Below are 57509 nucleotides of genomic sequence, written 5' to 3'. Positions count from 1 at the left end.
TGCTGCAGCCATCGCGATTCAGCTTTACCCGGGTCACCGGGACGTATTTCCAACTGGTCGATTACTCGCAGATCCGCCCGGACCTGAACGATGTCGACATGGCTGTCTGGATGACCCGTGAGCACGGTGTGGCGGCGATTCCGGTGTCAGTGTTCTACCAGAACCCACCGCAGGAACAGCGCCTGGTGCGCCTGTGTTTTGCCAAGCGAGAGGAGACGCTGCGTGAGGCGGCGGAAAAATTATGCGTGATCTGAGCAACCTGCCCAACCTCAACCTGGCGCTGATCCAGACCACCCTGGCCTGGCACGACCGCCAGGCCAATCTCGAGCACTTCGAACTGTTGCTGGAGCAGGCGCGCGGCGCGGACCTGATCATCCTGCCGGAGATGTTCACCACGGGTTTCTCCATGGAGTCGGCCACCCTCGCCGAAGCGGAAAACGGCCCGACCAGCAAATGGCTGCGGACCCAGGCGGCGAAGCTGGATGCGGTGATTACCGGCAGCATCATCGTCCAGGCCGCCGATGGCAGCCACCGCAACCGCCTGCTGTGGGCGCGACCCGATGGCGAAGTCTGGCATTACGACAAGCGTCACCTGTTCCGCATGGCGGGCGAACACAATCACTTCACGCCTGGCGAGCGCCAAGTGCAGTTCGAACTCAAGGGGTGGCGCATACGGCCGCTGATTTGCTACGACCTGCGCTTCCCGGTGTGGAGCCGCGATCCCCAGGACACTGACCTGCTGCTGTACACCGCCAACTGGCCGGGCGCGCGCCGCCAGCACTGGAATCGCCTGCTGCCGGCCCGGGCCATCGAGAACCTGTGTTACGTCGCCGCGGTGAACCGGGTGGGTACCGATGGCAAGGGCTTTGCCTATACCGGCGACAGCCAGGTGCTGGACTTCCAGGGCGAGACCCTGCTCAGCGCTGGCGAGGCGGACGGGGTGTTCCAGGTGGTGCTCGACGCGGCCGAACTGGCCGCCTACCGCACGCGGTTCCCGGCGAACCTGGATGCTGATACCTTCGAGTTCACCTGAATTTCGCATCGTCTGATCTGGCCTCATCGCGGGCAAGCCCGCTCCCACAATGGATTGCACACCCTCTACTAATGTGGGAGCGGGCCGGGCGGCGCTCCGCTTGCCCGCGATGAGGCCCTCAAGGGCAAACAAAAAGGCCCCGAAATTCGGGGCCTTTTGCATTGCAGCGTAGGCTTAAGCCGCTTTGGCCTGTGGCTGGCTCAGGGAGCGGTTCAGCGCGCTGAACAGGGCCTTGAAGCTGGCGGTGGTGATGTTTTCATCGATGCCCACGCCATGCACTGCGCGTTCGCCGTTGACTCGCAGTTCAATGTAGGCCGCGGCCTTGGCATTGGTCCCCGCGCCGATGGCGTGTTCGTTGTAGTCCATGATCTCCACCGGGATCGGCAAACCGGCCACCAGGGCTTCCAGGGCGCCATTGCCCTTGCCGCGCCAGTGCAGGTTGGTTTCGCCCTGGCCCTTGCTCGAGACTTCCACTTCCACGGCGCTGTGGCCGTTTTCTTCCTGCAGGCGATGGCTGACCAGCGCGTACGGGGTGTTGGCCTGCAAGTACTCGCTGTGCAGCAAGGCGTGGATCTGTTGTGCGGTCATCTCGAGGCCCAGGCGATCGGTCTCGCGTTGCACCACCTGGCTGAACTCGATCTGCATGCGGCGCGGCAAGTTGATGCCGTATTCCTGTTCCAGCAGGTAGGCAATCCCGCCTTTGCCGGACTGGCTGTTGACGCGGATCACCGCCTCGTAGCTGCGCCCGATGTCGGCCGGGTCGATCGGCAAGTACGGCACTTCCCACAGGGCGTCCGCCTGCTGCTGGGCGAAGCCCTTGCGGATGGCGTCCTGGTGGGAGCCGGAGAACGCGGTGTGCACCAGGTCGCCGACATAAGGGTGACGTGGGTGCACGGCAATCTGGTTGCACTCTTCGACGACTTTACGCACGCCGTCGATGTCGGAGAAGTCCAGCTCAGGGTTCACGCCCTGGGTGTAGAGGTTCAAGGCCACGGTGACCAGGTCGACGTTGCCGGTGCGCTCGCCGTTGCCGAACAGGCAGCCTTCGACACGGTCGGCGCCAGCCATCAGGCCCAGCTCGGTGGCAGCAACACCAGTGCCACGGTCGTTGTGGGTGTGCAGGCTGATGAGCACGCTGTCACGACGGTTGATGTGGCGGCCGAACCACTCGATCTGGTCGGCGTAGATGTTCGGCGTGGCGCACTCGACGGTCGCAGGCAGGTTGAGGATCATCTTGTGTTCCGGCGTCGGGTTCCAGACCTCGATCACCGCGTCACAGACTTCCTTGGCGAACTCCAGTTCAGTGGCGCTGAAGGTCTCCGGCGAGTATTCGAACGTCCACTCGGTCTCCGGCTGCTGCGCGGCGTACTTGACGAACAGCTTGGCGGCGCTGACCGCGATTTCCTTGATGCCGTCCTTGTCCTGGTTGAAGACGATCCGGCGGAAGGATGGGGAGGTGGCGTTGTAGAGGTGAACGATGGCCTTTTTCGCCCCGCGCAGGGATTCGAAGGTGCGGGCGATCAGGTCTTCACGACCCTGGGTCAACACCTGGATGGTGGTGTCGTCAGGGATGTGGCCGTCTTCGATCAAGGTCCGCACGAAGTCGAAATCGGTTTGCGAAGCGGCCGGGAAGGACGCTTCGATTTCCTTCACGCCCACCTGCACCAGGGTTTTCCAGAAGCGCAGCTTTTTCACCGCATCCATCGGCTCGATCAGCGACTGGTTGCCATCGCGCAAGTCGGAGCTGCACCAGATCGGCGCGGACGTGATGGTCTTCGACGGCCAGGTGCGATCTGGAATGTCGATGGTCGGGAACGCGCGGTATTTCGAAGACGGGTCTTTGAGCATGCTCATCTGGGAGTCCTTATTCTGTTGTTGGCCGAAAAGAGGCGGCCTGCCGGTGGATCACTGTTGCGTTGGATAAATCTAGGGGCGAGGCGCTGCGATTCAGCCTGGCAGTCGTGCGCTGACGAGGCACAGGCTGCGGTGCTGGCGAAGCTGAATGAGGGTGTGAGAGGTTTTCATGCTTTCAACCCTAACCGCGCCGGGAAAAGATGGCAAGCAGTCGAAAAACTTTGATAGGAATACTCGAAAAGTTACTTTTATCGAGATTTTATTGCGGGCTGCTTTGATAATTATCTGGATGTTTGCGTAGGGGTGGAGCAATGCGCAATTGAAGGCTGGCGATGAGGCCGCCAGCCTCGCCAATCCATCAGGGCTGGAATGCCCCAATGAAAATCGCCGGGTCAACCCGCGCATCGTTCAGGCTGATATTCCAGTGCATGTGCGGACCGGTCGCGCGGCCGGTGGCGCCGACCTTGCCGACCACGGCACCACGTGCCAGCGTCTGGCCGAGCTTCACGTCGATCTTCGACATGTGGCAGAACATGCTGATGAAGCCCTGGCCGTGGTCGACGAACACGGTATTGCCGTTGAAGAAGTAGTTACCGATCAGGATCACCTTGCCATTGGCCGGGGTCTTGATCGGGGTCCCGGCGGGTACGGCGAAGTCCAGGCCCGAGTGGGGATTGCGCTCTTCACCGTTGAAGAAACGGCGCACGCCGAACTTGCTCGACAGTGGCCCGTTGACCGGTTTGTCCAGCAGCAGGTTGCTCGGGGTATTGGGGCTGAAAGTGCGGTAAGCCTGGATCTGCACGGCCAGCTCGCTCTCGATGCGCTTGAGGTTGGCCGGGTTGGGGTTGACCTGTTGGGTGTTTTTCAGGGTGATGCGTTGTTCCGGGTATTTCTTGTTACCCACCGCGAAGCTCAAGTTGCGTCCCGCGCTGCTGATTTGTTGGGTACCTGGCTTGACGGTCAGGGGCACGCCGACAATCGCCAGCCAGTTGTTCTGTTCCTTGACCACCAGCACCGGCTTGCCCTGGTAGCTGGCTTTGGGCGCCTGCGCCGCAGAACCGAGGTCGACCACCGCCACACCACCCGGCACTGGCTTGTTCAGCAGGCGGGTGATGTAACTGTCGGCGTGGGCGTTGAAGGTCAGGCATAACAGCAGCAGCGGAGCAAAAAAACGCGGCATCGATCAATCCAGTAGAGAAAGGGTGACGGGTGTCAGGTGATTGTCTTCGACCCGGACCTGCAATTGGCCTTCGCCCAGCTTGGCTGTCAGGCGCTGGCCGGTATGGGTTTGTCCGGCGCTGCGGATCGCATTGCCACGTTCATCGAGCAAAATGCTGTAGCCACGGGCCAGTGTCGCGAGCGGGCTGACCACCTGCAGGGTCTGGACCTGACTTTGCAACTGCAGGCGCCGGGACTTGAGCCCTTCACGCATGGCCCGGGGCAAACGTTCGGCAAAACTATCCAGGCGCTGGCGCAGCAATGCCAGTTGCCGCCCCGGATGTTGCCCGGCGAGGCGGGTTTCCAGGCGGATCAAGCGTTCGCGGCGGGTGTTGAGGCTGCGCTCGAAGGCTCGACGCAGGCGCATGTCCAGATCATCGAGGCGTTGTGCTTGTTGGCGCAGGCGTTCACCCGGATGGCGCAGGCGGCGGGACATGCCTTCCAGGCGCAAGCGATCGCGCATCAGGCGGTCGCGTATGCGCATCACCAGGCGCCGATGCAGGCTTTCGACCCGGCGCAGCAGGTCGCTGGAGTCCGGTGCCAGCAGTTCGGCGGCGGCCGACGGCGTGGGCGCGCGGACGTCCGCCACGAAGTCGCTGATCGACACGTCGGTTTCATGCCCGACGGCGCTGACGATTGGCGTGACGCAGGCATCCACGGCACGGGCCACGGCTTCTTCGTTGAAGCACCAGAGGTCTTCCAGCGAGCCGCCGCCCCGGGCCAGGATCAAGGCGTCAAAACCCCTGGCGTCGGCCAGTTGCAGGGCGCGGACAATCTGCGCGGTGGCCTCGCGGCCTTGCACGGCGGTGGGGATCAAGGTCAGCGACACCTGGGGCGCACGGCGGCGAAACACGCTGATGATGTCGCGGATCACCGCGCCGGTGGGCGAACTGATAATGCCAATGCGCTGCGGATGGGCCGGCAGCGGCACTTTGCGCTCGGCGCTGAACAGGCCTTCGGCGCTGAGCTTTTCCTTCAGTGCATCGAATGCCAGGCGCAGTGCACCTTCGCCAGCGGGCTCGACAGTATCGAGAATCAGCTGGTAGTCGCCGCGTCCTTCAAACAGCGAGACCTTGCCCCGCACCTTGACGGCGAGGCCATCCTTGAGAGCCTGGCGCACCCGTGCGGCGTTCTGCCGGAACAGCGCGCAACGCACCTGGGCGCCGCTGTCCTTGAGGGTGAAATACACATGACCGGACGCCGGGCGGGCGAGGTTGGAGATTTCGCCTTCGACCCAGATGTTGCTGAACACGTCTTCGAGCAGCACCCGCGCGCGGCCGTTGAGTTGGCTGACGGTGAGGACTTCGCGGTCCAGGCCGAGTCTTGCAAAGGGATCTTTAATCATGGGGCGCATGATAAAGCCAATCTCCCGCGCAATGCACGATCCCCCTACGTCGGCCGGCTGATGTGTTCAACGAATTGCTCGACCAGCGCGCTGGGATCTTGCCGGCAGGCGAGGGCGACGCTGCTGTAGCAATCCGGGTCGGCCAAGGGCAGGAAGTGAATGTCCGGCGGCGCGATGTCCTGCATCGATTCGGGGAGCAGGGCAATGCCGAACCCGGCCTGGATCAATTGCAACTGGGTGGTTTTGCGCGACACCACCCGCGCGGCCTTGGGAAAGAAACCCTGGCGCATGCACAGCTCGGCGGACAGGTAACTCAAGCCGCCGCGTTGCGGGTGCGGAATGGAGATGAACGGCAACTCCCTCAGTTGCCCCAGCTCGATGCCTTGTTCGGGTGTATTGCGCGCCAATGCATGCCCAGGCGGCACCGCCAGCAGCAAGCGTTCGCGGTACAGCTCGATGATCTGCACCCCTTCGCGCTGGCGCAGCACGGGCAGGCGCAGCAGGCCAACGTCCAGGCGGCCCTCGGCGAGTTCCTGCAGTTGGGCCTCGGAGGACAGCTTGACGATGTCCATCGACACGTCCACCTGCTGCTCCAGGTAAGCGCTGATGCCGCGCAGCACCCGGCCACTCATGGGCACGGTGCTGGAGTGACTCAGGCGCAAGGTGCCGAGTTGGCCGTTGCCGACCTGCGTCGCCATCTCACTGGCCTTGAGCAGTTCACTGAGCAGGCTTGCGGCCCGAGGCAGGAAAGCCTGACCGGCGGCGGTGAGCCGTGGCTGACGCGCCGTGCGCTCGAATAGCGGGGTCTGCAGGCGGCTCTCCATGTCCTTGATCTGCCGGCTCAGGGCTGATTGGGCGATGAACAGGCGTTCGGCGGCGGCACTGAAGCTGCCGCACTCGGCGATTTCCACGAAGTAACGCAGTTGACGGGTCGAAAGCACAAGCCATGCCTTTTTGAGATGGGTTGAGGGTCGGGAAGATATTAGTCGCAATGCTCCACGCTGGCTAAAGTGATCAGCGCCAAATTAAGGAAAGCCCTGATGAACCTGATCGAGTTATTGCAGCAATGGCCATTCGGCGCCACGGACTGGCTGATCATCGCCCTGGCAATCAGCCTGGCCTATATCGTGTTTGGCATTGCCGGTTTTGGCACGGCCCTGGTGGCGGGGCCGATCCTGATCCTGTTCCTGCCGCTGTCGAAAATCGTGCCCTTGCTGGTCCTGCTGGATTTTGTCGCCGCGTTCGGCAACCTGCTGCCCTCGCGCCGTGATGTGGCCAGGCCGGAGTTGTTGCGCCTGCTGCCGTGCATGGCGCTGGGCTGCACCCTGGGGGTGATCTTCCTGCTGAACCTCAAGTCCGACTTGTTGTTGCTATTGATGGGCCTGTTCATCACGGCCTACGCCATGTACAGCCTATGGGTGAAGGTACGCCCGGCGCAGCTGGCCGCCGGTTGGGCGATTCCCATGGGCACGGTCGGTGGCTTGTTTGGCGCGTTGTTCGGCAGTGGCGGCTTTTTGTATGCGATTTATCTCAACAGCCGCCTGTCCAAGGACGCCGCCCGCGCCACGCAAAGTGCCTTGATCAGTTGCAGCACCCTGGTGCGCTTGAGCCTGTTCCTGATCGCCGGGGTCTACGCCGAGCTACCCTTGTTACTGTTGGCCCTGTGTCTGTTGCCGGCCATGGCGCTGGGATTGTGGATCGGCCGGCGCCTGGCCCTGAAGTTGTCTCGCGAGGCCTTCGTGCGGTTGGTGACCTGGCTGGTGCTGGCCAGCGGGATTGCCTTGCTGACCCGCTACTTCAGCACTTGACCTGAGTCTGTCAGGGATTAAGCTGCCGGCCTTTAGGGCGCCATCGCGGGCAAGCCCGCTCCCACATCAGACTCGATCACCTGTGGGAGCGGGCTTGCCCGCGATGGCGGCAGTAGCCATACAGCAGGACTCGTCATGAACTCGCAAAGCATCCTCGTCCCGAAAATCTCCACCCTGCCGGTGCACGAACCCCGGGCGCGGGCGATTGTGCGGTGGTTGGTGCGCAAGAACATCATCGAAGAACAACTCACAACCTGCGGGCGCACTGGCAATCGCATGGCCCACGCCATTGCCCCTGGCGCGCGCGACGTGGTGCTGCACCCGCAGGCGCTGCCGTTCGGTGAGCCGATCAACGGCCTGGAGATCGTCACCAAGCGTTGCATCTATACCCCCGCCAAAGGGTTTCTCGAGGAGGCCGGCTGCGCCGAGTGCCGCAAGGAAGTCGGCGAGGCGCTGTTCGACAGCCTGGAAGACTGGATGCCCGGGCGCACCGACAACTTCATCTGCCCCGAATGCGGGCATGAAGACGACATCAATGGCTTCCTGTTCTTGCAGGAGTGCGGGTTCTCCAACCTGGGCTTTATCTTCAACAACTGGGCCGAGGCCGGGTTCAAGCAGAGTTTTATCGACGAATTTGCCGAGTGGCTGGACTTGCCGGTCAGTTGGGTCAAGGTCGAGTTGTAGGCGACAACAACCCCCGTCGATCACCGCGTCGATAATAGACAGAGTTTTACATTGAACCTGAGGGGGTGTCTGACTATAATGTCGCGCTTCCAATTTCCCGCTCGGGAGCCCCCGCGATGCTGCGTATCAGCCAAGAAGCTCTGACCTTCGACGACATTCTTTTAGTGCCCGGTTATTCCGAAGTACTGCCTAATGAAGTCAGTTTGAAGACCCGCCTTACCCGTGGCATCGAGCTGAATATCCCACTGGTTTCCGCCGCCATGGACACCGTCACTGAAGCCCGTCTGGCAATCGCCATGGCTCAGGAAGGTGGCATCGGCATTATCCACAAGAACATGACCATCGAGCAGCAAGCTGCCGAAGTGCGCAAGGTCAAGCGTTACGAAGCCGGTGTGGTCAAGGACCCGATCACCATCGAGGCTGACGCCACCGTTCGCGAACTGCTCGAACTGACCGGCCTGCATAACATCTCCGGTGTTCCTGTGCTGCACGATGGCGACCTGGTCGGCATCGTAACCTCCCGCGACGTCCGTTTCGAAAACCGTATGGAAGCCACTGTCCGTGAAGTGATGACGCCTAAAGAGCGCCTGGTCACGGTCAAGGAAGGCGCCGACAAGAACGACGTGCGCGAACTGCTGCACAAGCACCGCATCGAGCGCGTGCTGATCGTCGACGACAAGTTTGCCCTCAAAGGCATGATGACCGTCAACGACATCGAAAAAGCCAAGGCTTACCCGCTGGCCAGCAAGGACGATCAAGGTCGTCTGCGTGTGGGCGCTGCCGTCGGTACCGGTAAAGACACCGGTGATCGCGTCGCAGCCCTGGTCAACGCCGGCGTTGACGTGGTGGTGGTCGACACTGCCCACGGTCACTCCAAAGGCGTGATCGACCGCGTGCGTTGGGTCAAGCAGAACTTCCCGCAAGTCCAGGTGATCGGCGGCAACATCGCCACCGGCGCTGCTGCCAAGGCCCTGGCCGAAGCGGGCGCGGATGCGGTCAAGGTCGGTATCGGCCCTGGCTCGATCTGCACCACCCGTATCGTCGCGGGTGTCGGCGTGCCGCAAATCAGCGCCATCGCCAACGTTGCCGCTGCCCTTGAAGGCACTGGCGTGCCGTTGATCGCCGATGGCGGCATCCGTTTCTCCGGTGACCTGTCCAAGGCCATCGTGGCCGGTGCGTCCTGCGTGATGATGGGCTCGATGTTCGCCGGTACTGAAGAAGCGCCAGGCGAGATCGAACTGTACCAGGGCCGTTCGTACAAGGCTTATCGCGGCATGGGTTCGCTGGGCGCCATGTCCCAGGCGCAAGGCTCCTCCGACCGTTACTTCCAGGACTCCTCGGCAGGCGCCGAGAAACTGGTTCCGGAAGGGATCGAGGGCCGTGTTCCTTACAAGGGCACCCTGAGCGCGATCATTCACCAACTGATGGGCGGCCTGCGTTCCTCGATGGGCTACACCGGCAGCGCCGACATCGAAGAAATGCGCACCAAGCCTGAGTTCGTGCGGATCACCGGTGCCGGCATGGCCGAATCCCACGTTCATGACGTGCAGATCACCAAAGAAGCGCCAAACTACCGCGTAGGTTGAGGCTTCAGGCAAATCATCAAGCAACCGGGGCTGTTTTATTCAGCCCCGAGTTGTTTCTGAATCAAGACTGTTTCTGAATTACTAAGACGAGACTGAATCATGGCCCTCGACATTCACGCTCACCGCATCCTGATCCTCGACTTCGGTTCCCAGTACACCCAACTGATCGCCCGCCGCGTGCGTGAGATCGGCGTGTACTGCGAACTGCACCCGTTCGACATGGACGATGAAGCGATTCGCGAGTTCGCTCCCAAAGGCGTCATCCTCGCCGGCGGCCCCGAGTCCGTGCACGTCGCCGACAGCCCGCGCTGCCCGCAAGCGGTGTTTGACCTGGGCGTGCCGGTCTTCGGTATCTGCTACGGCATGCAGACCATGGCTGAACAGCTGGGTGGCAAGGTCGAAGGTTCCGAGCTGCGTGAGTTCGGTTATGCCCGCGTTGACGTGGTCGGCAAGAGCCGCCTGCTCGACGGCATCGAAGACCACATCGACGCCGACGGCCTGTTCGGCCTCGACGTATGGATGAGCCACGGTGACAAGGTCACCAAGATGCCGGAAGACTTCCACATCCTGGCCAGCACCCCGAGCTGCCCGATCGCCGGCATGTTCAACGACGAACGCGGCTACTACGGCGTGCAGTTCCACCCGGAAGTGACCCACACCAAGCAGGGCGGGCGCATCCTGTCGCGCTTCATCCTCGACATCTGCGGTTGCGAAGCCCTGTGGACGCCGTCGAAGATCGCCGAAGACGCCATCGCCAACATCCGTGCCCAAGTAGGTACCGACAACGTGCTGCTGGGTCTGTCTGGCGGTGTCGACTCCTCGGTCGTTGCCGCGCTGTTGCACAAGGCCATCGGCGACCAGTTGACCTGCGTCTTCGTCGACAACGGCCTGCTGCGTCTGCACGAAGGCGAGCAAGTGATGGCCATGTTCGCCGAGAACATGGGCGTCAAGGTGATCCGTGCCAACGCCGAAGAGCAGTTCCTCAACAACCTGGCTGGCGAAAGCGACCCAGAGAAGAAACGCAAGATCATCGGCCGTACCTTCATCGACGTGTTTGATGCCCAGTCCAACAATCTGGACAACATCAAGTACCTGGCCCAGGGCACCATCTACCCGGACGTGATCGAGTCGGCTGGCGCCAAGAGCGGCAAGGCCCACGTGATCAAGTCGCACCACAACGTGGGTGGCCTGCCGGAAGAAATGAACCTCAAGCTGGTGGAACCCCTGCGCGAGCTGTTCAAGGACGAAGTCCGTCGTCTGGGTCTGGAACTGGGCCTGCCGTACGACATGGTCTATCGCCACCCGTTCCCGGGCCCGGGCCTGGGCGTGCGGATCCTCGGTGAAGTGAAGAAGGAATACGCTGACCTGCTGCGTCGTGCCGACCACATCTTCATCGAAGAACTGCGCAAGGCCGACTGGTACCACAAGGTCAGCCAGGCGTTCGTAGTGTTCCAGCCGGTGAAATCGGTTGGCGTGGTTGGCGATGGCCGTCGTTACGCCTGGGTCGTGGCCCTGCGTGCCGTGGAAACCATCGACTTCATGACCGCGCGTTGGGCACACCTGCCTTACGAACTGCTGGAAACCGTCAGCGGCCGCATCATCAATGAAATCGAAGGCATCTCCCGCGTCACCTACGACGTGTCGAGCAAGCCGCCGGCGACCATTGAGTGGGAATGATCCCGCGCAAGCCTTGATGGCTTGATTGCCGGTATCAAAAAAGGCCGTGTGGACCTGGTGTTCATACGGCCTTTTTGCGTTGTGGGGGGCGCTCGTCTGGTTTGCCTGCGTCCCGTGGTCACGTCCGGTTTGCTGTTTCTTTCACAATTGCGGGTGTATCGTATTCGCCTTTTGCGGGCCCTGGGCCTGCGGCAGATACGTGAGGTAGTTGAGTCCATGTCCTTTACCCGTCGACAAATACTCGGTGGTTTGGCCGGTCTGGCAGTAGTTGGCGTCGGGGCCGGTGGTGCATCGCGTTACTGGCTGGGGAAAGTGGCGGACGCCAATGCCGGGCATGACTACGAGCTGATTGCCGCGCCGCTGGACGTGGAGCTGGTGCCCGGGCACAAGACCCAGGCCTGGGCCTTTGGCCCTTCGGCGCCAGGGACCGAACTGCGGGTGCGCCAGGGCGAGTGGCTGCGGGTGCGTTTCATCAACCACCTGCCGGTGGCGACCACCATTCACTGGCACGGCATCCGCCTGCCTCTGGAGATGGATGGCGTGCCCTACGTCTCGCAACTTCCGGTGCTGCCGGGCGAGTATTTCGACTACAAGTTCCGCGTGCCGGATGCCGGCAGCTACTGGTACCACCCGCACGTCAGCAGCAGCGAGGAGCTGGGTCGCGGCCTGGTCGGGCCGTTGATTGTCGAGGAGCGCGAGCCCACCGGCTTCAAGTACGAACAAACCCTGAGCCTGAAAAACTGGCACATCGATGAACAAGGCAACTTTGTCGAGTTCAGCATCCCCCGGGAAGCGGCCCGTGGCGGTACAGCGGGGCGCCTGTCGACCATCAACGGCGTGCCGTTGCCCGTCATCGACTTGCCTGCCGGGCAGATCACTCGCGTGCGCCTGCTCAACCTCGATAACACCCTGACCTATCGCATCAACATTCCCGGGGTCGAGGCGCAGATCTACGCGCTGGATGGCAACCCGGTACAGCCGCGGCCGCTGGGCAAGGAGTACTGGCTCGGTCCGGGCATGCGCATCTGCCTGGCGATCAAGGCGCCGCCAGCGGGCACTGAGTTGTCCCTGCGTAACGGCCCGGTGCGCCTGGGCACCCTGCGTTCGGTGGCCAACACGGATGCACCGGGTGAGTGGCCACCGGCGCTGCCCGCCAACCCGGTTGCCGAGCCGGACATGGCCACTGCGCAGAAGCTCAACTTTAACTTCGAGTGGGTCGGTTCGGTCTCGGTCAATGTCGAAAACGGCAAGCCCCCCAGCCTGTGGCAGATCAACGGCCAGGCCTGGGACATCACCGACAAGACCTGCGCCGACCGACCGATTGCTACGCTCAAGCTAGGCCAAAGCTACATATTCGAATTGAAGAACATGACCCAGTACCAGCACCCGATCCACCTGCACGGCATGAGCTTCAAGGTCATTGCCTCGAACCGGCACAAGGTGATCCCGTACTTCACCGACACTTACCTGCTGGGCAAAAACGAGCGCGCGCAAGTGGCGCTGGTGGCGGATAACCCTGGGGTGTGGATGTTCCATTGCCATGTGATCGACCACATGGAAACCGGCCTGATGGCCGCGATCGAGGTGAAGTGATGCGCCAGATTCGCCCGAGCGCCATTATCGACCGCAGCCGTGACCAGCACTTTATGCGCGAAGCCCTGCTGCTGGCGGCCCAGGGAGCGGCCCTCGGCGAGGTGCCGGTGGGTGCGGTGCTGGTGCAGGACGGGGAGATCATCGGGCGCGGCTTCAACTGCCCGATCAGTGGCAGCGACCCCAGCGCCCACGCCGAAATGGTCGCGATCCGCGCTGCCGCCCAGGCCCTGAACAACTACCGCCTGCCCGGCAGCACGCTCTATGTGACGCTGGAGCCGTGCAGCATGTGCGCCGGGCTGATCGTCCACTCGCGCATCGCCCGGGTGGTGTACGGCGCATTGGAGCCCAAGGCCGGGATCGTGCAGAGCCAGGGGCAGTTTTTCACCCAGGGCTTTCTCAACCACCGGGTGCTGTACGAAGGCGGAGTCCTGGCCGAGGAGTGCGGGACGGTGTTAAGCGAGTTCTTCAAGGCCCGCAGAGCTAAATCTTCAGAATAACTACTAACCCTGTGGGAGCGGGCTTGCCCGCGATGAGGCCCTTTCAGTCAACGAAGATGTTGAATGTTAGACCGCTATCGCGGGCAAGCCCGCTCCCACAGGTTTTTTTGTGTCAGGAAGATCGGGTTACTTCCTGGCCACAATCACCGCGCGCATCGGCGCTGGCAGGCCTTCGATGGTCTTGCCGTGGTCATCCGGGTCGAGGAAGTCGCTCAGCGACTGATACTTCATCCACTCGGTGGCGCGTTGTTCCTCGATGCTGGTCACGCTGACATCCACGCAGCGCACGTCGCTGAACCCGGCGCGGCGCAGCCACAGCATCAATGCTGGAACCGAAGGCAGGAACCAGACGTTGCGCATCTGCGCGTAGCGGTCTTCCGGCACCAGTACCTGCTGCTCGTTGCCCTCGATCACCAGGGTTTCGAGCACCAGTTCCCCGCCCTTGACCAGGCAATCCTTGAGCGCCAGCAAATGCTCGATCGGCGAGCGGCGATGGTAGAACACGCCCATGGAGAACACCGTGTCGAAGCCTTCCAGGTTCGCTGGCAAGTCTTCGAACGGGAACGGCAGGTGCCAGGCATTGGGCTCGGACAGGTAGCGCTGCACGGCCTGGAACTGGCAGAAGAACAGCCAGTTGGGGTCGACGCCGATGACACTGTCGGCCCCGGCGCCGAGCATGCGCCACATGTAGTAGCCATTGCCGCAGCCGACATCGAGGATGCGTTTGCCCACAAGGTCCAGGTGCGGGGCGACCCGCGACCATTTCCAGTCCGAACGCCATTCGGTGTCGACGTGCACGCCGAACAGGTCGAACGGCCCTTTGCGCCATGGTGAAAGGCCCATCAGGGCCGTGCGCATTTGCGCGCGGGTTGCATCGTCGCAATCGGTGTCCAGCTTCAGGCCGTTGAGCAAATCGACTTCGCTTGGCTGGATCTTCGGCAGGGCGTCCAGCGCGCTTTGCCAGCGCTCCAGGTCACCGTGGCCCTTCTCCATTTTCACGTCGAGTTGCGCTTGCAGGGTGTTGGCCCAGTCGGCCAGCGGCGTGCCGGCCAGGCGGCGGGCGAGGGGAGACAGATCAATCATGGCAAGGCAATCAACGAGGCAAAGTTAAGACACTGGAACCACGGCACGACTTTCGAGAACCCGGCGGCCAGCAGGCGTTCGGTGTGTTCTTCGAGGCTGTCGGGCTTCATGACGTTTTCGATGGCGCTGCGTTTCTGGGCAATTTCCAGTTCGCTGTAGCCGTTGGCGCGCTTGAACGCGATGTGCAGGTCGCCGAGCAGCTGGTGCTCCTGGGCATCGGCAAAGCGCAGTTTTTCCGAGAGGATCAGCGCGCCGCCGGGCAACAACGACTGACGGATACGCCCGAGCAGGGCCAGGCGTTGTTCAGGGGCGATGAACTGCAGGGTAAAGTTCAGCGCCACCACCGAGGCCGGCTTGAATTCGAGGGCCAGGATGTCACCCTCGATCACCTCCACCGGCAGCAGTTCCTGGAACATCGAGTCCTGGCCGTTGAGGTATTCACGGCAGCGTTCGACCATGGCGGCGGAGTTATCCACCGCGATCACCCGGCAACCGTCCGTACGCACGTGCCGGCGCAGGGCCTGGGTCACCGCGCCGAGGGATGACCCCAGGTCGTACAGCACGCTGTCCGGCTGGGCAAACTGCGCCGCCAGCACACCGAGGTTTTCGACAATGGTCGGGTAACCCGGCACCGAGCGCTTGATCATGTCCGGGAACACTCGCACCACGTCCTCGTTAAAGGCGAAGTCGGGTACCTGGGCCAAAGGCTGGGCGAAAAGGCGATCGGGTTCTTTGCTCACGGCGGTTCCAGCGGCGGAATTGGAAAAGGCCGGCATTTTAGCCAAGTTGGCGCGCAGATGCGCGGCTTGTCTGATAAAGCGCCCTGGCAGGTATTGGCGTATCGCGAGCAGGCTCGCTCCCACAGGCTAAACACCGTACGTGTGGGAGCGAGCCTGCTCGCGATGAATTCAGCGCGTTCGTGTGTGGAACGCCGACGCGGCGATGCCCCATTGCCCCAGCCAGTAACTGAGGATGATCACATACGGCGCGGCCGCGAAGGGCATGGCAAAACGATCGATGCCGATCACGCTGTCGGAGAACACGAAGGCCAGGGCGCCGCCGGCAGCCAGCAGTGCCGAGCGTTTCGGCACGTCGGTGCCCAGGCGGGCCAGGGCGCGCCAGAGCATGGCGCTGATGGCCGTGCCATAGACGATCACCGGAATCAGCAACGGCCCCAGGCCATGGGCGATCAGGATCCCCAGCAGCAGTGCGCCGACCAGCAGCGCCAGGAGCAGGGGCCCAGGGGCCAGGCGCCGGCAATCGCTCAGATAGGCTTTGAGGTAGGCCAGGTGGGCCACCAGGAATGCGCCGAGGCCGAACACGAACAAGTCGCCGGGCCAGGCCAGCAGCACATCGCCCAGCAGGGAAAAGATCAGGCCCAGGCTGACCCAGCGCCGGTAGTCGCTGGGCGGTGCATCGTGCAACCAACCCAGCAGGGCCAGCACCGGCAGCGGCTTGACCAGCAGGCACAGCAGTTCGGCATGCACACTCACGCCGTAGAGGAACGTGACGGCTCCCATCAATGCCAGAATCAGCCAGCCCATGCTCAGTTCACCACGATTGCGCAGTCGAAAATCTCTACCGGCTCGACTTCCGGTGCCCACGGCTGCTGTGAAGTCAGGCGCAAGCGCCCGTTACCGCTGGTGAAGGCTTGGAAGCGCCAGGTCGATTGCCCCGCGCTGCCCACCAGGCCGCTGTTTTCCGGGTTGGTGTAGACCTCGGGGCTGATGGCCCGCAACACACCGCCGGCCGAATCCTGGATCGCCCAGCGATAACCCGTGGTCGGGTTGCTCGGCAAGGTCAGGATCAGGTTTTGCCCGTTGTGCAGTTGCACCGGGCATTGGCTCTGCTGCTCCACGGTCAGGTTCTGTTTCGGCTGCGAGGCGCAGGCCGTCAGCAAGGCAAGGCTCAAGGGCAATAGCAGGCGGGTGGGGGACATCAAGTCAGGCACTCCGAATTCGCGACGAACGGCGAGCATAACCGAAGATGAGACAAATTGTGACCGTCAGGCCCAGATAGGGTTGTCAGTGCCGCCGCCCGGCCCGCTCCCACAAGGATTGCAGTAACCCTGTGGGAGCGGGCTTGCCCGCGATGGCGTCAGTCCAGGCGTTACACAGACCTCAGAACAACACCTTGGCCACGTCGGCAAAACGCTTGGCAAAGTGCACGGTAATGCCCTCTTTCAGGTAGTCGGGCAACTCTTCGAAGCTGCCACGGTTGGGTTCCGGCAGGATCAGTTCGTGGATCTTCTGCCGGCGTGCGGCAATCACTTTTTCGCGCACCCCGCCAATCGGCAGCACGTGCCCGGTCAGCGTCAGTTCACCGGTCATGGCCACGCCTTTTTTCGGCGGCTGGTTGCGTGCCAGGGACAGCAGGGCGCTGGCCATGGTCACTCCGGCGCTAGGGCCGTCTTTTGGAGTCGCACCTTCCGGTACGTGCAAGTGCACGAAAGCTTCGTCGAAGAACTTCGGGTCACCGCCAAACGACTTCAGGTTGGAGCTGACGTAGCTGTAGGCGATTTCTGCCGATTCCTTCATCACGTCCCCCAGTTGCCCGGTGAGCTTGAAGCCACGGTTGAGGGTGTGGATGCGGGTGGCTTCGATCGGCAGGGTGGCGCCGCCCATGCTGGTCCAGGCCAGGCCCGTGATCACCCCGGTGCCCGACAGCACCTGTTCATTGCGGAACACCGGCATACCCAGGGAAGCCTCAAGGTCCTTGGGGCCGATCTTGATCACTTGCTGCGGATCGTCCATCAGCTTGACCACCGCCTTGCGCACCAGTTTGCCCAGTTGTTTCTCCAACTGGCGCACCCCGGCTTCGCGGGCATAGCCATCGATCAAGGCCTTGAGTGCACTGTCGCTGATGGACAGGCTGGTTTTCGCCACGCCGGCCTTGTCCAGTTGCTTGGGCCACAGGTGGCGCTTGGCAATGGCGACTTTTTCTTCGGTGATGTAGCCGGACAGGCGAATCACTTCCATGCGGTCGAGCAACGGCCCGGGGATTGAATCCAGGGTGTTGGCGGTGCACACGAACAACACTTTCGACAGGTCCAGGCGCAGGTCCAGGTAGTGGTCGAGGAATTCCACGTTCTGTTCCGGATCGAGGGTTTCCAACAGCGCCGAGGCTGGGTCGCCCTGGAAGCTCTGGCCCATCTTGTCGATCTCGTCGAGCATGATCACCGGGTTCATCACTTCGACATCTTTCAACGCCTGTACCAGCTTGCCCGGCAGGGCGCCGATGTAGGTGCGACGGTGGCCCTTGATCTCGGCTTCGTCACGCATGCCGCCGACGCTGAAACGATAGAACGGCCGCCCCAGGGATTCGGCGATGGACTTGCCGACACTGGTCTTGCCCACGCCCGGCGGGCCTACCAGCAACACGATGGAGCCGGCGATCTCGCCCTTGTAGGCGCCGACCGCGAGGAATTCGAGGATCCGGTCCTTGATGTCATCGAGGCCGGCATGGTGTTTGTCGAGCACCTTGCGTGCGTGCTTGAGGTCGAGCTTGTCTTTCCCGTACACGCCCCAGGGCACGGCCGTCGCCCACTCCAGGTAGTTGCGGGTCACGGCGTATTCGGGGGAGCCGGTCTCGAGGATCGACAGCTTGTTCATTTCCTCTTCGATGCGTTTTTGCGCCTGGGGCGGCAGGACCTTGCCCGTCAGGCGTTGCTCGAACTGCTCGACGTCGGCGCTGCGATCATCCTTGGTCAGGCCCAGCTCCTGCTGGATCACCTTGAGTTGTTCCTTGAGGAAAAACTCGCGTTGGTGTTCGCCGATCTTGCGGTTCACTTCCGCGGAGATTTCTTTCTGCAGGCGCGCGACTTCGACTTCCTTGCGCAGCATCGGCAGGACTTTTTCCATGCGCTTGAGCATGGGCACGCAGTCGAGCACTTCCTGCAATTCGTTACCGGTAGCCGAGGTCAGGGCGGCGGCGAAGTCGGTCAGCGGCGACGGGTCGTTGGGGCTGAAGCGGTTGAGGTAGTTCTTCAGCTCTTCGCTGTACAGCGGGTTGAGCGGTAGCAGTTCCTTGATCGCGTTGATCAGCGCCATGCCATAGGCCTTGACCTCGTCGGTCGGCTCGCTGGGCTGGTGCGGGTATTCGACTTCCACCAGGTACGGTGGGCGATGGTGCTTGAGCCAGGTGCGGATGCGCACACGGGTCAGGCCCTGGGCGACGAACTGCAGCTTGCCGTTTTCGCGGCTGGCGTGGTGGACCTTGACCAGGGTGCCGTATAGCGGCAGGGCGCTGGTGTCGAAATGCCGTGGGTCTTCCTGGGGGGTGTCCATGTAGAACAGCGCCAGCGAGTGGTGCTCGGACTTGGCGACCAGGTCCAGGGTCTCAGCCCAGGGTTCTTCGTTGACGATCACCGGCAGGACTTGGGCCGGGAAGAATGGCCGGTTGTGGATCGGGATGATGTAGACCTTGTCCGGCAGGTTCTGCCCGGGCAGGGCCAGGCCGGTGCCGGAGGAGGCGTGGTGTTCGGGGTGTTCGGCGTTTTCCGGGTCGGCGTATTCGCTGGGGTCTTCGGGGAATGCTTGCTGGTCGCTCATGGGGCACCTGCGCAATGGGGTATGGGAGTTAGATGGGGCAGGTGGCGGGTGGTTTCAATGGTGGGGGGTGTTTGTTTGGTAAGCGGGTTGTTACTTGGGGGGGGCAGATCCGTTGCTGCGTTGCACTTCCTGGCGATCTGCGCCACACCGTAGATATCGACATGACCCCCAATCCCCCGTAGCAGCTGCCGAGCCCGCGAGGCTGCGTTCGAGGACGCAGTCCTCGCCAGGCCTTGATGGCGATTCAGACGACTGCTGCGCAGCCGAACGAAGCCTCGCGGGTTGTGATGTGGGTAGGCACAAAAAAGGCGACTACCCTGCGGTAGTCGCCTTCTGGTTACGGCCGATGCAGCTTATTTCGGCAGTTTGTAGGCGATGACGTAATCGCCCATTTTGGTGCCCAGGGAGCCATGGCCGCCCACTACCAGCAGGACGTATTGCTGGCCGTCCTTGCCGGTGTAGGTCATTGGCGTGGCCTGGCCGCCGGCTGGCAGGCGGGATTTCCACAGTTCCTTGCCGGTGTTGACGTCATAGGCGCGCAGGTACTGGTCCAGGGTGCCGCTGAGGAAGCCGACGCCGCCGGCAGTGACGATCGAGCCGCCCATGCTTGGTACGCCGATCGGCAGGCCGATAGGCAGTGGCGAGCTGTCGCGGCTGGTGCCGTTCTTGCGTTTCCACACCACTTTGCTGGTGGTCAGGTCGATGCCAGCCACGTAGCCCCAGGCCGGAGCCTGGCAGGGTACGCCGAACGGCGACATGAACGGGTGCATGATCACCGCGTAAGGTGCGCCGGTGTTCGGTTGCACCCCGGCGGTTTCGCTCTCGCGCTTGCTGCCGGCCGCCACTTGGGCGCGGGGCACCATTTTCGAGACGAAGGCCATGTAGTTCGGGCTGGTGAACAGCATCTGGCGCACTGGATCGACCGACACGCCGCCCCAGTTGAACACACCTACGTTACCCGGGTAGATCAGGCTGCCCTGTTCCGACGGCGGGGTGTATTGGCCTTCGTAGCGCAGTTCCTTGAACTGGATGCGGCACAGCATCTGGTCGAACGGACTGGCGCCCCACATGGCTTTTTCGGTCAGTTCCGGGGCCAGCAGGTTGAGGTCCGAACGGGCCTGGGTCGGTGCGGTGCGATCGCCCGGGACCGCGCCTTGCGGCACAGGGATCTCACGAATCGGCACGATCGGCGTACCGTCGCGACGGTCCAGCACGTACAGGCTGCCCTGCTTCGTTGGCGCGATCAGTGCCGGCTTGATACCGTCGGCGGTTTTCATGTCCAGCAGGGTTGGCTGGCTGCCAACGTCCATGTCCCACAGGTCGTGGTGGGTGAACTGGTAGTTCCAGCGCACCTTGCCGGTGGCCAGGTCCAGGGCCACCAGGCCGGCGCTGTATTTCTCGGCGCCCGGGGTGCGGTCGGCGCCCCATTGGTCTGGAGTCTGGTTGCCCAGTGGCAGGTAGACCATGCCGAGTTTTTCATCGACGCTGGCCAGCGACCACATGTTCGCCGAGTTGCGGCTGTAGTGTTCGCCCGCCGGCAACGGCTCGGTGGCGTCCGGGTTGTTGCTGTCCCAGTTCCACACCAGGTGACCGTCGTGGACGTCGAAGGCGCGGATCACGCCGGACGGCTCGTTGGTCGACTCGTTGTCGGTAACGTGGCCGCCCATGATCACCAGGTCACGGGTGATGGCTGCTGGCGAGGTGGCGTAGTAGCCGCCCGGGGTGAACGGGCCGATACCGGTGGTCAGGTCGACCACGCCCTGGTTGCCGAAGCCTTCGCAGACTTTGCCGGTGTCGGCGTTCAGGGCAATCAGGCGGGCGTCGGCGGTCGGCAGGTACAGGCGGCGCGGGCAAGCCTGGGCCACGGCCTTGCCGGCGTCGGAGATCACGGTCGCAGAAGCGCCAGCGGCTGCGTAGGCGTTCTCGTCATAGTAGGAAACGCCACGGCAGGTCATGTGGGCGAAGCCCTTGAAGCCTACCGGGCTCTTGATCTGCGGGTCGACGCGCCAGATTTCCTTGCCGGTGTCCGGGTCCAGCGCCAACACCTTGCTGTGGGCGGTGCAGGCATAGAGCATGCCGTTGACCTTGAGCGGGGTGTTTTCGTTGGTCAGCTCCACCGGGTCGCCGGCGGTTGGCAGGTCGCCGGTGCGGATGCGCCAGGCTTCCTGCAACTGGCCGACGTTGTCCGGGGTGATCTGCTTGAGCGGCGAGTAGCGGTCACCGAACTCGGTGCGGCCATAGGCCTGCCAGTCGCCGTCAGGCATGGTCGGTGCGGTGTTGGTGGTGTCGGCACTGTCGCGCCCCAGCTCACCGAGCACTTCGCCCGGGTTGGTGAACTGGCTGCCCACCGCAGCGGCGCCGGCCAGGACCACGGCCACGCTCAAGGCGGCGGTGCCCAGCGGCGCAGGGCCCTGGCGCAGCAACGGACGGCGGAACCACGGCAGCAGCAGGACGATGCCGAGGGCGAACCACAGCGACAGCCGCGGCACCAGTTGCCACCAGTCCAGGCCAACTTCCCACAACGACCACGCAGTACTGGCCAGCAGCACCAGTGCATACAGGCCCAAGGCTGCACGACGGCCGGCCAGCAGCAGAATGCCGGTCAGCACCAGGCCGATACCGGCCAGCAGGTAGTACAACGAGCCGCCAAGCATGCTCAGCTTGATCCCCCCGGCCAACAAGGCCAGGCCCATTAGCAGCAGCAGGATGCCGAGCAGGCTCGGCATCAGGCGGCTTGGACTTGAAGCACCTTCAGTGCTCATAGTGCGATTCTCCGTGACGTTTTAAGTAGCCTTGCGCAAGTTCACTGTAGATGACGATCGTGCGCGGGCGTGGTTCAGATAAAAACGGTGATCCCTGTAGGAGCGAGCCTGCTCGCGATGGGCGTGAACGATGACGGTGGGTGCCTGACACCCCGCGTAGCTTTCGGATCCATCGCGAGCGGGCCGCAAGCGGGCACTCGCTCCTACAGGGTTTGTAGCTCGGGTCAGAACGACGACTGCACCTTGATGCCGCCAATCAGCGCGTCATCCACATCGTTCACGCCACCGGGATGGCGGATGTACTGCAGGTTCGGACGTACCGTCAGCCAGTTGGTCAGGTGCACGCCGTAATAGAGTTCGGCGCTGTATTCGGTGTCTTGCGGCGGCAGGTAGGCCGGGTTGTCGTAATCGAACATCGCGCGGGCCTGGTTGCTGGCCTCGGCATTCTTGCGATAGGCCGGGTTGACGTGGACGCGGGCCATGGCAAAGCCGATGTCATCCTTGGCGCGGGCATCGAACAGGCCTTTGTAGACCAGGCCGGCCTGCACGTAGTTGTCGATCGCGTTGGTCTTCTTGTCGTGCATCGTGCCGTTGGCGAACAGGCTCAGGCCGCGCGAGTTGTCACTGGCCACGCTGCTCACTTGCTGCTGGATACCCAGCCACACCCCATGTTTGCTCGACGAGCTGCGATAAGCCTCGCCGCTGAGGGCGGCGGGCTGGCCATTGCTGTCCTTGTAGACATCGCTGGCCTTGGCGCTGCTGTAGTAGTAACCGGCGCGGTATTCACCCGGCAGGCCATTGAATTTCGGGGTCCACACCAGTTCCACCGGGACCACGGTGCCCTGGGTGCCACTGCCGCTGAGCTTGAAGCCGTTGTCCTTGTCCAGGTTGGACGGGTTCTGCTCGTAGGCGCCGATTTGCGCGTAGACCTCCGGGCTCAGGTGGTACTTGACCCGCAGTGCCCACTGGCTGACCGGCCAGTTGTACCAGATGCCACCGGCCCAGTTGCCGACCTGGGAGCCGCAGAACGCCAGGTTCTGGAAGTCGCAGGGGAAGCTGTTGAAGTCCTCGCCTTCGCCGAACCGGCCGGCCTTGATATCGAGTTTCTGGTCGAGGAATTTCTGCTGGTACCACATTTGCGTCAGGCGTGTGGTCTGGCCCCGGCCCCAGACTTCCTGGGCCGAGGTGAAGCCGCCGACCCGTGGATCGTTGATCCGGTCGTTGCTGATATTGTTGCCGCTGCGCTTGGTGATGGTCAGTTGAAACTCGGCGTCGTCCCAGCCGAGGATCTTTTGCAGGTCCAGGTGGGTGCCCAGGCCGAACTGGTCGCTGTAGCGCGCAGTGCGATCGTGGTCGTAGCCGCCGTGCAGGTTGCTGCCCATTTCGCCGGTGTAGTCGAGCTTGAAGTCGTAGCCTTGTTGCGCGAGTTCAGTGCGGGTGCCGTTCCAGTCGCCGAGCATCCACGGCGATTGGCTATCGAACGCCGGGGCGGCCTGAACGCAGTTGGCAAGACCCAGGGCGGTGAAGCCGCCGATCAGGTTCAGGGTTTTACGGCGCGCAGCCGGTGTTGAGACAGCGCTGTCTCGGAAGATCTGCAAGTAAGGCATAAAGAAGAAATTCTGGGTCTTTTTCTAAGGGAGTGAGCTGCGCGGGTAAGAGCTGCGGCCGGCAGCGGAAGCGTTTCAGCTTAAGGGCGTAAGGATAATGATCTGTTACAAATAGAGAAAGGGCTTTTCTCGACATGCTTCCTTTCGGATTTGGTAACAGTCGTACGCGGCCGGTCAGGTGACCTACATTTACCCCAGAGCGCACAGAATCCTTCCACCCGCTGTCCCCCTCGGCTAAGGTGCGCGCCTTCCCATCCTGATTAGGTTCAAAGGCCCGGCATGACCGAACACACCACCGACCCGCTGCATGGCGTGACGCTTGAACAGATCCTCAATGCGCTGGTTCAACACTACGAATGGTCGGGGCTGGCCGAGCGTATCGACATTCGCTGCTTCAAGAGCGACCCGAGCATCAAGTCGAGCCTGACTTTCCTGCGCAAGACCCCCTGGGCCCGCGAGAAGGTCGAAAAGCTCTATGTGAAGCTGATGCGCACCAAACGCCCGCTCTAAGGAATGTCCATGGCTGTCGAGCTGACGCGAGGTTCGCCCGTCGAACGCCAGTGCATTCGCCTGGCTGCCGTACTCGGTTGGCTGGGCCTGAGCATCCAGCTGTACCTGGTGTTTTATGGACGCTGGAGTGTCGAGGCCAGTTTGCTCGGCGGCCTGGTGAGCTACTTCAGTTATTTCACGGTACTGACCAATACCCTGGTGGCCGCAGTGCTGACCAGTGCAGCCACGAGCCAGCAGTCTCGCGGACGGACGTTTCTGTTGCAGCCGTGGGTCAGCAGCGGCATCGCGGTCAGCATAAGCGTGGTCGGCCTGGCCTACAGCCTGTTGCTGCGCCACCTGTGGCACCCGCAGGGCTGGCAGTGGATTGCTGACGAATTGCTGCACGACGTGATGCCGCTGCTGTTCGTGCTCTATTGGTGGCGCTGTGTGCCCAAGGGCCACTTGCGCCTGGGGCATATCGGCCTGTGGGTGATCTACCCGCTGCTGTACTTTGCCTATGTCCTGCTGCGGGGGCGCTCGCTGGGGATTTACCCTTATCCCTTTGTCGATGTGGAAAAGCTCGGTTATCCCCAGGTGTTTCTCAACGCCTCGGGGATCCTGCTGGGGTTTGTCGTGGTGGCGTTGGTGGTGCTGGGGTTGGATCGGTGGCGCGCACGACGGGGATCACGTGTGTAGGCGCGAGCCTGCTCGCGAAAAAACTGAGCCCGCCGTGGGGAATCAGGGAGCGCGCGTTATCGTTGACGCCCATCGCGAGCAAGCTCGCTCCCACAGTGTGATGCGGGCTTGCTCGCGACGTTACTGTTCGTTGTCGTCGAGTTGCCAGTAGCCTACGGCTTTGACGAATTGCTGATCCAGGCCTTTGTCATCCAGCAGCACCCGGCGGATCTGGCGTGACGCCTTGGCTTCGGTGGCGATCCAGGCGTAGAGCTGGCCCTCGGGCAGGGCCAGTTGCTGCACCGTGGTTAGCAGGTGATCCTTGCCACCTTCACGCAAGACCCAGATCACCTCGACCTCGGCCGGGCTGTCGAGCACTTGCTGCTCGGCGCCATTCTCGATCTCCACCAGCACCAGTGCCCGGCGATTGGCGGCCAATCCTTCCAGGCGGCGAGCAATGGCGGGCAGGGCGGTTTCGTCGCCGATCAGCAGGTAACTGTCGAAGATATCCGGCACCACCATCGAGCCGCGCGGCCCGGCAATGTGCAGGAATTGGCCGGGTTGCGCCTGTGCCGCCCAGGTCGATGCAGGGCCGTCGCCGTGCAGGACGAAATCAATGTCCAGCTCCAGGGTGTCCAGGTCATAGCGGCGCGGGGTGTAGTCGCGCATCGCCGGCTTTGGCCCCTGATCGTTATTGGCCCCCAGTTCGAGTGTTTCCAGGACCGCCTGTTCCTCGGCATTTTGCGGGAACAGCAGTTTCACGTGGTCATCGGTGCCCAGGCTGATGAACCCGGCCAGTTCCGGCCCGCCAACGGTGATCCGGCGCATGCGCGGCGTCAGGTCGACTACCCGCAGTACCTGCAGGCGGCGGCGTTTGATTTCGTGCATGACGCGGTGGATGGTCTGGGTGATCACTTCAGTCATTACGCGTTCTCCTGAACCGATTGTGCTTGCGGGCCATCGACTATGGCCTTGGCGGTGTTGTTGAGCAGGTCGCGGACCCGCAGGATTTCTTCCGGGCTCCAGCGACCGTGGTGCATCTGCAGGGCATGGCGCAGGTTGTGCACTGCCTCGTGGATCTCGGCCGGGCGGTCGTGGCCGCGCAGCGAGCGCTTGCTGACTTCAATGCGCATCCGCACGCCGTCCAGGGCAATCGCCTGTTCGCCCAGTGACTGGCGTCCGGCGTCGGTGATGGCGTAGCGTTTTTTGCCGCCGTCGGCGTCGCCCAGGATCAGTTCGCTTTCTTCCAGGAAGGTCAGGGTCGGGTAAATCACCCCGGGGCTGGGGCTATAGGCGCCATCGAACATGCTTTCGATCTGGCGGATCAGGTCATAGCCGTGGCAGGGCTGTTCGGCGATCAACGCCAGCAACAGCAGCTTCAGGTCGCCAGGGGCAAATACCCGAGGCCCGCGGCCACCGCGTTCGCGGCCGGGACCCGGGCGTTTTTCGAAGCCGTCGCGGCCGTCGGAGTGTTCGCGGTGGGAATGATGGTCTCTCATTTTTGCTTTCTCTCGTCGTGTTTAGACATAACTTAAGATATATCTTTAAGAGAAAGCAAGCACCCCGGACCAACGGCGCAGGCTGCCTGCAACCCCTCTGATCGACACCCATGTGAATCTGCCAGGCTTGCCGTGTGCTCGCCTGGTGACGACTCGATCCTGCGCAGGCGGCAATTTCCTTATTGCACTAGCGGGTGTTTTTAGTGCTAACTCTCTAATTAACTAGTTTCCCCCTTTATTTATTAAGGCAGTGCTATTAGTCTTACGGAAGTTGCACTGCTGGTTCTCTCTGTATGGGATTTCCAGAGAATCTGTATGTGGTTTCAGTCTGACGGCTGTTGAGCTGAGTGTTTGATTTTTATTGTTTTTTCTTTCCGCTTGAATAGCACTCCAGCTACGCAAAGGAAGGAACTTGCCTGCTTACTTTTAAAAATAAATGTTCGATGATTTGCTGGCTTTGAAAGTTGAGACAAAACGCCATCTCGGCGTTTGACTGGTCACCAGTCAGTTGTCGCTTTTACTGCATCGACCCTTTTAAAAGACAGGTACTGAAGATGTTCAAGAAAATCGCGTTCGCTGCTCCCCTGGCTGTTCTGGCTCTGAGTTCTTCGATGGCGTTTGCCGCAGAAGAAATTCGTAGCTCAATCAACATCAGTGCCACCATTCCAAGCAAGGTTTTTCACGCTCAACCAGTGAATCCTGACTTCGGTAAAGATGAAACGATGGCCTACAATCTGGTCGACGGCACCTTGAGCCCGTTGCGTGCAGCTTATGACGTCCGGCACACCAACGGCTCGGTCAACGCTTATGTAGAAGGTGGTCCGCAACCTCTGTTCAATGGTGCCAACAACATCGCGCTGACCTACACCTTCAATGGCGTAACCTTGACCGGCGCGTCTGAAGAAGTGGTAGGCGATGCCGAGTCCAACGGGGGCATGCGGGCTGATCTGGTGATTGCCGCAGCCAAGCCAACAGCCACTCAGACAGGTCTTTATACGGCCAATCCGGTTGTGATTTTCGATGCAATTCCTCGCGTCACTCCGTAAGTACGGTTATGAAATAAGGTCTTTCCTTATTTGGTAATTCTTCCCGGTCGATGGGTAATCACTACCTGTCGATCGGGTTTTAACGCACTGATTTTCAGAGTATTTCGTTCATGTTCCCGATGACTCCCATCGCGACGGCGCTTGCCTTGCTTTTTTGCGCAAATGCACTGGCCGCGCCAGCGGAAAACCGCCATACCCCTCGAAGTTTGCTGGCACAGGCCAAGGGGCTGCCGACCGAGTTCGAAGAGCACTTCTTTGATGTGCCGTTGGCGGTGCGCGTGGAACTTGACCAGCAATTTCTCGGTGAGGCGATGGTGGTGCTAACCCGCGACGATCGTATCACCCTCGTTGACTTCGCCGATGTCGGCGACAGCACGATCAAGGCCAGTGAACGCGACACCTGGTCGAACTATCTGAAACAAGGGGTAGCGCTGGGCGGCTGCCAGGCCAAGTGCCCGGAGCAACTGTTGGCGGTGCACTACAGCCTTGAAAACTCGCTGGTGTCGATCCTCACGGAAAATGCCGAGCGAGACGACCAGGCGCAGCGTTACTACACACTGCCTGAAGGCGGCAGCACCGGGTTGATCGTGCGCAATCAACTGAACCTCAACGGTGGCCAGAATCAGGATCTGGGTGGGCGTTATGGTCTTGAGGCCAGTAGCAGCCTGGGCAACTGGACTCAGGCGATCAATATGCAATTGTCCCGACTGGGCGGCATGGACAACACGCTCTATCACTCGGTGAATGAGCTTTACACTCAGCGCGAACTGGAGGGCAGCTTCCTGCGCCTTGGCCTTTTCACACCCTCGTCCGAGGGGTTGACCCGACAGCCGCGTACCTTTGGCACCAGTCCGGACACTGCGCTAGGCGTCATGTACGGCAGCTCCGACAGTCTGGCCATCAATAATCTGAAACCGGCGGTCTATCCGATTTACGTCACCGCCAATCGCCAAGGCTCGGTGGAAATCTACCGTGATGGTTTGTTAATCAACACCCAGGCAGTGCCCGCCGGGTTGCAGACCCTCGATACCCGGCCGTTGCCGGGAGGGATCTATGAAGTGGAAGTACGCCTGATCGAAGACGGTCAGATTACCTCCAGCACCCAGGAACTGGTCTACAAGCCCAGCAATTGGCGCAATCACGACGAGCGCTGGCGCTACAACCTGTTCGCCGGTCGTGAATCCAAAGTGCTAAGCAACTGGGACGAGCAGGACGACGGCGACATGACCGCCGGTGCGGCGATCAACTACCTGTTGCATCCACGGGTCATCCTGGGCCTGAGCGGGCGACAGGTGGGTGACGCCTTGCAATACGGCACCTCGGTCGACTGGGCGGTCGTCAACAATGCCAGCCTCTATGCCAATGTCTACCAAACCGAGGACTACGGCACCGGCCTCGACGTGCAGGGGCTTTATTCCTACGGCAGCGGCAGCATTGTCGCCAGCCACAACCGCAGCTGGCTCGACACGACCCGGCTCTACGACACGTTGCCGGACGGTACGCGAGTGCGGCAGCGCAATGTGTTCGTCGGTCAGACCAGTAACTCCTCGCTGTCTGTCAATCATCGGCTGACCAGCAAAAGTTCGGTCAATGCCCGGGTGTCCCACAGCGAAGGCAACACCGAAGGCACGGGCGTTGATCTTGGCTGGACCCAACGCACCCAACTGTTTGGCAGCGATGCTAACTGGCGGTTGTCTCTGTTCGACCGGCCCGGCAGTTTCAGTTCGGGTGATGACAGGAATCGCGGCATCGACCTGAGCGTCAACATCGCCCTTGGCGGCCCGGGTGAGCAGATCTCCGGCAGTATCGGTACCCGTACTGCCCGCGAAGGTGGCCGGGATAACAACGCGTCGATCACCTATCGCAAAGACCTTCAGGATCACCTGTTGCAAAGTGTCTCGGCCACGGCCATTACCGATACCTACGGCGTCGGTTTGAATGCCATGGCGAACATGCAATCGGACCTGGTCAATGGAGACGGATTCATACAGCGCTCCTCTTTCAACAACGACCTCACCGGTGGCTTGAACCTGGACAGCACCGTGGCCGTCGGCGCGAGCAAGATGGTCATGACCAGCCAGTATCACCGCGACGGTGCTGGCATGATCATCGATGTGGAGTCGGACATCGAAGATATCGCGCTACGCGCCGATGATTTGAGCGGCGGCAGTGCGTTACTCAAGCCGGGGCGCAACTTTGTGCCGATCACCGCCTACAAAAGCAGTTCCGTGAGCTTCGATTTCGAGGGCAATCATGTGCCCGCGGCGAGTATCCAGCCGGCCCGTTCCAGCTATCACCTGAACGAGGGTGGCGTGGAGTACCGCAAGATCACTGTCAGCAAAACCGTCACCGTGCTCGGCCGCCTGGTCGACCCTCAGGGCAGGCCGCTCAAGGGCCATCACATCATCAACCACGCCAGTCGTGGCGTCAGCGAAGTCGATGGCTTTTTCTCCATGGAAATGAATGCAGGTTCACCCACGCTGGAAGTGCGTTCCGGTAATCAGTTGCTTTGCCAATTCCGTCTCGACCCGAACAACGCCCGACGTGAAAACGATGTGCTGATGATCGGTGATTTGCACTGTACGCCGGATACCTTGGCGGATATCACCGAAGCCGTGCAAAACGCCGGTTAATAAACACTGCTGACTATCTGGAATCGCAAAATGATGAATCTTTGGACAGCCTTTCAATTGCTCAGGACAAGGGCGATTTTGATTGGCTGCTGGTTATCTGTTTCGGCAATGAAGGCTGGAGCAATCGTCCTGCCGATTACGGCCACCTTCAATCCTGAGCCGGGCAACCCGCTGAAAAACGAATTCAAGAACACAACTCCCAATCAAGGGTTCTGTAGGGACTATCCGAACATCTGCAGGGCTCACAATATATTCAGTCTGCGCTCTCACGTGGGGGGTGTGCCACTTAATGGTCCTATTGAGGCCAATCACGCTGACATACGCGCGGGGGCAATGATCAAGACCCCTGCAGCCTGGCGCAACTTGTCAGTGAGGCACCGCGAAACTGGCGAAGAGGTCATGTTAGAAGTCCGTATTGCCGGGATGGGCGGTGTTTACGACCTGAGCCATAGCGTGATGGAACTCACAGGTACCACTGATTACAGGGTAGGGCATAGGGTGTTGTGGGGCAGCAATTGGGCAACTGCACCGAGTCCCTGTGTAAGTATCGGCCCCAATGCCTATTATGGTTATACCGGCTTCGCTTTTTTTTGGCTGACGCCTGAAGAACAGGTTTGTAGCAAACAGGCCAAATTCCCCATTCCAAGTTTAGGTTACCGCTACCTGGATTTCACCTATCAACTGCGTACGCCGGACCCGCTGAAAATGTCGACGGGGATCTACGAAGGTACGCAGGTATACACGATCATGCCTGGGGGCGATTTTGACCTTGGCGACATAGTCGCTCCCACGGATTCAATTATCCAACTCGATTTTACCCTGATCGTGGAACACGCCCTGAAGGTTGATGTTCCACCCGGAGGCAATCAAATCGAGTTGGTCCCCCAGGGAGGTTGGCAAGGCTGGTTGAACCAGGGACGTAAACCTGTCCGTTTGTTCCGTGATCAGACCTTCACTATCTCGACATCCAGCCGCTTCAAGATGCGGCTTGAATGCCAATACATCGTCGGCAACACCTGCGCGTTACGTGAGGCGAAATCTGCTGATCTTGTGCCATTGCAAATGGGCGTAAGCCTGCCCAACGGCCTGACAGATGCCTCAGGGCAATCAGTCAATCGTCTTCCCCTTCGACTCGATGGCAGTGGCACGGAGCTTTTTCAACCCGGTTTTTATCTCGATCGCAAGCCGGGAACCCTGCACTTTGAAATTGCCCGTGAACACGTCGAGTCGATGCTGAGTGAGGGCGTTAGAAAAACATACTCGGGTGATGTCACGGTGATCTGGGATTCGGAAGTTTAAACCCATGTCGGTGGATCCGATTCGGGGGGTTAATTTATTGAGGTGGTATGTCATGAAACGTCTGTTGGTACTCTTTGGTTTTTCTGTGTTTTCCCATGCAGCCCTGGCTGGGCCGCAAATCAATGTCGGAGTTGTTTACGACTATCTGGATGGCGATAAAAGTACTTACTTGAAACGTGTTTTCAACGGTGGTGACAGCACCGCTTTCGTCAAGATCAACATCCTCGAGATTATCTATGACGTCGATGGCAAGGCCCGGGAAATTCCACTGGAGAACCAGGCAGATGGCACTTCCCGCAATGGCTTGATGGCCAGCCCCGCACGCTTGATCGTGCCGGCCAACGGCATGCAGGGTTCGCGGTTGTTGTACATGGGGGAGCGTGAAAAAGAACGTTACTTCCGCGTGCGCTACGTGCCTGTGGTGCCGGAGAAGGAAGATGAGTTTGCTGTGTCCGTCGAAGAGCGTGAAGACTACAAAAAGAGCCTGTCGGCAGGGGTCAACGTACTGGCCGGGTATGGCACTGTATTTTTCGTACGTCCAAAAGATACTCGTTACGACAGTGTGATTGAGAACGACGTCAGCCAGTACCGAATCCGTAATAACGGCAACACCGTGGTGGTGATCGATGAGTTCAAGGACTGTTCAGTCAAGAATGAACAGGAATGCCAGCCCGCTACCAAGCACCACATTTTGGCCGGTCGAACATTCAAGTTCGATAAGCAGGCAGGCCGTGAATACCGTTTCACCATGGTTGAAGGATCCAAAGCCACGAAGCTGGACGTAAAGGGATAACGCTGAGCATTGGGCGGAAGTTGTGTTACGGCTTTCAGCCTTTTTAATTGCGTGCCGTGCAAACAGGTGATGACACATGTTTAAAAAATTAATGACCCTCATTTCGATGGTGACGCTGACGCTGGGCAGCGTTTATGCCTATGCACTCGTCGAGCGAGAAACCTTTGAAGTCTCAGTCACTATCCCGACCGCGGAATTCTATGTGTTGCCGGTTGATCCGGACTGGATTGGACGAGAACAGAAACTGAGTTGGGATTTGACTGCGCAGGAACTAAGTTCGCTGCGTAAACAATTCGATGTCAAAAACAGCAATGGCGAGATCACTGCACGATTAAGTGAAGAACCTTATTTGAGCAATGGCAGAGACGTAGACAATATTGCATTGGATGTTCAGTTCAACCGGGTAAAGCTCACGGTGCATGATGCACCGGTTATTTCGGAAACTGACGGAAAAACCGGTAAACGCGTGGAGCTGGTGATTGCGGCAGTCAAACCGGATGACGGTTACAAGCCCGGTGAGTACTACGGCAGTGTGCACATGATTTTCGAGGCCCTTGCTCCTTGATTTGTTAGGGGCAATAAGTGGCGGGTGTTTCCATTATGTTGGAGTTTCAGGTCAATTCATAATGAGATTATTTTTTTCGTCAAGAACAATAGCTGCGATCCCGCTTGCGGTAGGCTTGCTGGCGGGGTCGCATGTCCCATCTGTCGGCGCAGTGGTACAGGAAATAACCGCGAAGTTTGTGCCTGATCCGGCAAATCCCTTGGTCAACAAATTTGTAAACACTACGCCGCAAAGTGGTGTTTGCCCAAACTATGTTGCTGGCACTTGCGCGCGATTAGGTATTTTCAGTCTGCGGGTGCCTGGCTTGAATTTTCGCTCTACACAGCCCATTCCTGCCGGGCATACCGACCCTCGGCAGGGGGCGACCTTCAGTGTGCCGTCGAGCTGGCGCCCACTAGAGGTCGTGCACAGTCGCACAGGTGAGCGAGAAACTGTTGAGATGCGTGTCGCCGGAATTGGTGGAACCTGGAATATCGCGAGGCCACCGGGAGTTAGTGCCTGGGCGACGACGCCGGGAGGCCGTTGGCGCGTGCCATGGACACGCCCATCCGCCCCCTGTACGGGTCTCGATATAAACCTCGCCGGCGTCAATTTTGCTTTTTTCTTTTGGCTCTTTCCCGAGGGAGCGGGGGCCTGCAGCATATTGCCCTATATCGATATTCCCTGGTTCCAGCACAGCTCAGTCGAATACGTCTATGAACTCAAGACCCCCAACCCTCTGAGTATGTCGTCGGGGCAGTATCGAGGTTCATTGACCTACACTACAGGTCCTGGTGGTGACTTCGACATGGGTGATGTCATGCTGCCAAACGACACGGCAATCACCCTCGATTTCACCCTGGATGTCATGCATTCGCTGAAGGTAGACATCCCGCCGGGCGGCAACCGGATCGAGCTGATGCCCCAGGGCGGTTGGCAAGCCTGGTTGAATCAAGGGCGCAAGCCAACACGCTTGTTTCGCGATCAGACCTTCAACGTCTCGGCCTCGTCGCGTTTCAAGATGCAGCTGGAGTGCCAGTACGCCATTGGCAATACCTGCGCACTACGTGATACGGCATCGGCCGATCTTGTGCCCCTGAACACGAGCGTGACCTTGCCCAGCGGCCTGACAGATGCCTCGGGACTGCCGGTGCAGCATCGGCCCCTGCGACTCGACGGCAGTGGCACCGAGTTGTTTCAGCCGGGCTTTTATGTCGAACGCAAGCCTGGAACCCTGCACTTTGAAATCACCAGGGAATACGTCGAACAGATGTTGGAGTTGGGTGTTGGCAAAACCTATAGAGGGGATGTCACCGTGATCTGGGATTCGGAAATAGGTTAACGACCGCCCCTTCAAAGCGCCCCCACGCTTAACGTTTGGCCGTTGCCACAGTTGGCTGGCACATCGTGTGGGTGCCCGGTTGCAGGTAGGGCGTGAGGATCGGTGCCATGCCCTTGAGCACTTGCACCGGCAAGGCCGAGGTGAACTTGAAGCCTTGGGCGGAGGCTCCCGGCACGAAGGCGGTCAGGGTGCCGAAGTGATGATCGCCAATGTAGAACACGAAGGTCGCGGTGCGGTTGATCGCCTTGGAACTGAGAATGCGCCCGCCCGAACCGACGGCTTCGATGCGGTTGTCGCCGGTACCGGTCTTGCCGCCCATCGCCAGTGGCGTGCCATCGGCCAGTTTGAAGCTGCCAGCCACACGTTTTGCGGTACCGGCGTCGACCACCTGTGACAGTGCTTCACGCAGGGCCGTGGCCACTTCCACGGGCATGACCCGCTTGCCGGCGTCGGGGTCGTTGGTCAGGCGAGTCTCGTAGGGCGTGTCGGCGGCGAAGTGCAGGCTGTCGATGCGCAGGGTCGGCATGCGCACACCGTCGTTGAGGATGGTGCCGACCAGTTCCGCCAGGGCGGCAGGGCGGTCGCCGGAACTGCCGATGGCGGTGGCCAGCGACGGCACCAGGTGGTCGAAGGGGTAACCGACTTGTTGCCAGCGCTGGTGAATGTCGAGGAAGGCTTCGATCTCCAGCATGGTGCGGATGCGGCTGTCGCGGGCGCTCTTGTGCTTGCTCTTGAACAGCCAGCTGTAGACCTCCTGACGCTCGAACTGGCTGGCCTTGACGATCTGGCTGAACTTGGCGTCCGGGTTATTGAGCAGGTAGCCGATCAGCCACAGGTCCAGCGGGTGGACCTTGGCGATGAAACCCTGGTCGGGCAGGTCATAGGCGCCGGGGCCGTAGCTGGCGTAGAGGCGCTCCAGGCGCTCGTCGGTGAGCTTTTCCTTAGTCTTGAGGGTTTTCAGATGCGAGCGCACAAAGCTGTTGAAGCTCTCCTGGGAGGCCTCGGGCAGCAGGTAGCGGTGCACTGCTGCCAGGCGAATAGCGGTGGGGTGCATGCTGTCCAGGAAGGTGTCGAGACGCGCCTGGGTGTCCTTTTTCTGGTACTTCTTCCAGAACTTCAGCAGGAACGAAGTGCCTTCGCGGTCGGCGAACTGGGCCAGGTATTCCTGGCGTCGCGGGTTGACGTCATCCTTGAGCAACTGGCCGCTGTTGTCCGGCCCGGAATAGGTGGTGTAGCGCACCAGGTCGCGCATCAGGCGGATGAACGGCAGGTTGATCGACTCGCGCAGGGAATCGCGCAAGGTCGGCAGGCGGCCGTTGTCCTCTTTGCGAAAGTTGTGGAAGGTGTGCAGGCCACCGCCGGTAAAAAAGGCTTCGCCGGGGCTCGCCGAGTATTTGCGGTCCAGGGCAGCGCCGAGCATTTTCGCCAGGCTGCGGTCGGTGTTCTGGATCAGGTAGTCGACGGCCCAGCGGGTCAGCCGGTCCTGGTCGGCGACTTCGACTTTTTTCAGTTCGGCCGGGGTCTGGGCGACGTAACGATCGTGCAGCTGCGCGATGATTTGCAGGTAGGTGGTCAGCACCCGCAACTTGGCGGTGGAGCCCAGCTCCAGTTTGCTGCCTTCGTTGATGTCGAACGGTTGGTCGGTGCTGTCGGTTTGCACCCGCACGCGCGAGCCGTCTGGGGTCAGCTCGAGCAAGGTGAAGCTGTAGCGCACTTGCGCGGTGCTGGTGGCTGTCAGCAGGCGCTCGCCAAGCAGGCCGATTTCGGCGGCAAACACCGGGTCGGCGAGGCGCTTGAGGTAGTCGCTGGCTTGGGTCTGCAGGTCGCCCTGCAAGGTGCTGGTGGCGGACAGGTCGAGACGGTCCAGGTCATACAGCGGGCGGTTGAGCATGGAGGCCAGGCGACTGCGCGCGACGCTGATGCCTTTGTTGGTTTCAATCGGCTGGATGGTCGGTTGTTGCACCCAGTCACGGTAGGTGACCTTGCTGGCGAGTGCCGCGCTGGTCAATGCCGGGTCGAGCACGGCGTTCTGCGCCAGCAGGCGGATATGGCTGTCGGTGAGGTTCGCCAGGTCTGCCTGGCCCTTGGTCAGGTAATACGACGGCCGGCGCTGGGCAATCATCAATGACAACACTTGGCGCAAGGCCAGACCGCGTTGCGCCAGGCTTTGCGGATCGCTGGCGTCGCTGGCCAGGGCCTGGTTGACCTGGTTGAAGTCGGCGCCGTACCACACACGCAACCCCTCGGCCATGCCATGCACTTCGCCATGGCCGGGGACTGCCGACAGCGGCACGCTGTTGAGGTAGTCACGCACGATGTTCTGCCGGGCCTCGAGGGTTTGCGGGCCGTCCTGATAGGCACGCACGCTGGCGGAAATCATCTGGCGAATCTTCTCGCCACCTGAAACGGTCAGGCCGTCCGGCGAGTGGCGGTACTTCTCCAGTTGGGTGGCGAGGGTGCTGCCGCCGGCAGTCTGGCCGGGCAGGTGGAGCAACTTGGCCACCTGGGACCAGGCGGCCTTGGCGAAACGCGGCCAATCGACGGCAGGGTTGGCCTTGGGTTGCTTGGGGTCCAGCAGGTCACGGTTCTCGATGAACAGCAGGCTATGGGTGACCAGTGGCGGAATCGAGGCGAAGCTCGAATACAGCTGCTGTGGGTATTTGAATTGATAGAGCGCGGCGGTGGTGCAATCGGTGATCGACAGGCCGGCCTGGATTTTCTCGGCGTAGGGCACAAAAAAGCCGTTCTTGCTGTACTCGAGCAGCTTGGGTGAAAAGCGGGTTTGCGCGGCGATCACATAATCGCGCTTGAGCAGGCGTGGCAGAAAGTCCCCCAGCGCGCTGTAGCCCAAGCGTTTATCGAAAGGCCCGGCGCCCGGGTAGAAAATCGAATCGCTGGGCCCCGGGTGCATCGAGTAGCTCAAGGACGCCGCGAACCGGCTGAACTCCCGTGCCTGGAAACGCGAGGTCCGGACCTCTTTTTCAATGGCAAAGCCAAGCACGATCAGGATGATCACCAGCAATAGCCAGAACGAGCGCCAAGCATAGCGGCGACGGCTTTTTTTCGGTAAAGGCGCTTCTTCCACGCTGTCAGTTGGCACCACAGGTTTACTCGAATCGGTTTGCCACAAAGCGCCCATAGTCGACTGATCCATTCACGCAGATTGATCGGACTTGTCTGAAGCTTAGACGCTGGTGGCTCGGGGTGAAAAATTTGTATGAGCACAATCGCAGCGCGTGGTGCGTTGCGCCTACCGGTCGTCGGCGAACCTCTAGAAGAGGCGCTCTAGAGCCTTCAAACCGGTAAATACGGCCTAGGTAGGGGCATGACGTTGCACCATTGCTGTGCAATACTCCGCGCCGCTTCGCAGCTCAGTAAATGTGCGAAATGCAGGTGATACACCTCTGCAGATGGGGCTTTTGTCGAGAGTTCCTTCTGAATTTTGTCGTTTATAGAGTGAAAGTAACTGCGATAAGCTTTTTATACTGCGCGTCCCGCTGATCCTGCAGGTTTTGTCCTACAGGACGGATTCACCCACGAAGTGGATCCGGTTTCAGGAAGTGTCGGCCTATCGGTCGGTGCTTCGACACTCGGTGGTCATATCCAATAACAAGACGAGGTTGTACCCCTATGCCAGTCGGCAATCACCAGCACCACGGCGAGACCGCTCAAGGCGGCCCGCTCAAACGCGAACTCGGCGAACGGCATATTCGCTTGATGGCGCTCGGCGCCTGTATCGGTGTCGGTCTGTTCCTGGGTTCAGCCAAGGCCATCGAAATGGCCGGCCCGGCAATCATGCTGTCCTACATCATCGGCGGTCTGGCGATCCTGGTGATCATGCGCGCCCTCGGTGAGATGGCCGTGCACAACCCGGTGGCGGGCTCGTTCAGCCGCTACGCGCAAGACTACCTGGGCCCGTTGGCAGGTTTTCTCACCGGCTGGAACTACTGGTTCCTGTGGCTGGTGACCTGTGTTGCGGAAATTACCGCGGTGGCGGTGTACATGGGCGTCTGGTTCCCGGATGTGCCGCGCTGGATCTGGGCGCTGGCCGCACTGATCAGCATGGGCTCGATCAACTTGATCGCGGTCAAGGCATTCGGTGAGTTCGAGTTCTGGTTCGCCCTGATCAAGATCGTCACCATCATCGCGATGGTAGTCGGCGGCATCGGTGTGATTGCCTTCGGCTTCGGCAACGATGGCGTGGCCCTGGGTATTTCCAACCTGTGGACCCATGGCGGCTTCATGCCCAACGGCGTGCAAGGCGTGCTGATGTCCCTGCAGATGGTGATGTTCGCCTACCTGGGCGTAGAGATGATCGGCCTGACCGCCGGTGAAGCGAAGAACCCGCAGAAGACCATCCCCAATGCCATTGGCTCGGTGTTCTGGCGCATTCTGCTGTTCTACGTGGGTGCCTTGTTCGTGATCCTGTCGATCTACCCATGGAACGAAATCGGTACCCAGGGTAGCCCGTTCGTGATGACCTTCGAGCGTCTGGGCATCAAGACCGCCGCTGGCATCATCAACTTCGTGGTGATCACCGCAGCGCTGTCGTCCTGCAACGGCGGCATCTTCAGCACTGGGCGCATGCTCTACAGCCTGGCGCAGAACGGCCAGGCACCTGCCGGTTTCGCCACCACCTCGAGCAACGGCGTACCGCGTCGGGCATTGCTGCTGTCGATCTTCGTGCTGTTGCTGGGCGTGTTGCTGAACTACATGGTTCCGGAAAAAGTCTTCGTCTGGGTGACCGCGATCGCCACCTTCGGCGCCATCTGGACCTGGGTGATGATCCTCCTGGCGCAACTCAAGTTCCGCCGCGGCCTGAGCCTTTCCGAGCGTGCGGCCCTGAAGTACCGCATGTGGCTGTACCCGATCAGCTCCTACCTGGCGCTGGCGTTCCTGGTGCTGGTGGTCGGCCTGATGGCCTACTTCCCGGAAACCCGCATCGCCCTGTATGTCGGCCCGGCGTTCCTGGTGCTGCTGACCGTGCTGTTCTATGTGTTCAAGCTGCAACCGACCAATGCTACACAAGGTGCGGTCAGCCGGGCGTCTTGATGGCCTGATGCGCTGTACCAAAAAGCCCCGGTTGATTGACCGGGGCTTTTTATTTGTGCGCTGTTTGTTTATCCCGACTTCGGCAAGAACGCGTCCATCAGCAATACCTCGCACTCCCGGGCCTGGTACTGGTTGATCTGCGGCACCAGCCGGCGGAAGTGTTCGGATTGGCAATGGGCGTCCAGCGCAGCCTGGTTCGGCCATTGTTCGACGAAGACAAAATGCCCCGGGTCGTGTTGGTCGACGAACAGGTCGTAGGCGATGCAGTCGGGTTCCAGGCGGGTTTTCTCCACCAGTTCGGCGTACCACGGGCGCACGGTGTCGATGTGTTCGGGCTTGATGAAGTCCTGGGCAATCACTTTGAGCATGGGTTCTTCCTTGGGGTGCGCGGTATCAGGCCGCCACGTCATTGGCTTCGAAGCTGTCGGCCCGGGCCATTTGCCACATCCGCGAATAGAACTCGCCGCTGACTTCACCGGTCAGCAGTTCACCGGGCTTGAGGAACACGTGCAGTTGGGAGAACAGTTTGATCTCGGTGGCTGACATGCGCCGCACCAGGTGTTTGGCTGACAACTGCGAGGGGTGTTCGAGTCCGGCGGCGGCGAGCATTTCCGCCAGGGCCTTGAGGGTGCTGCGGTGGAAGTTGAACACCCGCTGGGCCTTGTCCGGGACCACCAGGGCGCGTTGACGCAAGGTGTCCTGGGTGGCGACGCCGGTCGGGCATTTATTGGTGTGGCACGACTGCGACTGGATACAGCCGATGGCGAACATGAAGCCGCGGGCCGAGTTGGCCCAGTCGGCACCGATGGCCAGTACGCTGGCGATATCGAACGCGCTGACGATCTTGCCGCTGGCGCCCAGCTTGATCTTGTCCCGCAGGTTCAGGCCCACCAGGGTGTTGTGTACGAACAGCAGGCCCTCGCGCATTGGCACGCCAATGTGGTCGGTGAACTCCACGGGCGCGGCACCGGTGCCACCTTCCTTGCCGTCGACCACGATGAAGTCCGGGAGGATTCCGGTTTCCAGCATGGCCTTGGCGATGCCCATGAATTCCCAGGGGTGACCCAGGCAGAACTTGAAGCCCACCGGTTTGCCGCCGGACAACTCACGCAATTGCTGGATGAAGTGCATCATTTCAATCGGCGTGGAAAACGCACTGTGGCGCGACGGCGAGACGCAGTCTTCGCCCATGGGTACGCCGCGGGTGTCGGCGATTTCCCGGGTCACCTTGTGCTTGGGCAGGATCCCGCCGTGGCCCGGCTTGGCGCCCTGGCTCATCTTGATTTCGATCATCCGCACTTGCGGGTTCTGGGCCTGGGTGGCGAAGCGTTCCGGGTCGAAGCGGCCATCGGTCGTGCGGCAGCCGAAGTAACCGCTGCCCAGTTCCCAGGTCAGGTCGCCGCCGTGTTCACGGTGATAGGGGCTGATGCTGCCTTCGCCCGTGTCGTGGGCGAAGTTGCCGAGTTTCGCGCCCTGGTTCAACGCCCGGATGGCGTTGGCGCTGAGGGAGCCAAAGCTCATGGCCGAGATGTTGAACACCGAGGCCGAGTAAGGCTGGCTGCACTGCGGGCCGCCGACGATCACCCGGAAACTGCTGGGGTCGGTCACCGGGGCCGGGCGCATCGAGTGGCCGATGAACTCGAACCCAGACTGGTAGACATCGATCAGGGTGCCGAAGGGTTTGTCGGCACTTTCATTCTTGGCGCGCGAATAGACCAGTGAGCGTTGGGCCCGGGAAAAGGGCAGGGCGTCGCTGTCGGATTCCAGCAGGTACTGGCGGATCTCCGGGCGGATGCCTTCCACCAGGTAGCGGATATTGCCCAGGATCGGGTAGTTGCGGCGCACCGCATGGGGGCTTTGCAGCAGGTCGAAGATGCCCAGCAGGCTCAGCAGGCCGGTGACGATGGCCAGCGGCCAGACCCACTCATGGTGCAGGAACGGCAGGCTGGCGAGGGTAAAGATCACACAGGCGGCAAAGAAGGCGTAGCGGCTCAGGAGTGACAGGCTCATACGGGTTCCTTGGGTTCGGACTCATCAAATTCGGCACGATTTTCTACAGGTCGGGATTTGCTTGTGCCTGCAAAAATATCGAAAACAGCTCGGACTGGGATTTGATCCCCAGCTTGCTGTAGATGTGTTTCTTATGGACTTTCACGGTTTCGGCAGAGATTTCCAGCTTACGGGCGATTTCCTTGCTGGAGCAACCGCTGAGCATCCAGCGCCCGACATCCAGTTCGCGGGCAGTCAGTTGCGCGCCCTTGATCTGTTGCAATGAAGCTTCCAGGCGGCTGCGCCAGTCAGTGTGCTGGGCCGGCGGCTCAGGTGTGGCTGGTACCTCGTTTTCATAGGGCAGGCGTTGGCGCAGCAGGCTCAGGACCCACGGCTGGATCAGCGACAGCAGGGCGATCTGTTCGCTGCTGAACCGTTGCTGGCTGCCCAGCGACAGGCACAGGGTGCGCTCGCCCTCGAGCTGGCAATTGAACTGGATTTCATCGGCCACCACGTTCAGGCGAAAGTAGCGCTGGTAGTACTCGGTCAGCTCGAAGTGCTCGGGCGCTACCTCGGACAGGCGATAGAGCCCAGTGCGCGCCTGCTCGCGGCTGGCGATGTAGAACGGGTCCAGCAGGAACAGACCCATCAGGTAATCCTGGAACAATGGGTCGGGGCTACCGTCTGCACTCGGGCATTCGCCGAACACCAGGGGCCGCTGGTCCCCGTCGAAGAGCACCACCACCCAACTGTCGAAGCTCAGGTACTGGTCCAGCAGGCGCACCAGTTGGGTCCAGAAGTTGGGTTTGTCGAGGGCATCGATCAACTGCCCGATGGAGCGGTGCCAGGCGATATCCTGCCGCGAGTGATTCATTCAGCGTTCCCGGTCGGCTCACGGCCTGAAGTTGCCGAACATACTGGCCCAGACAGGCGGCAGGGGCAATCCATGGAGGGTGACGCAGCCCCGGCGGCCGTGGGATCCTTGGTTTCTTTGAACCAAGGCCGCTGATTGTCCATGACCGATTCCGTTTGTGTTGAGCCCCGTATTATCCGCATTGCTGCCGCGCTGTTGATCGGTCCCGACGGCCGCACCCTGCTGGTCCGCAAGCGTGGCACCACTGCGTTCATGCAGCCGGGCGGCAAGATCGAAGCCCACGAACAACCGGTGCAGGCCCTGGCCCGCGAGCTGGAAGAAGAGTTGGGGTTGCGCATCGATACTGCCCAGGCCCGTTACCTGGGCCCGTTCTGCGCACCGGCGGCGAATGAGCCAGGGTTTGTGGTCGAGGCCGAAATCTTCCTGCTGCAGATCTACCAAACCGTGTGCCCGGCCGCCGAGATCGAGGAGGTGGTGTGGGTCGATCCGCTGGTTGAAGCGGATGTGGTGCTGGCGCCATTGACACGGGACCTGATCCTGCCGTTTTATCGTCGTTCACTGAAGGCTCCGGCCTGACCGATCACTGACAAGGACTGCCTGATGATTACTGCCCACGACCTGCTGATTTTTGCCGCGGCGTCCCTGCTCCTGGTACTGACCCCGGGGCCGAACATGATCTACCTGATCTCTCGCTCGATCTGCCAGGGGCGTAAGGCCGGAGTAATTTCGCTGGTGGGCGTGGTGGCGGGTTTTTTTGTGCACCTGTTCGCGGCGGCGGCTGGCTTGACGGCGGTGTTCCTGGCGGTGCCGATGGCCTATGAGGCGCTGAAGTGGGCAGGGGCCTTGTACTTGTTGTGGATGGCCTGGCAGGCGGTCAAGCCCGGCGCTCGCTCGCCGTTCGAGGCGCAGCAACTGGCACCGGACTCTTCGCGCAAACTGATGCTGATGGGTTTTCTCACCAGCGCGCTGAACCCGAAGATCGCGGTGTTCTATCTCTCGGTGTTTCCGCAGTTCATCAACCCTGAGCACGGCTCGATCTTCTTCCAGAGTATCGCCCTGGGCCTGACCCAGATCACCGTCAGCTTTACCGTCAATCTGCTGATCGCCCTGTTCGCCGCAGGCATCGCCAGTTGGTTCGTCAACAACCCGAGCTGGCTGGCGGTGCAGCGCTATTTCATGGGCTTCGTCCTGGCGGCCCTGGCCGTACGCCTGCTGTCTGAACCGAAAAGGATGGTATAGGGGCAGCGGCCTCTCACCGGACCACGCTGACCCCGTCCAGGGTGGAGAACGAGGTGTCCTTGGCGGTCAGCAGGAAGTCACGCATGTACGGCGCATCCAGCATGTCGGCGCGGATGCCGGCGTACAGCGTGGCGAACAGGCCTTTCTCCCCCAGCCGCTTGGCCTTCACATAACCCCGTGAGCTGTACTCATGCAGGGCCCAGTGGGGCATGCCGCAGACACCGCGACCGCTGGCGACCAATTGCATCATCATCACCGTCAGCTCCGAGGTCCGCACCTGGGCCGGCTCGATGTCGGCCGGCTCGAGGAAGCGGGTGAAGATGTCCAGCCGATCCCGTTCCACCGGGTAGGTGATCAGGGTTTCGCTGAGCAGGTCCTCGGGCACGATGTAGGGCTTGCTGGCCAGGCGATGCTGATTGGCTACGGCAAGCATCGCTTCATAGGTAAACAGCGGCACGTAGGTGATCCCGGCCAGCTCCAGCGGGTCGGAGGTCACCACCAGGTCGAGGTCGCCACGGGCCAGGGCCGGCAGCGGAGCGAAGGAAAAACCCGAGGCCAGGTCCAGTTCGACTTCCGGCCAGGCATCGCGGAACTGGTCGATGGTCGGCATCAACCATTGAAAGCAGCTGTGGCATTCGATCGCCATGTGCAGGCGTCCGGCCGTGCCGCCGGCCAGCCGGGCGATGTCGCGCTCGGCTCCGCGCAACAGCGGCAGGGTGGCGTCGGCCAGTTGCAGCAGGCGCAGGCCGGCACTGGTGAAACGCACCGGCTTGGTCTTGCGCACGAACAACGGCATGCCCATGCGCTCTTCCAGTTCCTTGAACTGGTGGGACAGGGCCGACTGGGTCAGGTGCAGGCGTTCGGCGGCGTCGACCAGGCTGTCGGCTTCACGCAGGGCGTGCAGGGTCTTCAGGTGACGGATTTCGAGCACCGTGGCCTCCATGAATAAATTTTGTGATGAACACGAAAAGGTTGAGTTTGTCTCATGATGGCCTGGCTGTCGACAATAGGCCCATCATTTATTCAGGAGTTAAACGCCATGGCCTTGGCCCACACCCTCGGTTTTCCCCGCATCGGCGCTGATCGCGAACTGAAAAAAGCCCTCGAAGCCTATTGGAAGGGCGACCTTGATCAAGCGGCCCTGCAAACGGTCGGCCGCGATCTACGCGCCAGGCACTGGCAGTTGCAGAAAGAGGCCGGGATCGACCTGCTGCCGGTGGGTGACTTTGCCTGGTACGACCAGGTCCTGAGCCATTCGCTGACCTTCGGGGTGATCCCCCAACGCTTCGACAGCACCCGTGATGAGCAGGGCCAACCGACCCTCGACAGCCTGTTCGCCATGGCCCGTGGTGCCACGGCCACCTGCTGCGGCGGTGAACATGCCCAGGCGCAATATGCCCAGGAATTGACCAAGTGGTTCGACACCAACTACCACTATCTGGTCCCGGAGTTCAGCGTCGACCAGCAGTTCAAGCTGAGCTGGGAACAACTGTTCGACGAAGTCGACGAAGCCCGCGCCCTCGGTCACAACGTCAAGCCGGTGATCATCGGTCCGCTGACCTACCTGTGGCTGGGCAAGGCCAAAGGCAACGACTTCGACAAGCTCGACCTGCTGGAACGCCTGCTGCCGGTGTACAACGAAATTCTCGGCCGCCTGGCTGCCCAGGGCGTGGAGTGGGTGCAGATCGATGAGCCGATCCTGACCCTCGATCTGCCACAGGCATGGAAGAGCGCCTTCGAACGGGCCTATCACATCCTCCAGTACTCGCCGCTGAAAAAGCTGGTGGCGACCTACTTCAGCGGCCTGCAAGACAACCTCGGGCTGGCGGTCGGCCTGCCGGTCCAGGGCCTGCACATCGATGCGGTACGTGCGCCCGACCAACTGCTGCACGTGCTCGATCGGCTGCCGACCTACAAGATTCTCTCGGTGGGCCTGGTCAACGGCCGCAACGTCTGGCGTTGTGAACTGGAGCCGGTCCTGGCGCAACTGCAAGTAGCCCAGGAGCGCTTTGGCGACAACCTGTGGGTCAGCAGTTCATGTTCGTTGCTGCACAGCCCGGTGGACCTGGAGCGCGAGGACCAGCTCGATCCTGAACTGAAAAGCTGGCTGGCTTTTGCCGTGCAGAAGTGTGGCGAGATTGCCGTGCTGCGTGACGCCCTGAACGATCCGCAGTCGCCCAAGGTGCAAGCCGCACTGGCGCAAAGTCGCGCGATCCAGGCCAGTCGCGTCCAGTCGCCACGGATTCACAAGGCCCAGGTGCAGGCCCGTGTCGACGCCATTCGCGACAGTGACAGCCAGCGCCAGTCGGGGTTTGCCCAGCGTATCGAGCAGCAACGCGCACGCTTGCAGTTGCCGGTCTTCCCGACCACCACCATCGGCTCGTTCCCCCAGACCGGGGCGATCCGCCTGGCCCGCCAGGCGTTCAAGCAGGGCAAGTTGTCGGCCAACGACTACACCGATGCCATGCACAGTGAAATCCGCCACGCCGTGCAGATCCAGGAACGCCTGGGGCTGGATGTGCTGGTGCACGGTGAGGCTGAGCGCAACGACATGGTCGAGTACTTTGCCGAGCAATTGGATGGCTACCTGTTCAGCCGTTTTGGCTGGGTGCAGAGCTACGGTTCGCGCTGTGTGAAACCGGCGATCATCTACGGCGACCTCAGTCGTCCGAAAGCCATGACCGTGGACTGGATCACCTACGCCCAGAGCCTGACCGACAAGGTCATGAAAGGCATGCTCACCGGTCCCGTGACCATGCTGATGTGGTCCTTCCCCCGGGAAGATGTGTCACGCAAAGTCCAGGCACAGCAGTTGGCGCTGGCCCTGCGCGATGAAGTGCTGGACCTCGAACGGGCCGGGATCAAGATTATCCAGATCGATGAAGCGGCGTTCCGCGAAGGCCTGCCCTTGCGCCAGGCGCAGTGGCAGGAGTACCTGGATTGGGCAGTGCAGGCGTTTCGCTTGAGTGCGTCTGGAGTGCGCGATGAAACCCAGATCCACACCCACATGTGCTACAGCGAGTTCAACGATGTGATCAAGTCGATTGCGGCGATGGACGCCGACGTGATCACCATCGAAACCTCGCGTTCGGACATGCAGTTGCTCGAAGCCTTCAAGGCCTTCGACTACCCGAACGATATCGGCCCGGGCGTGTACGACATCCACTCGCCGCGAGTGCCCGACACCCAGGAGATGGTCAAGTTGCTGAGCAAGGCGGTGCAGCGCATCCCGGCCGAACGCTTGTGGGTCAACCCGGACTGCGGCCTCAAGACCCGGGCCTGGCCGGAGACCGAAGCCGCGTTGGTCAACATGGTGGCGGCGGCTCGCCAGTTGCGCAGTCAGTTGGCTTGACGCATCGCCGGATGAGAGCGGGCGTAGTCAAGCAATTTGCCCAGTCCTTGCAGCAGTCGAGCGTAGCCTAGCCAGCTCGGCAGCTGCTACAGGTTGCTGTCAGCGCTTAACTGATCGTGGGATCACTGCGCCTGAGGCTCAGTTGTTCGGTGTAGATGCGCTGGCCGGCAATCTTCAGTTCTGTAGCCGGCGTTTTGAGGACTGCCTTGACATCCAACGTCTTGAATGGCTCCGCCGACCGCTCGGCGAGATTCATCAAACTGTCACGCAACTGTGGCAGCGCGCTTCAACAAAGTTCATCAGACTCGCGCTCTACTGGGGTTCTGCGTTTCGGTGTTTTTCATGCGTGTCTTGTGTTTATCCGCGGCCATCTTCCTGGCCGCGCTGTGTTTTGGCCCTGCGTCCTGGGCGGCGCCGCGCTGCGATGTCAACGTGGCGACCCAACATGCCGACCTGGCGCAAGTGAGCCTGGCCTACCAGAGCATCGGCCGCGCCTCGGATCCGGCGCTGCTGCTGGTGATGGGCCTGGGCGGGCAGTTGATCCACTGGCCGGACGAGGTGGTGGTGGCCCTCTGTGAGCAAGGTTTTCGGGTGATTCGCTACGACAATCGCGACGTCGGCCTGTCGACCTGGCGCCAGGCTCCTGCCAGCGCCAACCTGACCTTCGAGGCCTTGCGCTATAAGCTCGGCTTGCCGGTGTCGGCGCCTTATTCCCTGAGCGACATGGCGGACGATGGCCTGGGCTTGATGGACGCCCTGCACGTGGAGCAATTCCATGTGCTGGGGGCGAGCATGGGCGGGATGATCGCCCAGCACATGGCGGCCATGGCGCCGCAGCGGGTCGAGAGCCTGACGCTGATCATGAGCAGTTCCGGCGCGGCGGGCCTGCCGGCGCCCAACGCGGCGCTGGTGCAATTGCTCGCCCGGCGCAGTGCGCCGAACCGCGAAGTGGCCCTGGAGCAACAGGCCGATCTACTGGCCGCCCTGGGCAGTCCGCAGGTCACCGATGATCGCCAGGCGCTGCTGCAGCAGGCAGCGCAGTCCTATGACCGGGCGTTCAATCCAGAAGGGGTCAAGCGCCAGATCATGGCGATCCTCGCCGAGCCAAGCCGGGTGGCGTTGCTCAACCAGTTGCGGGTACCGACCCTGGTGGTGCACGGCACGGCCGATCCGTTGCTGCCGGTGATGCATGGCATTCACCTGGCAGCGCACATCCAGGGCAGCCAGCTCAAGCTGATTCCAGGGCTGGCCCATCGATTCCAGGAGGCATTCAAGGCGCCGTTGCTGGCGGCGGTATTGCCCTACCTGCAGCAGCACCGCGAAGACACCTCGCATTGGGCGCAAATCGAGCCAGTGCGGGGGATGAATCTGCTTTGAACGCTGCGCCGACTCAGGCGTGCAGGCGGACCCAGACGCTGACCAGCACGGTGGCGGCCATCAGCCAGGCCACGGCGGCCACCGCCAGCGAGGCTTCCAGGCGCAGCCGGTCGACCATCAGGTACAGGGTCGCCAGATACACGAAGTACGGAATGATCGACCACATGCCAAATACGATGGTGGTCTTCAGGTCGTCCAGCGAGCGGCCCTTGCCGACGATGTAGTGGGCAATCAGGGCGAAGGTCGGAAACAGCGGCACCAGGCCGGCGATGTAGTAGTTTTTGGTCTTGGCCAGGGCGGCGATTATCACCACCACCGCCGCGCCAAGGACCGCTTTCAACAATAGATCCACGACTGTTCTCGCTGGGTTAGTGGCTGAGGCCGTACTTCTTGACCTTGTCGAACAGCGTGGTCTTGGCCATGCCCAATTCCAGGCTGGCCTGGGTCAGGTTGCCGCCGCTGCGTTGCAAGGCATCGCTCAGCAGGTTGCGCTCGAAGGCTTCCACCGCCTCGGAAAACCCCAGGCCCTGGGCTGCGCCATTGGCGCCGGACTTCTTGAACGCCGGCAGGCCGAGGGCAAAGCGTTCGGCGACGTTGCGCAGTTCGCGCACGTTGCCCGGCCAGTCGTGGCTCATCAGGTGCGACAGGGTCTGGTTGTCCAGGTCCGGGACAGCGCGGTCGAAGCGCAGCGATGATTGCTGCAGGAAGTGCTCGAACAGTTGCAGGATGTCCTCGCGGCGTTCGCGCAGCGGCGGCAGTTCCAGGGTCACCACGTTGAGGCGGTAATACAGGTCGCTGCGGAACTGGCCGGCGCGGCCCAGTTCGTCGAGGTCGGACTTGGTGGCGGCAATCACCCGGCAATCGACCGCCACGCTCTGGTTCGAACCCAGGCGCTCCAGGGTGCGCTCCTGCAATACCCGCAGCAGTTTGATCTGCAGGGGCAACGGCATGCTTTCCACTTCGTCGAGGAACAAGGTGCCGCCGTTGGCATGTTCGATCTTGCCGATCCGCCGTTTGCCGGCGCCGGTAAAGGCGTTCGCCTCATGCCCGAAGATTTCGCTTTCAAACAGGTTTTCCGGCAGGCCACCGCAGTTCAGTGCGACAAAAGGCTGGGCCTGGCGGCGACTGAAGTCGTGCAGGCAACGGGCAACCAACTCTTTGCCGGTGCCGGTCTCGCCTTCGATCAGCACGTTGGCCGACGTGTCGGCGACGTTGGCGATCAGTTCGCGCAGGTGCTGCATGGCGGGCGAGCGCCCAATGATCCGGCCTTCCAGTGAGTCGCGTTCAGCCAGTTGCCGGCGCAAGGAGCTGACTTCGCGGGCCAGGCTGCGTTGCTCCAGGGCACGTCGGGCAACGTCCACCAGGCGCTCGGGGGAGAAGGGTTTCTCCATGAAGTCGTAGGCGCCTTTTTGCATGGCGTCGACAGCCATCGAAATGTCGCCGTGCCCGGTGATCAGCACCACCGGCAAGCTGCGATCGCGAGCCTTGAGCCGGCCCAGCAGCTCCATGCCATCGATGCCTGGCAGGCGGATGTCGCTGATGACGATCCCGGCAAAGTTGTCGCCCACCTGCGCCAGGGCTTCTTCAGCGCTGCCAACGCCAGTGCAGGGGATGTCTTCCAGGGCCAGGGCCTGCTGGCAACCGAGCAGGACATGGGGATCGTCTTCGACGATCAGCACACTAAGATCGTTGTTCATATCGGCTCGACGGGCAGGGGGCTTACCAAGGGTAAGCTGAGGACAAATGCGGTACCACCGCTGGCCGGGTGTTCGACACCCAGGCTGCCGCCGGTCGCGGCGGCCAGGCTTGCCGACAGGGTCAGGCCGAGGCCCAGGCCCTGTTCGCCAGGCTTGGTGGTAAAGAAGGGTTCGAACAAATGCTTGCGCGCCTCGGCGTCAATGCCGTGGCCGTTGTCGCGTACGTGCAGCCGGTACTTGCCGTCCACTGCCTCACCCTCGAGCCACAATTGGGGCGCAGCTTGCGCCTGCATGGCATCCAGGGCATTGCCGATCAGGTTGACCAGGATCTGCTCCAGGCGGGTCTGGTCGATCGACACTTGTTCGTCAGTGAACGCGCGGTGCAACTGCAGGCCGCTGTGTTCCAGGCGCGCGCCCAGCAGTTGCAGGGCCGCATCGACCGCTTTGCCCAGGCTGGCCTGGCCCTTGTCGTCGCCGCGCCGGGCAAAGGAGCGCAGGCTGGCCGTGATGCGGCCCATGCGATCGATCAGTTCATTGATGGTTTTCAGGTTGGCACTGGCGGTGTCCAGTTGGCCACGTTCGAGAAACCGTACGGTGTTGCCGGACAGGGTGCGCAACGCCGCCAGGGGCTGGTTCAGTTCATGGGCAATGCTGGTGGACATTTGGCCGATGGCCGCCAGTTTACCGGCCTGTACCAATTCATCCTGGGCATGGCGCAGGGTTTCCTCGGCCAGGCGTCGTTCGCGAATCTGGCCCTTGAGGCGTTCGTTGCTGGCGCGCAGGTCAGTGGTGCGTTCGGTAATCCGTCGCTCCAGTTGATTGTTGGCTTCCTGCAGGGCTTCCCGGGCCGCGAGGCGGGTGGCGATGACCTTGCGGCGCTCGTTCCAGGCGATCAGCAGGAACGCCACCAGGGCGAAGGCCACTGCCACCAGGATGCCCTGGTTGATCGCCTCGCGCCGTAGGTCCTGGAGCGGTGTCAGCAGGGTGAAGTTCCACGGTGTGTCGCTCAGGGGGCGGGTCTGCGACAGGTAGCTGATGGCCTCGTCGTCGGAGACCACTTCGGCGTTGGCCGGGAAGGTCAGTTTCTCCACGCCTTCGGCCAGGCGTTCGCGGGCCAGCGGCTCCAGCTCATTGAGCGGGAACCAGTAGTATTGCAGGCTGCGGGCCAGGCGCTCCTTGGTGTCGTCGCTCAGTGGACGCACGGCCTTGAGCCGTCGCGCCGGGTCGCTGGAGAGAATGATGATGCCGTTCTCATCGCTGACGAAGGCTTCCAGGCGGGCGCGCTGCCAGCGTTCTTCCAGGGCTTCCAGGCGCACCTTGACCACCGCGACGCCGATGATCTTGCCTTGCTCCTCGAGGCCGTGGGCCAGGTAGTAGCCGGGTTCGCCGTTGGTGCTGCCGATCCCGTAGAAGCGCCCGGGCTGGCCGCGTACTGCGTTCTGGAAATAGGCACGGAAGGACAGGTCTTCGCCCAGGTAGCTGTCGACGTCGCGCCAGTTGCTGGTGGCCAGGACTCGGCCGGTGGTGTCCATCACGTAGATGGCCCGACTGCGGCTGCGCCGGTTCAGGCCTTCAAGGTAATTATTGACCGCTTGCCGGTGTTCCGGCGACGGCTCGGCCAGCAACTGCGAAACACTCGATTCGAGTTCCAGCAGGCTAGGCAGGTAGGTGTATTTGCTGATCTCGCTTTCCACCGCACGGGCGTGCAGTTCCAGCTGGCGTTGACCGTTTTCGCCGAGGCTGCGAATGCCGTAGTGCTCACTGATCCAGAAGCCGAGCAGCCCTAATGCGAGCATCAGCAGGATGATCAGCGGCGGCAGGAACAGGTGGCGGATCAGACGAGGTTTCACGGCGAGTGATGGCGGTGCGGCGCGATAAAGAGTGGGGTCGCATTTCATCACAGATGCCTTGGGTCAACCACAACACAAATCTACAAATCCGCGCAGTCCCTGTGTAGGAGCGAGCTTGCTCGCGATGGAGTGTCAGTCAACAGTGATGTAGCTGACCCACCATCGCGAGCAAGCTCGCTCCTACACGGGGGCGAGGAGCGGTGTGCTGCTTAGTGCTGCAGGATCTTGTTCAGGAAGTGCTGTGTACGTTCGGCGCGAGCGTTGATGTCGCCGAAGAACTCTTCCTTAGGGCAGTCTTCGATGATCTTGCCGGCGTCCATGAAGATCACCCGGTCCGCCACTTTGCGGGCGAAGCCCATTTCGTGGGTCACGCACATCATGGTCATGCCTTCGTGGGCCAGTTGCACCATGACGTCCAGCACTTCGTTAACCATTTCCGGGTCCAGCGCCGAGGTCGGTTCGTCGAACAGCATGACGATCGGGTCCATGGCCAGTGCGCGGGCGATCGCCACACGCTGCTGCTGGCCACCGGAGAGCTGGCCCGGGTGCTTGTGGGCGTGGGCCGAGAGGCCGACGCGCTCGAGCAGTTGCAGGCCTTTCTTGGTGGCTTCTTCCTTGCTGCGGCCCAACACCTTGATCTGCGCGATGGTCAGGTTTTCGGTGATGGTCAGGTGCGGGAACAGTTCGAAGTGCTGGAACACCATGCCAACGCGCGAGCGCAGTTTCGGCAGGTTGGTCTTGGGGTCGGCAATCGAAGTGCCGTCGACCACGATGTCGCCTTTCTGGAACGGTTCCAGGGCATTGACGCACTTGATCAGGGTCGACTTGCCGGAGCCGGACGGCCCGCACACCACGATCACCTCACCTTTCTTGACGTCGGTGCTGCAATCAGTCAGCACCTGGAAGTCCCCATACCACTTGTTGATATTCTTGATAGAGATCATACGGCGAACCTTTTTTGCAGACGCTTGACCAGCTGCGAGGCGGCAAAGCTGATGATGAAGTACACGAGACCGGCGAATACCAGGAACTCATTGGAACGGCCAATGATGTCGCCACTGGCCCGCGAAGCGTTGAGGAAGTCCACCAGGCCGACGGTGTAGACCAGCGAGGTGTCCTGGAACAGGATGATGCTCTGCTGCAGCAGCAGTGGGGTCATCTTGCGGAATGCCTGGGGCAGGATGATCAAGCGCATCATCTGGCCATAGGACATGCCCAGGGCCTGGGCGGCGCCCATCTGGCCCTTGGGAATCGATTGCACACCGGCGCGCACGATTTCGCAGAAGTACGCTGCTTCGAACATCATGAAGGCCACGATGCAGGAGGCAAACGCGCCGATCGGGGTGTCTTCGCCGGTGATCCAGCGCAGCACGAACGGCACCGCCAGGTAGAACCAGGTGATCACCAGCAGCAGTGGGATCGAGCGGAAGTAGTTGACGTAGGCGCCGGCGAAGTTCGACAGCAGTTTGTTGTGGGACAACCGCATCAAGGCCAGGATGGTGCCGAGGACGAGGCCACCGACGACGCCCAGCGCCATCAGCTTGAGGGTCATCACCATGCCGTTCCACAAGCCGGGAATGGCCGGGATGATGCCACTGAAATCGAATTCCATTATTTACCCCCCACGGAGATCAGGCCGGGCACTGCGACTTTCTTCTCGACCACGCGCATCAGCAACATCAGGCTCATGTTCAGGGTGAAGTAGATCAGGGTCGCCAGGGTGAAGGCTTCGAACAGGTTGGCGGAGAACTCGGCGGTCTGCTTGGTCTGCGCGAGCAGCTCCATCAGGCCGATCAGCGAGGCCACGGACGAGTTCTTGAAGACGTTGAGGAATTCCGAGGTGAGCGGTGGAATGATGATGCGATAGGCCTGGGGCAGCAGCACGTTCCAGTAGATCTGCGGCAGCTTGAAGCCCATGGCGCGAGCAGCCGATTCCTGGCCGCGGGGCAGCGCCTGGATACCGGTGCGCACTTGTTCGCAGACCCGGGCGGCGGTGAACAGGCCCAGGCACACGACAACACTCAGGTAGGCCGAGGTGGTCGGGTTGAGGTCTTGTTTGTACCAGTCCTGCAGGTCTTGTGGCAGCAGGTCGGGCACCAGGAAGTACCAGATGAACAGCTGAACCAGCAGCGGCACGTTACGGAACAGTTCTACGTAGCAGGTCGCGATGCCTGACACGATGCGGTTCGGTACGGTGCGCATTACGCCCAGTACCGAGCCCAGCAGCAATGCAATGATCCAGGCCACGATGGCGATAGCGATGGTCCAGCCCAGCCCGGAAATGAACCAGTCGAGATAGGTCTCGCTGCCCACGCCGGTGGACTTGAAGAACACGCCCCAATCCCAGTTGTAATTCATTAGGGTCTCCCCTCGGATTCAATCGATGTTCAAGCACCTGCCTGGGGGAACTCCGTTCCCACCCGACGTTGACGGTCGGGCACACGCGGTCGGCTCGACAACCACCGGTTCGAGTGTTTCCAAAAATGCCAGCAGGTAGTGACAACCTCCCGAAAGGGCATTGGCCCTCTCAGGAGGTAAGACTAGTCAGAAATCAGGATTTCTTGTCGTCAGCCGCTTTGTCGGTCGGATTGGCGATCAGCGCCTTGAGCTCGTCGCTCATCGGGAAGTTCAGGTTCAGGCCTTTAGGCGGGATTGGCGCCTGGAACCAGGTGTCGTAGATCTTGTTGATCTTGCCCGAAGCGTAGGTGGCCTTGATGGCATCATCGACCGCTTTCTTGAACGGCTCGTCGCCTTTGCGCACCATGCAGCCATAGATTTCATAGGACTGTGGCGTGCCAGTCACTTCCCAGTCGGAAGCTTTCTTGGCCTTGGCCGCTTCACCGGCCAGCAGGGCGTCGTCCATCATGAAGGCAACGGCGCGGCCCGATTCCAGCATCTGGAAGGATTCGCCGTGGTCCTTGGCGGAGATCACGTTCATGCCCATCTGCTTGTCGGCGTTCATCGACTTGAGGATGCGCTCGGACGTGGTGCCAGCGGTGGTCACGACGTTCTTGCCTTTAAGATCGTCGAAATCCTTGTACTTGGAGTCCTTCTTGGACAGCAGGCGAGTACCGATTTCGAAGATGCCGACCGAGAAGTCAACTTGTTGCTGACGCTCGACGTTATTGGTGGTGGAACCGCACTCGAGGTCAACGGTGCCGTTCTGCACCAGCGGAATACGGGTTTGCGAGGTGACCAGGTTGTATTTGACTTGCAGGTTCGGCAGGTCCAGGTCTTTTTTCAGGGCTTCGACGACTTGCATCTGGATGTCGTGGGAGTAGCCGACTGGTTTGCCAGAAGCGTCTGCAATGTAGGAAAACGGAATGGAAGCGTCGCGATGGCCCAGGGTGATGGTGCCGGACTCTTTGATCTTCTTCAGGGTGCCGGTGAGCTCGGCGGCGAAAACTGGCGTGCTGATCAGAGCGGCAGCGATGGCTGCGCCCAGGATATGGGGAACGATACGCATCAAATTTTCCTCGACATTGTTTTTTTTATGGAGCCAGTTCTTCGGCTCTCTAGTACTGCTGAACGCCTGGGGAGCTCCTGAAGTGTTGGCATCTCAGGCGTTCGTCCAAGAGTGTAGAGCATGAGTCGTGCCAGGCCAGGGTTAAATGCCTAAATTGTTGATTTATAAGGATATTAAATATTTGTGGCGGAACTTGTCCCTACGCCTGATCCGGTTAACCGAATTGACTGCCGGGTCGCGTTCGGAAAACCGAATGAATTTTTCGCGGCTTCAACGCAATGTAGAAAATAAAAAGCCCCTGAATCGCGGAATCCAGGGGCTTTTTATGTATTGGCTGTCGATCAGGCCGCTTCGATCTTGCTGCGGTTGATTTCGAGCTTGTGCAGGTACTGCTGCACGTTTGCCTGTTCGTCGGCCGTGGTGAACAGGCCCAGCTTGGTGCGCCGCCAGAGAATATCGTGGGCGGTGGTGGCCCATTCCTGCTGGCACAGGTAATCGACTTCACGGCTGTAGAGCCCGCCACCCAGATGCTCGCCCATGTCGTTCAAGCCCTGTACGCCTTCGAGCATGCGCCAGGTGCGGCTGCCGTAAGTGGTGGCCCAGCGGCGGGCGATTTCCGTGGGGACCCAGTCGAACTTGTCGCGAATCAAGGCGCTCAGGGCCTGCGGGGTGCTCATGTCTTCGCCGCCAGGCAGGGTTGCCTGGGCAGTCCAGCTCGGCTTCATCTGCTTGAAATAGGGCGCCAACTGGGCCATGGCCGACTCGGCCAGCTTGCGGTAGGTGGTCAGCTTGCCGCCGAACACTGAGAGCAGGGGCGCCTCTTCACCGCTGCCGGACAGGGCCAGGGTGTAGTCGCGGGTCACGGCCGATGGGTTGTCGGATTCGTCGTTGCACAACGGGCGCACGCCGGAATAGGTGTGCAGGATGTCGTCACGGCTGACCTGTTGCTTGAAGTGCGCATTGACTACCTGGATCAGGTAATCGGTTTCGCCCTCGGTGATCGCCACTTTGGCCGGGTCACCGGTGTACTCGCGGTCCGTGGTGCCAATCAGGGTGAAGTGATTGAGGTACGGAATGGTGAACACGATGCGCTGATCTTCGTTTTGCAGGATGTGCGCGTGCTCACCTTCGTACAGCTTGGGCACGATCAGGTGGCTGCCCTGGATCAGGCGAATACCGTAGGGCGATTCCATCTTCAGGTCATCGCGAATGAACTTGGCAACCCAGGGGCCGGCCGCGTTCACCAGCGCCTTGGCGCGGATCGAGAACAGGCTGCCATCGGCACGCTCCAGGTGCAGGTGCCACAGGCCCTTGCTGCGTCGGGCGCTGACGCAGCGGGTCTGGGTATGCACGTGGGCGCCTTTTTCACGGGCAGCCATGGCATTGAGAACCACCAGGCGAGCGTCGTCGACCCAGCAGTCGGAGTACTCGAAGCCCTTGCTGATTTCGCTTTTCAAGGCGCTGTCGGCACCGAACTTCAGGCTTCTGGAACCGGCGAGCTTTTCCCGCTTGCCCAGGTTGTCGTAGAGGAACAGGCCGGCGCGAATCATCCATGCCGGGCGCAGGTGCGGGCGGTGCGGCAGGACAAAGCGCATCTGCTTGACGATATGCGGGGCCTTGGCCAGCAGCACTTCGCGTTCGGCCAGGGCTTCGCGCACCAGGCGGAATTCATAGTGTTCCAGGTAGCGCAGGCCGCCGTGGATCAGCTTGCTGCTGGCGGACGAGGTGTGGCTGGCCAGGTCGTCCTTTTCGCAAAGGAACACCGAAAGCCCACGGCCGGCAGCATCCGCCGCAATCCCGACGCCATTGATCCCGCCACCAATCACGGCGACGTCATAGATCTCGGCAAGTGGGGGTGTCGGCAAGGTGGAAGTGGGCATCGGCAGGCCTCGGGCATTTTTGGCTTTATGTATTGGAATACGAACATTAATGTTCATTTGCGAAAATGGTAGCCCATAAAGTCGCCCACAGCCAGTCCGCTTCGATTGAAAAAACTCATCGAAGGGGCAGAAAAGGAAGAATTTCGAACATTTATGCGGGTGGGGCATGAGCAGGCGCTATCGCGAGCAGGCTCGCTCCCACAAGGGTTGCGCTGCTCGCGATGGCGTCTGGACGGACGCTGAAGAGGTGAGGCGGTTAAACGACTTCCAGGCGAATCTTGTTCTGGCTCAGCAGCTGGGCGAGGGCGGGCACGGGCTCCTGATCAGTCACCAGGCAATCGATCAGGGTGATCGGTCCCAGGCGAATCATGGCGTTGCGTCCGAACTTGCTGGAGTCAGCCGCGAGGATCACTTGCCGGGCATTGGCGATGATTGCCTGGGATACCCGCACTTCCTGGTAATCAAAGTCCAGCAGGCTGCCGTCTTCGTCGATGCCACTGATGCCCACGAGGGCATAGTCGACCTTGAACTGGTTGATGAAATCGACACTGGCCTGGCCGACAACCCCGCCGTCGCGGCGCACGGTGCCGCCGGTGAGCAGCACGTCGAAATCATCCTTGGCACTGAGCATCGAGGCCACGTGCAGGTTGTTGGTGATGATTTTCAGGTGGTTGTGGTTGAGCAGCGCCCGGGCGATGGACTCGGTAGTGGTACCGATATTGATGAACAACGAGGCGTGGTCGGGAATTTGCCGGGCGATGGCTTCACCGATGCGCTGCTTTTCGTCGCGCATCTGGTCGGCACGCATGGCGTACGCAGTGTTTTCCACGCTGGAATCATAGGCTGCGCCGCCATGGTAGCGGCGCAACAGGTTGTCTTCGGCCAGCTGATTGATATCGCGGCGAATGGTCTGCGGAGTAACAACGAACAACTGGGCCATTTCCTCGATGCTGACGTAGCCGCGTTCGCGGACCAGTTCGAGGATTTGCTGCTGACGGGGAGGCAGATTCATGGGGCGTCCTTTGGGCTGCCGTGCAAAATTTGCCCATGATGCCGCATCGATCCCCTCCCGACCAGTTAGATGCCGAACACTGTTCGGCCCTTGGCTTATTCCTC

General features: G+C 61.2%; 50 protein-coding genes (2 of these 50 running past the window's edge). 21 read left to right on the top strand and 29 right to left on the bottom strand.

Annotated features, from left to right (window positions below):
• Together QMK50_RS08700 and QMK50_RS08695 are read left to right on the top strand one after the other, a co-directional pair.
• Nucleotides 1-254: the end of a pyridoxal phosphate-dependent aminotransferase gene (locus QMK50_RS08700; protein WP_095166034.1), read on the top strand. 895 nt of this gene lie to the left of the window's left edge; only the last 254 of its 1149 coding nucleotides appear in the window; its start codon lies off the left edge, out of view; the stop codon is at nt 252-254.
• Complete coding sequence (locus QMK50_RS08695; RefSeq protein ID WP_095166032.1) at nt 242-1033, top strand: amidohydrolase; 792 nt, start codon at nt 242-244, stop codon at nt 1031-1033. Before QMK50_RS08700 ends, QMK50_RS08695 begins: the two co-directional genes overlap by 13 nt.
• A gap of 174 nt (nt 1034-1207) precedes the next feature.
• On the opposite strand, the gene leuA is transcribed toward QMK50_RS08695, so the two are convergent.
• From leuA to QMK50_RS08675, 4 genes are all read right to left on the bottom strand, one after another.
• On the bottom strand, nt 1208-2887 hold the full coding sequence (leuA, locus tag QMK50_RS08690) for a 2-isopropylmalate synthase (RefSeq protein ID WP_320332958.1): 1680 nt from the start codon (nt 2885-2887) through the stop codon (nt 1208-1210).
• Between the two features lie 358 nt (nt 2888-3245).
• Nucleotides 3246-4067 (bottom strand): peptidoglycan DD-metalloendopeptidase family protein, encoded by an 822-nt coding sequence (locus QMK50_RS08685; RefSeq protein WP_159997795.1) that lies wholly within the window; start codon nt 4065-4067, stop codon nt 3246-3248.
• Nucleotides 4068-4070: 3 nt separating this feature from the next.
• Complete coding sequence (gene xseA / locus QMK50_RS08680) at nt 4071-5450, bottom strand: exodeoxyribonuclease VII large subunit (protein WP_159998906.1); 1380 nt, start codon at nt 5448-5450, stop codon at nt 4071-4073.
• Nucleotides 5451-5494: 44 nt separating this feature from the next.
• The gene (locus QMK50_RS08675; protein ID WP_095166026.1) at nt 5495-6391 is read right to left on the bottom strand and encodes a LysR family transcriptional regulator; all 897 of its coding nucleotides are present in this window, start codon (nt 6389-6391) and stop codon (nt 5495-5497) included.
• Nucleotides 6392-6490: 99 nt separating this feature from the next.
• Between QMK50_RS08675 and QMK50_RS08670 the strand changes: the two genes are divergently transcribed.
• The 6 genes from QMK50_RS08670 (at nt 6491) to tadA (ending at nt 13295) form a co-directional block, all read left to right on the top strand.
• A complete protein-coding gene (locus QMK50_RS08670) occupies nt 6491-7258 on the top strand; it encodes a sulfite exporter TauE/SafE family protein (RefSeq protein WP_159997791.1) in 768 nt (255 codons plus the stop codon).
• A 135-nt stretch (nt 7259-7393) separates the two neighbouring features.
• Complete coding sequence (locus tag QMK50_RS08665; protein WP_095166022.1) at nt 7394-7942, top strand: sugar ABC transporter ATPase; 549 nt, start codon at nt 7394-7396, stop codon at nt 7940-7942.
• 116 nt (nt 7943-8058) lie between these two features.
• Entirely contained in the window at nt 8059-9528 is a 1470-nt protein-coding gene (gene guaB, locus QMK50_RS08660) for an IMP dehydrogenase (protein WP_095166020.1), read from the top strand.
• 99 nt (nt 9529-9627) lie between these two features.
• Nucleotides 9628-11205 carry a glutamine-hydrolyzing GMP synthase gene (gene guaA / locus QMK50_RS08655; protein ID WP_095166018.1) on the top strand — a complete coding sequence of 526 codons (1578 nt, stop codon included), beginning with the start codon at nt 9628-9630 and terminating at the stop codon, nt 11203-11205.
• Nucleotides 11206-11421: 216 nt separating this feature from the next.
• Nucleotides 11422-12798 carry a multicopper oxidase family protein gene (locus QMK50_RS08650; RefSeq protein WP_095166140.1) on the top strand — a complete coding sequence of 459 codons (1377 nt, stop codon included), beginning with the start codon at nt 11422-11424 and terminating at the stop codon, nt 12796-12798.
• On the top strand, nt 12798-13295 hold the full coding sequence (gene tadA, locus QMK50_RS08645; protein WP_095166016.1) for a tRNA adenosine(34) deaminase TadA: 498 nt from the start codon (nt 12798-12800) through the stop codon (nt 13293-13295). The genes QMK50_RS08650 and tadA overlap by 1 nt, the downstream gene beginning before the upstream one ends.
• Nucleotides 13296-13421: 126 nt before the next feature.
• Here the strand turns inward: tadA and cmoB are convergent, their stop codons facing one another.
• From cmoB to QMK50_RS08610, 7 genes are all read right to left on the bottom strand, one after another.
• Nucleotides 13422-14378 carry a tRNA 5-methoxyuridine(34)/uridine 5-oxyacetic acid(34) synthase CmoB gene (gene cmoB / locus QMK50_RS08640; RefSeq protein WP_095166014.1) on the bottom strand — a complete coding sequence of 319 codons (957 nt, stop codon included), beginning with the start codon at nt 14376-14378 and terminating at the stop codon, nt 13422-13424.
• On the bottom strand, nt 14375-15118 hold the full coding sequence (cmoA, locus tag QMK50_RS08635) for a carboxy-S-adenosyl-L-methionine synthase CmoA (protein WP_095166012.1): 744 nt from the start codon (nt 15116-15118) through the stop codon (nt 14375-14377). The genes cmoB and cmoA overlap by 4 nt, the downstream gene beginning before the upstream one ends.
• 168 nt (nt 15119-15286) lie before the next feature.
• Nucleotides 15287-15922 carry a lysoplasmalogenase gene (locus tag QMK50_RS08630; protein WP_159997785.1) on the bottom strand — a complete coding sequence of 212 codons (636 nt, stop codon included), beginning with the start codon at nt 15920-15922 and terminating at the stop codon, nt 15287-15289.
• Between the two features lie 2 nt (nt 15923-15924).
• Complete coding sequence (locus QMK50_RS08625) at nt 15925-16317, bottom strand: protease inhibitor I42 family protein (protein WP_095166008.1); 393 nt, start codon at nt 16315-16317, stop codon at nt 15925-15927.
• 181 nt (nt 16318-16498) lie between these two features.
• Nucleotides 16499-18928, bottom strand: a complete 2430-nt coding sequence (gene lon, locus QMK50_RS08620; protein ID WP_159997783.1) for an endopeptidase La — start codon at nt 18926-18928, stop codon at nt 16499-16501.
• 353 nt (nt 18929-19281) lie between these two features.
• Nucleotides 19282-21690: a glucose/quinate/shikimate family membrane-bound PQQ-dependent dehydrogenase gene (locus QMK50_RS08615; protein WP_320332957.1), complete on the bottom strand. Its 2409-nt coding sequence runs from the start codon at nt 21688-21690 to the stop codon at nt 19282-19284.
• A 224-nt stretch (nt 21691-21914) separates the two neighbouring features.
• Nucleotides 21915-23297 carry a carbohydrate porin gene (locus QMK50_RS08610; RefSeq protein WP_320332956.1) on the bottom strand — a complete coding sequence of 461 codons (1383 nt, stop codon included), beginning with the start codon at nt 23295-23297 and terminating at the stop codon, nt 21915-21917.
• A gap of 279 nt (nt 23298-23576) precedes the next feature.
• On the opposite strand from QMK50_RS08610, the gene QMK50_RS08605 reads away from it, so the two are divergent.
• Entirely contained in the window at nt 23577-23807 is a 231-nt protein-coding gene (locus QMK50_RS08605; RefSeq protein ID WP_095166001.1) for a VF530 family DNA-binding protein, read from the top strand.
• A gap of 9 nt (nt 23808-23816) precedes the next feature.
• Nucleotides 23817-24482, top strand: coding sequence for a Pr6Pr family membrane protein (locus QMK50_RS08600; protein ID WP_320332955.1), 666 nt, complete (start codon nt 23817-23819; stop codon nt 24480-24482).
• A 120-nt stretch (nt 24483-24602) separates the two neighbouring features.
• On the opposite strand, the gene QMK50_RS08595 is transcribed toward QMK50_RS08600, so the two are convergent.
• Both QMK50_RS08595 and QMK50_RS08590 read right to left on the bottom strand, forming a co-directional pair.
• On the bottom strand, nt 24603-25385 hold the full coding sequence (locus tag QMK50_RS08595; RefSeq protein ID WP_320332954.1) for a siderophore-interacting protein: 783 nt from the start codon (nt 25383-25385) through the stop codon (nt 24603-24605).
• On the bottom strand, nt 25385-25960 hold the full coding sequence (locus QMK50_RS08590) for a PadR family transcriptional regulator (RefSeq protein WP_095165995.1): 576 nt from the start codon (nt 25958-25960) through the stop codon (nt 25385-25387). The genes QMK50_RS08595 and QMK50_RS08590 overlap by 1 nt, the downstream gene beginning before the upstream one ends.
• A 554-nt stretch (nt 25961-26514) precedes the next feature.
• Between QMK50_RS08590 and QMK50_RS08585 the strand changes: the two genes are divergently transcribed.
• The 6 genes from QMK50_RS08585 (at nt 26515) to QMK50_RS08560 (ending at nt 33617) form a co-directional block, all read left to right on the top strand.
• On the top strand, nt 26515-27006 hold the full coding sequence (locus QMK50_RS08585; RefSeq protein ID WP_320332953.1) for a CS1 type fimbrial major subunit: 492 nt from the start codon (nt 26515-26517) through the stop codon (nt 27004-27006).
• 110 nt (nt 27007-27116) lie between these two features.
• Entirely contained in the window at nt 27117-29639 is a 2523-nt protein-coding gene (locus QMK50_RS08580) for a TcfC E-set like domain-containing protein (protein WP_320332952.1), read from the top strand.
• A gap of 30 nt (nt 29640-29669) precedes the next feature.
• Nucleotides 29670-30938 (top strand): hypothetical protein, encoded by a 1269-nt coding sequence (locus QMK50_RS08575; protein ID WP_320332951.1) that lies wholly within the window; start codon nt 29670-29672, stop codon nt 30936-30938.
• Between the two features lie 52 nt (nt 30939-30990).
• Nucleotides 30991-31731 (top strand): molecular chaperone, encoded by a 741-nt coding sequence (locus tag QMK50_RS08570; protein ID WP_159997767.1) that lies wholly within the window; start codon nt 30991-30993, stop codon nt 31729-31731.
• 76 nt (nt 31732-31807) lie between these two features.
• On the top strand, nt 31808-32296 hold the full coding sequence (locus QMK50_RS08565) for a CS1 type fimbrial major subunit (RefSeq protein WP_320332950.1): 489 nt from the start codon (nt 31808-31810) through the stop codon (nt 32294-32296).
• Nucleotides 32297-32825: 529 nt separating this feature from the next.
• Nucleotides 32826-33617, top strand: a complete 792-nt coding sequence (locus QMK50_RS08560; protein ID WP_320332949.1) for a hypothetical protein — start codon at nt 32826-32828, stop codon at nt 33615-33617.
• Between the two features lie 28 nt (nt 33618-33645).
• Here QMK50_RS08560 and QMK50_RS08555 read toward each other — a convergent pair whose 3' ends face one another.
• Nucleotides 33646-36756: a transglycosylase domain-containing protein gene (locus QMK50_RS08555; protein ID WP_320332948.1), complete on the bottom strand. Its 3111-nt coding sequence runs from the start codon at nt 36754-36756 to the stop codon at nt 33646-33648.
• Nucleotides 36757-37247: 491 nt separating this feature from the next.
• On the opposite strand from QMK50_RS08555, the gene QMK50_RS08550 reads away from it, so the two are divergent.
• Entirely contained in the window at nt 37248-38669 is a 1422-nt protein-coding gene (locus QMK50_RS08550; protein ID WP_320332947.1) for an amino acid permease, read from the top strand.
• 68 nt (nt 38670-38737) lie between these two features.
• Here QMK50_RS08550 and QMK50_RS08545 read toward each other — a convergent pair whose 3' ends face one another.
• Genes QMK50_RS08545 through QMK50_RS08535 form a run of 3 tightly spaced genes read right to left on the bottom strand, consistent with a single transcriptional unit; the run spans nt 38738 to nt 41532 of the window.
• Nucleotides 38738-39037, bottom strand: coding sequence for a putative quinol monooxygenase (locus QMK50_RS08545; RefSeq protein ID WP_320332946.1), 300 nt, complete (start codon nt 39035-39037; stop codon nt 38738-38740).
• 25 nt (nt 39038-39062) lie between these two features.
• Nucleotides 39063-40679 carry an FMN-binding glutamate synthase family protein gene (locus QMK50_RS08540; protein WP_320332945.1) on the bottom strand — a complete coding sequence of 539 codons (1617 nt, stop codon included), beginning with the start codon at nt 40677-40679 and terminating at the stop codon, nt 39063-39065.
• Nucleotides 40680-40722: 43 nt separating this feature from the next.
• On the bottom strand, nt 40723-41532 hold the full coding sequence (locus QMK50_RS08535) for a helix-turn-helix transcriptional regulator (RefSeq protein WP_159997753.1): 810 nt from the start codon (nt 41530-41532) through the stop codon (nt 40723-40725).
• A 141-nt stretch (nt 41533-41673) separates the two neighbouring features.
• On the opposite strand from QMK50_RS08535, the gene QMK50_RS08530 reads away from it, so the two are divergent.
• Both QMK50_RS08530 and QMK50_RS08525 read left to right on the top strand, forming a co-directional pair.
• Entirely contained in the window at nt 41674-42108 is a 435-nt protein-coding gene (locus QMK50_RS08530; protein ID WP_320332944.1) for an NUDIX domain-containing protein, read from the top strand.
• Between the two features lie 24 nt (nt 42109-42132).
• Nucleotides 42133-42771: a LysE family translocator gene (locus tag QMK50_RS08525; RefSeq protein ID WP_320332943.1), complete on the top strand. Its 639-nt coding sequence runs from the start codon at nt 42133-42135 to the stop codon at nt 42769-42771.
• A gap of 13 nt (nt 42772-42784) precedes the next feature.
• On the opposite strand, the gene metR is transcribed toward QMK50_RS08525, so the two are convergent.
• Complete coding sequence (metR, locus tag QMK50_RS08520; protein WP_095165972.1) at nt 42785-43702, bottom strand: transcriptional regulator MetR; 918 nt, start codon at nt 43700-43702, stop codon at nt 42785-42787.
• Nucleotides 43703-43810: 108 nt separating this feature from the next.
• Between metR and metE the strand changes: the two genes are divergently transcribed.
• Nucleotides 43811-46123 (top strand): 5-methyltetrahydropteroyltriglutamate--homocysteine S-methyltransferase, encoded by a 2313-nt coding sequence (gene metE / locus QMK50_RS08515; RefSeq protein WP_320332942.1) that lies wholly within the window; start codon nt 43811-43813, stop codon nt 46121-46123.
• Between the two features lie 106 nt (nt 46124-46229).
• On the opposite strand, the gene QMK50_RS08510 is transcribed toward metE, so the two are convergent.
• On the bottom strand, nt 46230-46379 hold the full coding sequence (locus QMK50_RS08510; protein ID WP_159997747.1) for a hypothetical protein: 150 nt from the start codon (nt 46377-46379) through the stop codon (nt 46230-46232).
• Nucleotides 46380-46465: 86 nt separating this feature from the next.
• On the opposite strand from QMK50_RS08510, the gene QMK50_RS08505 reads away from it, so the two are divergent.
• The gene (locus QMK50_RS08505) at nt 46466-47500 is read left to right on the top strand and encodes an alpha/beta hydrolase (protein WP_320332941.1); all 1035 of its coding nucleotides are present in this window, start codon (nt 46466-46468) and stop codon (nt 47498-47500) included.
• Between the two features lie 13 nt (nt 47501-47513).
• On the opposite strand, the gene QMK50_RS08500 is transcribed toward QMK50_RS08505, so the two are convergent.
• From QMK50_RS08500 to glpK, 10 genes are all read right to left on the bottom strand, one after another.
• Nucleotides 47514-47843 (bottom strand): GlpM family protein, encoded by a 330-nt coding sequence (locus QMK50_RS08500; protein ID WP_320334503.1) that lies wholly within the window; start codon nt 47841-47843, stop codon nt 47514-47516.
• A 25-nt stretch (nt 47844-47868) separates the two neighbouring features.
• A complete protein-coding gene (locus QMK50_RS08495; protein WP_320332940.1) occupies nt 47869-49197 on the bottom strand; it encodes a sigma-54 dependent transcriptional regulator in 1329 nt (442 codons plus the stop codon).
• The gene (locus QMK50_RS08490) at nt 49194-51095 is read right to left on the bottom strand and encodes a sensor histidine kinase (RefSeq protein ID WP_159997739.1); all 1902 of its coding nucleotides are present in this window, start codon (nt 51093-51095) and stop codon (nt 49194-49196) included. The genes QMK50_RS08495 and QMK50_RS08490 overlap by 4 nt, the downstream gene beginning before the upstream one ends.
• 161 nt (nt 51096-51256) lie before the next feature.
• The gene (locus QMK50_RS08485) at nt 51257-51991 is read right to left on the bottom strand and encodes an amino acid ABC transporter ATP-binding protein (RefSeq protein ID WP_095165946.1); all 735 of its coding nucleotides are present in this window, start codon (nt 51989-51991) and stop codon (nt 51257-51259) included.
• Entirely contained in the window at nt 51988-52659 is a 672-nt protein-coding gene (locus QMK50_RS08480; protein ID WP_095165944.1) for an amino acid ABC transporter permease, read from the bottom strand. Before QMK50_RS08480 ends, QMK50_RS08485 begins: the two co-directional genes overlap by 4 nt.
• Nucleotides 52659-53405, bottom strand: a complete 747-nt coding sequence (locus tag QMK50_RS08475; protein ID WP_095165942.1) for an amino acid ABC transporter permease — start codon at nt 53403-53405, stop codon at nt 52659-52661. The genes QMK50_RS08480 and QMK50_RS08475 overlap by 1 nt, the downstream gene beginning before the upstream one ends.
• Nucleotides 53406-53598: 193 nt before the next feature.
• Nucleotides 53599-54513 (bottom strand): glutamate/aspartate ABC transporter substrate-binding protein, encoded by a 915-nt coding sequence (locus QMK50_RS08470; RefSeq protein ID WP_095165940.1) that lies wholly within the window; start codon nt 54511-54513, stop codon nt 53599-53601.
• Nucleotides 54514-54854: 341 nt separating this feature from the next.
• Nucleotides 54855-56393: a glycerol-3-phosphate dehydrogenase gene (gene glpD / locus QMK50_RS08465; protein WP_320332939.1), complete on the bottom strand. Its 1539-nt coding sequence runs from the start codon at nt 56391-56393 to the stop codon at nt 54855-54857.
• A 256-nt stretch (nt 56394-56649) separates the two neighbouring features.
• A complete protein-coding gene (locus tag QMK50_RS08460) occupies nt 56650-57405 on the bottom strand; it encodes a DeoR family transcriptional regulator (RefSeq protein ID WP_095165936.1) in 756 nt (251 codons plus the stop codon).
• Between the two features lie 95 nt (nt 57406-57500).
• Nucleotides 57501-57509, bottom strand: the final stretch of a protein-coding gene (gene glpK, locus QMK50_RS08455) for a glycerol kinase GlpK (RefSeq protein WP_095165935.1). It continues 1497 nt past the right edge of the window; the window shows 9 of its 1506 coding nt (coding positions 1498-1506); its start codon lies beyond the right edge, outside the window — the gene reads right to left on this strand; the stop codon is at nt 57501-57503.

The organism is Pseudomonas sp. P5_152, from assembly GCF_033989915.1.
Classification (GTDB): domain Bacteria; phylum Pseudomonadota; class Gammaproteobacteria; order Pseudomonadales; family Pseudomonadaceae; genus Aquipseudomonas.
Note: the sequence above shows the minus strand (reverse complement) of the source record. Positions and strands in the feature narration are given on the sequence as shown.

Bases quoted from the DNA above. Each gene is read 5' to 3' on its own strand.
- QMK50_RS08695 (WP_095166032.1), top strand. From the start codon at position 242: ATGCGTGATCTGAGCAACCTGCCCAACCTCAACCTGGCGCTGATCCAG.
- leuA (WP_320332958.1), bottom strand. From the start codon at position 2,887: ATGAGCATGCTCAAAGACCCGTCTTCGAAATACCGCGCGTTCCCGACC.
- QMK50_RS08685 (WP_159997795.1), bottom strand. From the start codon at position 4,067: ATGCCGCGTTTTTTTGCTCCGCTGCTGCTGTTATGCCTGACCTTCAAC.
- xseA (WP_159998906.1), bottom strand. From the start codon at position 5,450: ATGATTAAAGATCCCTTTGCAAGACTCGGCCTGGACCGCGAAGTCCTC.
- QMK50_RS08670 (WP_159997791.1), top strand. From the start codon at position 6,491: ATGAACCTGATCGAGTTATTGCAGCAATGGCCATTCGGCGCCACGGAC.
- QMK50_RS08665 (WP_095166022.1), top strand. From the start codon at position 7,394: ATGAACTCGCAAAGCATCCTCGTCCCGAAAATCTCCACCCTGCCGGTG.
- guaB (WP_095166020.1), top strand. From the start codon at position 8,059: ATGCTGCGTATCAGCCAAGAAGCTCTGACCTTCGACGACATTCTTTTA.
- guaA (WP_095166018.1), top strand. From the start codon at position 9,628: ATGGCCCTCGACATTCACGCTCACCGCATCCTGATCCTCGACTTCGGT.
- QMK50_RS08650 (WP_095166140.1), top strand. From the start codon at position 11,422: ATGTCCTTTACCCGTCGACAAATACTCGGTGGTTTGGCCGGTCTGGCA.
- tadA (WP_095166016.1), top strand. From the start codon at position 12,798: ATGCGCCAGATTCGCCCGAGCGCCATTATCGACCGCAGCCGTGACCAG.
- cmoB (WP_095166014.1), bottom strand. From the start codon at position 14,378: ATGATTGATCTGTCTCCCCTCGCCCGCCGCCTGGCCGGCACGCCGCTG.
- QMK50_RS08630 (WP_159997785.1), bottom strand. From the start codon at position 15,922: ATGGGCTGGCTGATTCTGGCATTGATGGGAGCCGTCACGTTCCTCTAC.
- QMK50_RS08625 (WP_095166008.1), bottom strand. From the start codon at position 16,317: ATGTCCCCCACCCGCCTGCTATTGCCCTTGAGCCTTGCCTTGCTGACG.
- lon (WP_159997783.1), bottom strand. From the start codon at position 18,928: ATGAGCGACCAGCAAGCATTCCCCGAAGACCCCAGCGAATACGCCGAC.
- QMK50_RS08615 (WP_320332957.1), bottom strand. From the start codon at position 21,690: ATGAGCACTGAAGGTGCTTCAAGTCCAAGCCGCCTGATGCCGAGCCTG.
- QMK50_RS08610 (WP_320332956.1), bottom strand. From the start codon at position 23,297: ATGCCTTACTTGCAGATCTTCCGAGACAGCGCTGTCTCAACACCGGCT.
- QMK50_RS08605 (WP_095166001.1), top strand. From the start codon at position 23,577: ATGACCGAACACACCACCGACCCGCTGCATGGCGTGACGCTTGAACAG.
- QMK50_RS08600 (WP_320332955.1), top strand. From the start codon at position 23,817: ATGGCTGTCGAGCTGACGCGAGGTTCGCCCGTCGAACGCCAGTGCATT.
- QMK50_RS08595 (WP_320332954.1), bottom strand. From the start codon at position 25,385: ATGACTGAAGTGATCACCCAGACCATCCACCGCGTCATGCACGAAATC.
- QMK50_RS08590 (WP_095165995.1), bottom strand. From the start codon at position 25,960: ATGAGAGACCATCATTCCCACCGCGAACACTCCGACGGCCGCGACGGC.
- QMK50_RS08585 (WP_320332953.1), top strand. From the start codon at position 26,515: ATGTTCAAGAAAATCGCGTTCGCTGCTCCCCTGGCTGTTCTGGCTCTG.
- QMK50_RS08580 (WP_320332952.1), top strand. From the start codon at position 27,117: ATGTTCCCGATGACTCCCATCGCGACGGCGCTTGCCTTGCTTTTTTGC.
- QMK50_RS08575 (WP_320332951.1), top strand. From the start codon at position 29,670: ATGATGAATCTTTGGACAGCCTTTCAATTGCTCAGGACAAGGGCGATT.
- QMK50_RS08570 (WP_159997767.1), top strand. From the start codon at position 30,991: ATGAAACGTCTGTTGGTACTCTTTGGTTTTTCTGTGTTTTCCCATGCA.
- QMK50_RS08565 (WP_320332950.1), top strand. From the start codon at position 31,808: ATGTTTAAAAAATTAATGACCCTCATTTCGATGGTGACGCTGACGCTG.
- QMK50_RS08555 (WP_320332948.1), bottom strand. From the start codon at position 36,756: ATGGGCGCTTTGTGGCAAACCGATTCGAGTAAACCTGTGGTGCCAACT.
- QMK50_RS08550 (WP_320332947.1), top strand. From the start codon at position 37,248: ATGCCAGTCGGCAATCACCAGCACCACGGCGAGACCGCTCAAGGCGGC.
- QMK50_RS08545 (WP_320332946.1), bottom strand. From the start codon at position 39,037: ATGCTCAAAGTGATTGCCCAGGACTTCATCAAGCCCGAACACATCGAC.
- QMK50_RS08540 (WP_320332945.1), bottom strand. From the start codon at position 40,679: ATGAGCCTGTCACTCCTGAGCCGCTACGCCTTCTTTGCCGCCTGTGTG.
- QMK50_RS08535 (WP_159997753.1), bottom strand. From the start codon at position 41,532: ATGAATCACTCGCGGCAGGATATCGCCTGGCACCGCTCCATCGGGCAG.
- QMK50_RS08530 (WP_320332944.1), top strand. From the start codon at position 41,674: ATGACCGATTCCGTTTGTGTTGAGCCCCGTATTATCCGCATTGCTGCC.
- QMK50_RS08525 (WP_320332943.1), top strand. From the start codon at position 42,133: ATGATTACTGCCCACGACCTGCTGATTTTTGCCGCGGCGTCCCTGCTC.
- metE (WP_320332942.1), top strand. From the start codon at position 43,811: ATGGCCTTGGCCCACACCCTCGGTTTTCCCCGCATCGGCGCTGATCGC.
- QMK50_RS08510 (WP_159997747.1), bottom strand. From the start codon at position 46,379: ATGAATCTCGCCGAGCGGTCGGCGGAGCCATTCAAGACGTTGGATGTC.
- QMK50_RS08505 (WP_320332941.1), top strand. From the start codon at position 46,466: ATGCGTGTCTTGTGTTTATCCGCGGCCATCTTCCTGGCCGCGCTGTGT.
- QMK50_RS08495 (WP_320332940.1), bottom strand. From the start codon at position 49,197: ATGAACAACGATCTTAGTGTGCTGATCGTCGAAGACGATCCCCATGTC.
- QMK50_RS08490 (WP_159997739.1), bottom strand. From the start codon at position 51,095: ATGAAATGCGACCCCACTCTTTATCGCGCCGCACCGCCATCACTCGCC.
- QMK50_RS08485 (WP_095165946.1), bottom strand. From the start codon at position 51,991: ATGATCTCTATCAAGAATATCAACAAGTGGTATGGGGACTTCCAGGTG.
- QMK50_RS08480 (WP_095165944.1), bottom strand. From the start codon at position 52,659: ATGGAATTCGATTTCAGTGGCATCATCCCGGCCATTCCCGGCTTGTGG.
- QMK50_RS08475 (WP_095165942.1), bottom strand. From the start codon at position 53,405: ATGAATTACAACTGGGATTGGGGCGTGTTCTTCAAGTCCACCGGCGTG.
- QMK50_RS08470 (WP_095165940.1), bottom strand. From the start codon at position 54,513: ATGCGTATCGTTCCCCATATCCTGGGCGCAGCCATCGCTGCCGCTCTG.
- glpD (WP_320332939.1), bottom strand. From the start codon at position 56,393: ATGCCCACTTCCACCTTGCCGACACCCCCACTTGCCGAGATCTATGAC.
- QMK50_RS08460 (WP_095165936.1), bottom strand. From the start codon at position 57,405: ATGAATCTGCCTCCCCGTCAGCAGCAAATCCTCGAACTGGTCCGCGAA.